55 protein-coding genes and 1 pseudogene (1 of these 56 only partly in view) are annotated in these 56,430 nt (G+C 65.6%); 23 read left to right on the top strand and 33 right to left on the bottom strand.

Annotated elements, in window-relative coordinates:
- The 4 genes from H8S47_RS09495 to cydB all read left to right on the top strand — a co-directional run.
- Positions 1 to 245 carry the 3' portion of a xanthine dehydrogenase family protein molybdopterin-binding subunit gene (locus tag H8S47_RS09495; protein WP_187503630.1) on the top strand. 2,059 nt of this gene lie to the left of the window's left edge, so the window shows 245 of its 2,304 coding nt (coding positions 2,060–2,304); the start codon falls outside the window, past its left edge; its stop codon occupies positions 243 to 245.
- Positions 242 to 1,540, top strand: a complete 1,299-nt coding sequence (locus H8S47_RS09490; protein WP_187503629.1) for a cytochrome c — start codon at positions 242 to 244, stop codon at positions 1,538 to 1,540. Before H8S47_RS09495 ends, H8S47_RS09490 begins: the two co-directional genes overlap by 4 nt.
- A 289-nt stretch (positions 1,541 to 1,829) precedes the next feature.
- The gene (locus H8S47_RS09485; RefSeq protein ID WP_187503628.1) at positions 1,830 to 3,224 is read left to right on the top strand and encodes a cytochrome ubiquinol oxidase subunit I; all 1,395 of its coding nucleotides are present in this window, start codon (positions 1,830 to 1,832) and stop codon (positions 3,222 to 3,224) included.
- Complete coding sequence (cydB, locus tag H8S47_RS09480) at positions 3,221 to 4,234, top strand: cytochrome d ubiquinol oxidase subunit II (protein WP_187503627.1); 1,014 nt, start codon at positions 3,221 to 3,223, stop codon at positions 4,232 to 4,234. The genes H8S47_RS09485 and cydB overlap by 4 nt, the downstream gene beginning before the upstream one ends.
- A gap of 59 nt (positions 4,235 to 4,293) precedes the next feature.
- On the opposite strand, the gene H8S47_RS09475 is transcribed toward cydB, so the two are convergent.
- From H8S47_RS09475 to H8S47_RS09460, 4 genes are all read right to left on the bottom strand, one after another.
- Positions 4,294 to 5,721, bottom strand: a complete 1,428-nt coding sequence (locus H8S47_RS09475; protein WP_187503626.1) for an efflux transporter outer membrane subunit — start codon at positions 5,719 to 5,721, stop codon at positions 4,294 to 4,296.
- A 1-nt stretch (position 5,722) separates the two neighbouring features.
- Positions 5,723 to 7,315, bottom strand: coding sequence for an MFS transporter (locus H8S47_RS09470; RefSeq protein ID WP_187503625.1), 1,593 nt, complete (start codon positions 7,313 to 7,315; stop codon positions 5,723 to 5,725).
- A complete protein-coding gene (locus tag H8S47_RS09465; RefSeq protein ID WP_187503624.1) occupies positions 7,315 to 8,430 on the bottom strand; it encodes an HlyD family secretion protein in 1,116 nt (371 codons plus the stop codon). The genes H8S47_RS09470 and H8S47_RS09465 overlap by 1 nt, the downstream gene beginning before the upstream one ends.
- Before the next feature lie 143 nt (positions 8,431 to 8,573).
- Positions 8,574 to 9,140: a carboxymuconolactone decarboxylase family protein gene (locus tag H8S47_RS09460; protein WP_187503623.1), complete on the bottom strand. Its 567-nt coding sequence runs from the start codon at positions 9,138 to 9,140 to the stop codon at positions 8,574 to 8,576.
- A 143-nt stretch (positions 9,141 to 9,283) separates the two neighbouring features.
- Between H8S47_RS09460 and H8S47_RS09455 the strand changes: the two genes are divergently transcribed.
- Positions 9,284 to 9,946: a sulfite oxidase-like oxidoreductase gene (locus H8S47_RS09455; protein WP_187503622.1), complete on the top strand. Its 663-nt coding sequence runs from the start codon at positions 9,284 to 9,286 to the stop codon at positions 9,944 to 9,946.
- A 93-nt stretch (positions 9,947 to 10,039) separates the two neighbouring features.
- Here H8S47_RS09455 and H8S47_RS09450 read toward each other — a convergent pair whose 3' ends face one another.
- The 6 genes from H8S47_RS09450 to H8S47_RS09425 all read right to left on the bottom strand — a co-directional run bounded on the left by H8S47_RS09450 (position 10,040) and on the right by H8S47_RS09425 (position 15,335).
- Positions 10,040 to 11,164, bottom strand: a complete 1,125-nt coding sequence (locus H8S47_RS09450) for an NADH:flavin oxidoreductase/NADH oxidase (RefSeq protein ID WP_187503621.1) — start codon at positions 11,162 to 11,164, stop codon at positions 10,040 to 10,042.
- Positions 11,165 to 11,219: 55 nt separating this feature from the next.
- A complete protein-coding gene (locus H8S47_RS09445) occupies positions 11,220 to 12,236 on the bottom strand; it encodes an LLM class flavin-dependent oxidoreductase (RefSeq protein WP_187503620.1) in 1,017 nt (338 codons plus the stop codon).
- 66 nt (positions 12,237 to 12,302) lie between these two features.
- On the bottom strand, positions 12,303 to 12,458 hold the full coding sequence (locus tag H8S47_RS09440; RefSeq protein ID WP_187503619.1) for a hypothetical protein: 156 nt from the start codon (positions 12,456 to 12,458) through the stop codon (positions 12,303 to 12,305).
- 67 nt (positions 12,459 to 12,525) lie between these two features.
- Entirely contained in the window at positions 12,526 to 13,521 is a 996-nt protein-coding gene (locus H8S47_RS09435; RefSeq protein WP_328805476.1) for an MBL fold metallo-hydrolase, read from the bottom strand.
- Complete coding sequence (locus tag H8S47_RS09430; protein WP_187503618.1) at positions 13,518 to 14,330, bottom strand: alpha/beta fold hydrolase; 813 nt, start codon at positions 14,328 to 14,330, stop codon at positions 13,518 to 13,520. The genes H8S47_RS09435 and H8S47_RS09430 overlap by 4 nt, the downstream gene beginning before the upstream one ends.
- A gap of 306 nt (positions 14,331 to 14,636) precedes the next feature.
- Positions 14,637 to 15,335, bottom strand: a complete 699-nt coding sequence (locus tag H8S47_RS09425; protein ID WP_187503617.1) for a pirin family protein — start codon at positions 15,333 to 15,335, stop codon at positions 14,637 to 14,639.
- 115 nt (positions 15,336 to 15,450) lie between these two features.
- Here H8S47_RS09425 and H8S47_RS09420 point away from each other — a divergent pair, with 115 nt between their 5' ends.
- Both H8S47_RS09420 and H8S47_RS09415 read left to right on the top strand, forming a co-directional pair.
- On the top strand, positions 15,451 to 16,380 hold the full coding sequence (locus H8S47_RS09420; protein WP_187503616.1) for a LysR family transcriptional regulator: 930 nt from the start codon (positions 15,451 to 15,453) through the stop codon (positions 16,378 to 16,380).
- Between the two features lie 406 nt (positions 16,381 to 16,786).
- Positions 16,787 to 17,779, top strand: coding sequence for an aldo/keto reductase (locus H8S47_RS09415; RefSeq protein ID WP_187503615.1), 993 nt, complete (start codon positions 16,787 to 16,789; stop codon positions 17,777 to 17,779).
- 247 nt (positions 17,780 to 18,026) lie between these two features.
- Here the strand turns inward: H8S47_RS09415 and H8S47_RS09410 are convergent, their stop codons facing one another.
- The 5 genes from H8S47_RS09410 to H8S47_RS09390 all read right to left on the bottom strand — a co-directional run bounded on the left by H8S47_RS09410 (position 18,027) and on the right by H8S47_RS09390 (position 24,630).
- A complete protein-coding gene (locus H8S47_RS09410; protein ID WP_187503614.1) occupies positions 18,027 to 18,941 on the bottom strand; it encodes a LysR family transcriptional regulator in 915 nt (304 codons plus the stop codon).
- A 189-nt stretch (positions 18,942 to 19,130) separates the two neighbouring features.
- Entirely contained in the window at positions 19,131 to 19,982 is an 852-nt protein-coding gene (locus H8S47_RS09405; protein ID WP_187503613.1) for an alpha/beta hydrolase, read from the bottom strand.
- Between the two features lie 53 nt (positions 19,983 to 20,035).
- Positions 20,036 to 20,566 carry a helix-turn-helix domain-containing protein gene (locus H8S47_RS09400; protein ID WP_187503612.1) on the bottom strand — a complete coding sequence of 177 codons (531 nt, stop codon included), beginning with the start codon at positions 20,564 to 20,566 and terminating at the stop codon, positions 20,036 to 20,038.
- Positions 20,567 to 20,664: 98 nt separating this feature from the next.
- Positions 20,665 to 23,148 carry an ATP-binding protein gene (locus H8S47_RS09395; protein ID WP_187503611.1) on the bottom strand — a complete coding sequence of 828 codons (2,484 nt, stop codon included), beginning with the start codon at positions 23,146 to 23,148 and terminating at the stop codon, positions 20,665 to 20,667.
- A gap of 285 nt (positions 23,149 to 23,433) precedes the next feature.
- Positions 23,434 to 24,630 (bottom strand): MFS transporter, encoded by a 1,197-nt coding sequence (locus tag H8S47_RS09390; protein ID WP_398456758.1) that lies wholly within the window; start codon positions 24,628 to 24,630, stop codon positions 23,434 to 23,436.
- Positions 24,631 to 25,055: 425 nt separating this feature from the next.
- Here H8S47_RS09390 and H8S47_RS09385 point away from each other — a divergent pair, with 425 nt between their 5' ends.
- The 3 genes from H8S47_RS09385 to wrbA all read left to right on the top strand — a co-directional run bounded on the left by H8S47_RS09385 (position 25,056) and on the right by wrbA (position 27,573).
- On the top strand, positions 25,056 to 25,382 hold the full coding sequence (locus H8S47_RS09385) for a cupin domain-containing protein (RefSeq protein ID WP_214655017.1): 327 nt from the start codon (positions 25,056 to 25,058) through the stop codon (positions 25,380 to 25,382).
- Positions 25,379 to 26,878, top strand: coding sequence for a malate dehydrogenase (quinone) (gene mqo / locus H8S47_RS09380; RefSeq protein ID WP_187503609.1), 1,500 nt, complete (start codon positions 25,379 to 25,381; stop codon positions 26,876 to 26,878). Before H8S47_RS09385 ends, mqo begins: the two co-directional genes overlap by 4 nt.
- Before the next feature lie 95 nt (positions 26,879 to 26,973).
- Positions 26,974 to 27,573, top strand: coding sequence for an NAD(P)H:quinone oxidoreductase (wrbA, locus tag H8S47_RS09375; RefSeq protein WP_187503608.1), 600 nt, complete (start codon positions 26,974 to 26,976; stop codon positions 27,571 to 27,573).
- A gap of 257 nt (positions 27,574 to 27,830) precedes the next feature.
- Here the strand turns inward: wrbA and H8S47_RS09370 are convergent, their stop codons facing one another.
- The 3 genes from H8S47_RS09370 to H8S47_RS18870 are packed head-to-tail and all read right to left on the bottom strand — an operon-like array spanning position 27,831 to position 29,730.
- A complete protein-coding gene (locus tag H8S47_RS09370; protein WP_187503607.1) occupies positions 27,831 to 28,751 on the bottom strand; it encodes a pirin family protein in 921 nt (306 codons plus the stop codon).
- Positions 28,752 to 28,801: 50 nt separating this feature from the next.
- Complete coding sequence (locus H8S47_RS09365) at positions 28,802 to 29,506, bottom strand: pirin family protein (protein WP_187503606.1); 705 nt, start codon at positions 29,504 to 29,506, stop codon at positions 28,802 to 28,804.
- A gap of 26 nt (positions 29,507 to 29,532) precedes the next feature.
- Positions 29,533 to 29,730 (bottom strand): hypothetical protein, encoded by a 198-nt coding sequence (locus H8S47_RS18870; protein ID WP_235982722.1) that lies wholly within the window; start codon positions 29,728 to 29,730, stop codon positions 29,533 to 29,535.
- A 282-nt stretch (positions 29,731 to 30,012) separates the two neighbouring features.
- Between H8S47_RS18870 and H8S47_RS09355 the strand changes: the two genes are divergently transcribed.
- Positions 30,013 to 31,758, top strand: a complete 1,746-nt coding sequence (locus H8S47_RS09355) for an FAD-dependent oxidoreductase (protein WP_187503604.1) — start codon at positions 30,013 to 30,015, stop codon at positions 31,756 to 31,758.
- A gap of 39 nt (positions 31,759 to 31,797) precedes the next feature.
- On the opposite strand, the gene H8S47_RS09350 is transcribed toward H8S47_RS09355, so the two are convergent.
- Positions 31,798 to 32,100 carry a UBP-type zinc finger domain-containing protein gene (locus H8S47_RS09350; RefSeq protein ID WP_187503603.1) on the bottom strand — a complete coding sequence of 101 codons (303 nt, stop codon included), beginning with the start codon at positions 32,098 to 32,100 and terminating at the stop codon, positions 31,798 to 31,800.
- Between the two features lie 14 nt (positions 32,101 to 32,114).
- On the opposite strand from H8S47_RS09350, the gene H8S47_RS09345 reads away from it, so the two are divergent.
- Positions 32,115 to 32,291 (top strand): hypothetical protein, encoded by a 177-nt coding sequence (locus tag H8S47_RS09345; RefSeq protein ID WP_187503602.1) that lies wholly within the window; start codon positions 32,115 to 32,117, stop codon positions 32,289 to 32,291.
- A 202-nt stretch (positions 32,292 to 32,493) separates the two neighbouring features.
- A complete protein-coding gene (locus H8S47_RS09340; protein ID WP_187503601.1) occupies positions 32,494 to 34,005 on the top strand; it encodes an MDR family MFS transporter in 1,512 nt (503 codons plus the stop codon).
- Between the two features lie 49 nt (positions 34,006 to 34,054).
- Here H8S47_RS09340 and H8S47_RS09335 read toward each other — a convergent pair whose 3' ends face one another.
- The 3 genes from H8S47_RS09335 to H8S47_RS09325 form a co-directional block, all read right to left on the bottom strand.
- Positions 34,055 to 34,633, bottom strand: coding sequence for a M17 family peptidase N-terminal domain-containing protein (locus H8S47_RS09335; protein ID WP_187503600.1), 579 nt, complete (start codon positions 34,631 to 34,633; stop codon positions 34,055 to 34,057).
- 43 nt (positions 34,634 to 34,676) lie between these two features.
- Entirely contained in the window at positions 34,677 to 36,092 is a 1,416-nt protein-coding gene (locus H8S47_RS09330; RefSeq protein WP_235982720.1) for an MFS transporter, read from the bottom strand.
- Between the two features lie 210 nt (positions 36,093 to 36,302).
- Entirely contained in the window at positions 36,303 to 37,334 is a 1,032-nt protein-coding gene (locus tag H8S47_RS09325; protein ID WP_187503599.1) for a cation diffusion facilitator family transporter, read from the bottom strand.
- Positions 37,335 to 37,629: 295 nt separating this feature from the next.
- Here H8S47_RS09325 and H8S47_RS09320 point away from each other — a divergent pair, with 295 nt between their 5' ends.
- On the top strand, positions 37,630 to 37,773 hold the full coding sequence (locus H8S47_RS09320; RefSeq protein ID WP_187503598.1) for a hypothetical protein: 144 nt from the start codon (positions 37,630 to 37,632) through the stop codon (positions 37,771 to 37,773).
- A 28-nt stretch (positions 37,774 to 37,801) separates the two neighbouring features.
- On the opposite strand, the gene H8S47_RS09315 is transcribed toward H8S47_RS09320, so the two are convergent.
- From H8S47_RS09315 to H8S47_RS09290, 6 genes are all read right to left on the bottom strand, one after another.
- The gene (locus tag H8S47_RS09315; RefSeq protein ID WP_187503597.1) at positions 37,802 to 38,674 is read right to left on the bottom strand and encodes a fumarylacetoacetate hydrolase family protein; all 873 of its coding nucleotides are present in this window, start codon (positions 38,672 to 38,674) and stop codon (positions 37,802 to 37,804) included.
- 37 nt (positions 38,675 to 38,711) lie between these two features.
- Positions 38,712 to 40,427, bottom strand: coding sequence for a D-lactate dehydrogenase (gene dld / locus H8S47_RS09310; RefSeq protein ID WP_187503596.1), 1,716 nt, complete (start codon positions 40,425 to 40,427; stop codon positions 38,712 to 38,714).
- Between the two features lie 129 nt (positions 40,428 to 40,556).
- Positions 40,557 to 41,420 (bottom strand): alpha/beta fold hydrolase, encoded by an 864-nt coding sequence (locus H8S47_RS09305; RefSeq protein ID WP_187503595.1) that lies wholly within the window; start codon positions 41,418 to 41,420, stop codon positions 40,557 to 40,559.
- A gap of 498 nt (positions 41,421 to 41,918) precedes the next feature.
- Positions 41,919 to 42,824 (bottom strand): helix-turn-helix domain-containing protein, encoded by a 906-nt coding sequence (locus tag H8S47_RS09300; RefSeq protein WP_187503594.1) that lies wholly within the window; start codon positions 42,822 to 42,824, stop codon positions 41,919 to 41,921.
- A 107-nt stretch (positions 42,825 to 42,931) separates the two neighbouring features.
- Positions 42,932 to 44,425, bottom strand: a complete 1,494-nt coding sequence (locus H8S47_RS09295; protein ID WP_187503593.1) for an ATP-binding protein — start codon at positions 44,423 to 44,425, stop codon at positions 42,932 to 42,934.
- 179 nt (positions 44,426 to 44,604) lie between these two features.
- A complete protein-coding gene (locus H8S47_RS09290) occupies positions 44,605 to 46,101 on the bottom strand; it encodes a mechanosensitive ion channel family protein (protein WP_187503592.1) in 1,497 nt (498 codons plus the stop codon).
- 346 nt (positions 46,102 to 46,447) lie between these two features.
- Here H8S47_RS09290 and H8S47_RS09285 point away from each other — a divergent pair, with 346 nt between their 5' ends.
- From H8S47_RS09285 to H8S47_RS09270, 4 genes are all read left to right on the top strand, one after another.
- A complete protein-coding gene (locus tag H8S47_RS09285) occupies positions 46,448 to 46,888 on the top strand; it encodes a hypothetical protein (protein WP_187503591.1) in 441 nt (146 codons plus the stop codon).
- A 345-nt stretch (positions 46,889 to 47,233) separates the two neighbouring features.
- The gene (locus H8S47_RS09280; RefSeq protein WP_187503590.1) at positions 47,234 to 48,007 is read left to right on the top strand and encodes an SDR family NAD(P)-dependent oxidoreductase; all 774 of its coding nucleotides are present in this window, start codon (positions 47,234 to 47,236) and stop codon (positions 48,005 to 48,007) included.
- Between the two features lie 106 nt (positions 48,008 to 48,113).
- Positions 48,114 to 48,335 (top strand): SOS response-associated peptidase family protein, encoded by a 222-nt coding sequence (locus H8S47_RS09275; protein ID WP_328805474.1) that lies wholly within the window; start codon positions 48,114 to 48,116, stop codon positions 48,333 to 48,335.
- Positions 48,328 to 48,522 (top strand): hypothetical protein, encoded by a 195-nt coding sequence (locus H8S47_RS09270; RefSeq protein ID WP_187503663.1) that lies wholly within the window; start codon positions 48,328 to 48,330, stop codon positions 48,520 to 48,522. Before H8S47_RS09275 ends, H8S47_RS09270 begins: the two co-directional genes overlap by 8 nt.
- Before the next feature lie 142 nt (positions 48,523 to 48,664).
- Here H8S47_RS09270 and H8S47_RS09265 read toward each other — a convergent pair.
- The 3 genes and pseudogenes from H8S47_RS09265 to H8S47_RS09255 all read right to left on the bottom strand — a co-directional run bounded on the left by H8S47_RS09265 (position 48,665) and on the right by H8S47_RS09255 (position 49,862).
- A pseudogene (locus tag H8S47_RS09265) lies at positions 48,665 to 49,389 on the bottom strand (Y-family DNA polymerase).
- Complete coding sequence (locus H8S47_RS09260) at positions 49,386 to 49,673, bottom strand: LexA family protein (protein WP_268933047.1); 288 nt, start codon at positions 49,671 to 49,673, stop codon at positions 49,386 to 49,388. Before H8S47_RS09260 ends, H8S47_RS09265 begins: the two are co-directional and overlap by 4 nt.
- The gene (locus H8S47_RS09255) at positions 49,674 to 49,862 is read right to left on the bottom strand and encodes a hypothetical protein (protein ID WP_187503588.1); all 189 of its coding nucleotides are present in this window, start codon (positions 49,860 to 49,862) and stop codon (positions 49,674 to 49,676) included.
- Positions 49,863 to 50,190: 328 nt separating this feature from the next.
- Here H8S47_RS09255 and H8S47_RS09250 point away from each other — a divergent pair, with 328 nt between their 5' ends.
- Positions 50,191 to 50,430 carry a hypothetical protein gene (locus H8S47_RS09250; protein WP_187503587.1) on the top strand — a complete coding sequence of 80 codons (240 nt, stop codon included), beginning with the start codon at positions 50,191 to 50,193 and terminating at the stop codon, positions 50,428 to 50,430.
- 246 nt (positions 50,431 to 50,676) lie between these two features.
- Here the strand turns inward: H8S47_RS09250 and H8S47_RS09245 are convergent, their stop codons facing one another.
- Positions 50,677 to 50,928 carry an ArsR/SmtB family transcription factor gene (locus H8S47_RS09245; RefSeq protein WP_235982719.1) on the bottom strand — a complete coding sequence of 84 codons (252 nt, stop codon included), beginning with the start codon at positions 50,926 to 50,928 and terminating at the stop codon, positions 50,677 to 50,679.
- A gap of 568 nt (positions 50,929 to 51,496) precedes the next feature.
- Here H8S47_RS09245 and H8S47_RS09240 point away from each other — a divergent pair.
- Entirely contained in the window at positions 51,497 to 52,723 is a 1,227-nt protein-coding gene (locus tag H8S47_RS09240) for a phosphoribosyltransferase-like protein (RefSeq protein ID WP_187503585.1), read from the top strand.
- Positions 52,724 to 52,899: 176 nt separating this feature from the next.
- On the top strand, positions 52,900 to 54,075 hold the full coding sequence (locus tag H8S47_RS09235; protein ID WP_187503584.1) for a reverse transcriptase family protein: 1,176 nt from the start codon (positions 52,900 to 52,902) through the stop codon (positions 54,073 to 54,075).
- A gap of 363 nt (positions 54,076 to 54,438) precedes the next feature.
- Here the strand turns inward: H8S47_RS09235 and H8S47_RS09230 are convergent, their stop codons facing one another.
- Entirely contained in the window at positions 54,439 to 55,035 is a 597-nt protein-coding gene (locus H8S47_RS09230; protein WP_187503583.1) for a hypothetical protein, read from the bottom strand.
- 61 nt (positions 55,036 to 55,096) lie between these two features.
- Here H8S47_RS09230 and H8S47_RS09225 point away from each other — a divergent pair, with 61 nt between their 5' ends.
- Both H8S47_RS09225 and H8S47_RS09220 read left to right on the top strand, forming a co-directional pair.
- The gene (locus H8S47_RS09225) at positions 55,097 to 55,786 is read left to right on the top strand and encodes a helix-turn-helix domain-containing protein (protein ID WP_214655016.1); all 690 of its coding nucleotides are present in this window, start codon (positions 55,097 to 55,099) and stop codon (positions 55,784 to 55,786) included.
- A gap of 233 nt (positions 55,787 to 56,019) precedes the next feature.
- Positions 56,020 to 56,409 carry a hypothetical protein gene (locus H8S47_RS09220; protein ID WP_187503582.1) on the top strand — a complete coding sequence of 130 codons (390 nt, stop codon included), beginning with the start codon at positions 56,020 to 56,022 and terminating at the stop codon, positions 56,407 to 56,409.
- Positions 56,410 to 56,430: the final 21 nt, after the last annotated feature.

Below are 56,430 nucleotides of genomic sequence, written 5' to 3'. Positions count from 1 at the left end.
TGATGGCGAGTACGGCGGATCCGGGCGGCATAGGCGAGGTCGGGACGGTTTCGGCGGCGCCTGCGCTGGCCAACGCGATCTTCGCCGCTACCGGGATCAGGCTGAGGTCGCTGCCGATCGATCGCAATCTCCTGGCGATGGAGGGCAGCGACGACGAGGTTCCTTCAGTGACCTCCGGGCTGCTCGAGGCCGCCGCTCTTGTGGGAGTGGTGGGGATGGCATCTTCGAAGGCCGACCGGTCATGAAGCGACGCACCCTCTGGCGGAGCCTTGCGTCCATCGCTCTTCTGGCGGTGGTCGCCGCAGGACTCTTCTTCTTCCTGCCCCATCCGCTGCCAGCGGTCGCCGCGAGCGGAGCCCAACCTCGAGGCGCCGCCCTTCTGGAGAGAGGCAGGTACCTCACCGTCGCTGCCGACTGCGCGGCGTGCCATACGGTAGATGGAGGAAAGCCGTTCGCCGGCGGGTTGCCCTTCAAGCTTCCGTTCGGAACGATCTACTCGCCCAACATCACGCCCGACCGCTCCAACGGCATCGGCGCCTGGAGCGACGCGGAGTTCGTACGTGCCATGCGGTCCGGTGTCGGACGACACGGAGAGGATCTCTATCCGGCGTTTCCCTACACCAGCTACGCCCTGCTCTCGACCGACGACATCCTCGCGATCCGCAAGTACATCGCGACGCTGGCGCCCGCCGATACGCCGTCGAGGATCAACGATCTGGTCTTTCCGTTCAATCAGCGACGGGTGATGCGCAGCTGGAAGCTTCTCTTTAGCACCCGCCGACCGTTCGTCGACGATGCGTCCCGAGACGCCCGCTGGAACCGTGGGGCGTACGTCGTGCAGGGCCTGGCCCACTGCGGCGAATGTCATACGCCGCGCAACCTCATGTTCGCCCGCAAGCAGGACGAAGCCCTCTCCGGCGGCGAAGTGGACGGCTGGAAGGCCTGGAACATCACACCGGACCGGGACACCGGTATCGGCGGCTGGAGTTCCGCGGACATCGCAGCCTACCTGTCATCCGGTCACGCGCCGGGACACGGATCGGCCACCGGCGCCATGCGTCAGGCGGTCGACCTCAGCCTTTCGAAGCTGTCGGTTCAGGACGTGGACGCCGTGGTGGCCTATCTCCGGACCGTTCCAGCGCGCCGGGTCGGACCGGAAGCCGCGGTGGTGGCTCCCACAGCCGCCGTGCGTGCGTCCGGGCCCTGGAATCCTGCCCAAGACGAACGGTCGCTGGGCAGCCGGATCTTCGCTGGAGCGTGTGCGAGCTGCCACGGGTGGAACGGGACCGGTCAGCAGAATTCCCGAGCGGCGCTTCTGGGTTCGCACTCGGTGAACGACCCTGCGGGCGCCAACCTCGTGCGGGGCGTGCTCGAAGGGTCCGCTGCTCCCGGGGATGTGCCTCAGACCGCGATGCCGGCGTTCGCAAAGGCCTATTCGGACGTCGAGGTCGCAGCGGTCGCCAACTACGTGATCGGTCACTTCTCCGGCAAACGGGGCACCGTCACTCCTCGGCAGGTCCGCATGGCGCGGATCGACTGAGAGTTCGGAAGGGCGGACCCCGACGGGGCGCCATGTCCGTCTGGCATGCTTCCGCGGTAGGGTGTTGCGGTCGGATACGCGCGGGAAGGTCGCCGCGCTCGCGTCTCGCCCTACATGCACGGCACGTTGCCAGCGCCGTGGATTCCGGAGGCCGCGCGAGCGGTGGTCTCCGGGCGGTTCCATGCTTCGCGCACCAGCGACGTCGTGCGATGCAGACATCGTATCCGAAGATGCTCGGTCGCGTTCGCTTTCGACAAGCGAGCGCCAAGGGCGCGGCTAGGCTGCGGGGATGACACCCCTGATACTCTCCCGGCTGCAGTTCGCCTTCACCATGGGATATCACATCCTGTGGCCGGCATTCACCATCGGGCTCGCCTGGTTCATCGTATTCCTGGGCGTCGCCTGGTTCAGGACGCGAAATCCAGTCTATCGGATGCTGCAGCGCTTCTGGATTCGGATCTTCGCCCTGGCGTTCGGCATGGGCGTCGTCACGGGCGTCGTCATCTCGTACCAACTCGGGCTGAACTGGTCGAACTACGCGAGAGCGACAGCCGACGTGATCGGACCGCTCTTCGTGCTCGAGGTGCTGACGGCCTTCTTCCTCGAAGCCGGGTTCGTCGGGATCATGCTGTTCGGGCAGGAGCGCGTGAACCAGAAGGTCCATTTCGCAGCCTGTGTGATCGTGGCGACCGGCACGGTCATGTCGGCATTCTGGATCATATCCGCGAACAGCTGGATGCAGACGCCGACCGCGTTCACGATCACGGCGGACGGTCGTTTCGTGGCGACGAGCTTCTGGGGCGTCGTCTTCAACCCTTCGATGCCCTATCGCCTCGCCCACATGCTCACCGCCAGCTTCGTCACGGGATCGTTCGTCGTGGCGGGGGTGTCCGCGTTCTGGCTGTGGCGGGGCGACGGCAGGGATCGGGCTGCGGGAACGGCCTGCTTCTCGCTGGCGCTCTGGCTCGCACTCGTCCTCGTGCCGCTGCAGATGGTGATCGGAGATCAGCACGGCCTGAACACCCGGAAATACCAACCGATGAAGCTCGCGGCCATCGAAGGAAGATGGGTCACCGCCAGGCGCGCTCCGCTCAACGTCATCGCATGGCCCGACCAGAAGGAGCAGCGCAACAGGTTCGCGCTCGAGGTGCCGCTGCTGGGCAGCATCATCCTGACCCACTCCATCGACGGAGAGATCAAGGGTCTGAAGGAGGTGCCGCCGTCCGAGCAACCGCCCGTCCTGCCCGTGTTCTTCGCATTCCGCATCATGGTCGGCTGCGGAGTCGCCATGCTGATCATCGCGATCGCAGGCGCGGTGCTCCGGATGCGCGGCCGGCTCTACGCTGCGCGCTGGTATCACCTGCTTTGCATGGCCGGCATTCCGCTCGGCTTCATCGCCACGCTCGCGGGCTGGACCATCACCGAAGTCGGTCGCCAGCCCTATGTGGTCTACGGCCTGATGAGGACCTCGCAAGCCGTCTCGCCGATTGCGGGCGGCGCGGTGGCCGGATCACTGGGCGTCGCCCTCGTGCTCTACAACATGCTGCTGCTCGGATTCTTCTGGTACGCAGGGCGAATGGTCCTGCGCGGCCCGACGGACGCGTCGCCGCCGCCACCCGTCGCCCGTCCGGTCGGCGTGGACGGACTCGCGGCGACGGTCGACGCGAAGGAGAAGCGGTCGTGACATCGCATCCCGATTTGGCGATCTTCTTCGCCTGCGCGACCGCGTTCGTCATCGCCCTGTACGTCACACTGGACGGGTTCGACCTCGGCGTCGGCATATTGTTCCCGTTCGCGCAGCGGACGGACGATCGGGACGTCATGATGAGGTCGCTCGAACCCATGTGGGACGGCAACGAGACGTGGCTCGTCCTGGGCGGCATGGTGCTCCTCGCCGGCTTCCCCGCAGCGTTCTCCATCCTGCTTCCCGCTTTCTACGTGCCTCTGGCGCTGATGCTGTTCGGGCTGGTGCTCCGCGGCATCGCCTTCGAATTCCGCTCACAGAGGGGCAGGTTCGAACTGGCCTGGTCGTTGGCGTTCTCGGGCGGCGCGGCATTGGCCGCATTCTGCCAGGGTGCAGTGCTCGGGGCCTTCATAACCGGCAGGATCTCGGTCACGGACGGCCGCTTCTCGGGCGGGACGTTCGACTGGCTGACCCCCTTCTCGGTCGCGACGGGGTTCGGCGTCGTCGCCGGCTACGCGGTCCTCGGCGCCGGCTGGCTGATCTGGCGGACCGGCGGCGAGGTCCAGGAGTTCGCGCGCCGGGCGGCTAGGCCTGCGTTGCTCGTGACTGCCGCCGCGATCGCGCTGGTCAGCGCGTGGACTCCGCTGTCGTTGCCTTCGGTCGCCGGCAAGTGGTTCAGCTGGCCGTCGATGGCGACGCTCGCACCGCTTCCCCTGATCGCCGTTGCTGCCTGGGTGACGGCGTGGCGGTCCCTTTCCGCGCAGAGGGAATGGCTGAGCTTCGCCGCGTCGATCGTACTCTTCCTAGCCTCCTTGAGCGGGATCGGCGCCAGCATCTGGCCAGCTGCCATTCCAGGGGTGATGACCATCTGGGAGGCTACGTCGTCCTATCGGACGCAGGTGATCGTGGCCACCGCGCTGATCGTCATAGTCCCGATCATCCTGGCCTACGTCGGCTACAGCTACTGGGTTTTCCGCGGCAAGGTGAACGCCGGCGCGAGCGGATACTGAAGAGCGCTCCGTCGGTACTTCATCGATGGTGGCGGAGCCCCGCAGCATTGCCGCGGGGCTCAGTCGGCAGGCTGTCGATCGGTCTGCCACCCGCCGCCAAGCGCCTTGAACACAGTGACCAGCGTGTCTCCGCGCTGCGCTTCGGCAGCGGCCAGCGACGCCTGCGCGCCCACGTGCGTCCGCTCGGCCTCGAGCATGTCCAGCCGGCTGATCGATCCTGCAGCCAGGCTCATCCGCGCCAGGTCCAGCGCGACCTCGGCGTTGGCTGCTGCGACTTCCAGATGACGCGTCCGGTCGAGGGCGGCCGAATAGCGCGCAAGCGATTGTTCGACCTCCTTCAGCGCAGTCAGCACCGCCCCGTCGAAACGAGCGATCGCGACTCGATCCGTAGCCTTCGCCGCTGCGATGCGTGCTCGGGCCGCCGCTACGTTGGGGAACGACCACGAGATCAGCGGCCCCAAGCCGAACGACGTCGACGGCCGGGTTCCGAGCCCGCCGAGGTCCGGCGCCGACGTCGACGCCGAGCCGAACAACGAGATGCTGGGATACAGATCGGCCTGCGCAACGCCGATGCGAGCGCTGGCGGCCGCGACGTTCCGCTCGGCGGCCCGTATGTCCGGCCTCCGACGGATCAGAGCCGCACCGTCGCCTACGGGGACCGGGCGGCCGATTGCCGGTTGCACGGCGCATTCCGCCGCCGCTGCCGGGACCTGGCCCGGTCCGACGCCCAGCATGGCGGCCAATGCGAACAGCGCTGCGCGGTGCTCTCCCTCGAGCCCGGGAATGTCCGCCAAGGTCTGCGCGTAGAGCGTGTCGGTGCGGGCAAGGTCGAACCGGGTGGCCCCGCCGGCCGCGAACTGCCGTCCGACGACGTCGCGCTCCTCGGCCGCGACCGAGGCGGTGCGTTTCGCGACCAGGCCCTGATGGGCGGTCGAGCAGGCCGACACGTATGCCCGGGTGGTTTCAGCGGCGACCACTACGCGGGCCGCGTCCCGCTCCGCCTCCGACACCCCCACGTCCGCGGAGGCGGCCTCGATCGACCGTCTGTTCCGGCCGAAGAGGTCCAGTTCGTAGCTGATCGATCCGCCGAAGGTGTCGATCGTTCGATCAGGCGCGGTCCGGCCTTCGGAGTCGGCTATCTGCGTCGTCGTGGACGATCGTCCGTACGTCGCGCCGCCATCCGAGAGGGTTGCGGGCAGGCGTGTGGTGCGCACGCCCCTGAGTGAAGCACGGGCGGCGTCGAGGTTCGCCTGGGCCACTCGGACATCCGCATTCGCGAGGAGCGCGCGCTCCACGAGGCCGTTCAGGACCGGATCGTCGTAGAGCCGCCACCACGACGTGGGCAGGTCGTTAGCGCCTTCTGCTGCCGGCGGTACGTAGGCGAAGGCGCCGGATGCCGTCAGCGGAGGAACCGACGGACGATAGTCCGGACCCGCGGCGCAACCGGCCATCGTCGCGACGACGACGGACCCGATGGCGACGATCACTCTACTTCCCATGAGGAACCGTCCCTGCCGGCTCGGCCGCCGAGGGGGCGGTGCCGAGCACTATCATCAGGACCAGTGCGAGGAACGCGATCAGCCCTATGACGAGAAACCCGTCTATGACCGACTGCGTGTCCGCGGCCTGCCTGACGGACCGCGCGAGAAGCGCCAGGGAACGAGCCCCCGTCGTTCCGGAAGGATCATGGCCTGCCAGCAACGAGCCGTACTCCGAAAGGCGCTGCGAGACCGCTGCATCGCCGACCGCGACATGCTGACCGATCGTGGCGGACGCATGCTGCTCGCGCTGACGGACGAACGTGACGACGAACGCGAGGCCGGCCTCGCCGCCCAGAAGCCGCGCGGTCTGCAGCATCGCGCCGAACGTCGGAGCCGCGTCCGGCTTCATGTAGTGGAGGCCCGTGTACACGATGCCGCTGAGCGCCAGGGATTGGCCAAGCGCCTGGAGCAGCTGCGTCGGCAGGAACTGCTCCGGACCCCATTGCGGGGTCATGCCGTGCGCCACGATGAAACACGCCCCGGCGATCGCAACGAGACCCGCGCATGCGATCCATCGGGATTGCAGTCGGAGGAGGAGCACGGCCACGATCGGAGCCGTGATCAGCTGCGGACCGGCAATCCAGAGAAGGGCCTGCCCGACCTCGAATGTCCGAAAGCCGCGCACCGTGACCAGGAACTGCGGGATGAGGTAAGCGGTCGAAAGGATCGTGAGCCTCAGGACGCAGATGTTGAGAAGGAGGAGCGGCATCGGCCAGCGGATGGCCGCGGCGAGGTCGAACCATGCGCTGGGGTGAAGGAGGCCGAGCAGCAGCGCTCCCGCGAGAAGGATGGCGCCTGCCAGAAGCAGCCCCGCCACTATGCCCGACCCGAACCAATCCAGCCGGTTTCCCTGATCCAGGCCGGCATACACGAGCGCCAGGCCGAGGCCGACGGTAAGGACGCCGAAGGGCTTCGGCCACGACCACCGCTTCGGCGCGACCTGCGCACCGAACCCGACGTGAAGACACGCTAGCATGGCGATGCCCAAGGGAACGTTCTGCCAGAATATGAACCGCCAGTCCCAGTTGTCGACGTACCATGCCTCCAACGATGCGGAGATGTTGAGCGAAAGCTCGAGGTTGAGGCCGTAGACGGCGATCCCGTAGGCCCACATCCGTTGCGGCAGAGAGCGCAGGACCACGCCCAGCGTCAGCGGTATGAAGGTTCCCGAGCCGATGCCCGACAGGAACTGCAGAGCCAGGAACGGCTCGATGGATGTGCAGAAGGGCAGGAGGCCGGACACGAGGGTGAACTGGACTGCACCCCATGTGAGGACCCTCTTGGCTCCGTATACGCCGCTGGCCCAGACCGCCACGGGCGTCACCAGCATCTGGCCGACGGTCTGCGCCGTCGTGATCCAAGCCCCTTCGTCGAAGCCGGCGTGGAGAGCGCCGCGGATGTCTGCGAGTCCGAAGCTCGACAGCCGCCCCGTCAACGTGGAGATGAAGGCGCCGAAGAGCACCGCGCCGACCGCGACCCACGCACGCCAGGACGGCCTCGGAGCGACGAGCTCCACGGGCGCGGGCGCCGTCGCCGCCATCAACGGATGCCCGTGTCGATGACGGCGTTCGCCGACATTCCCGGTCGCAGGCGGGCAAGCGTTCCGCTGTCGACGTCGAGGGTTATCTTCACCGCGATCCTCTGCACGATCTTCGTGAAGTTGCCGGTCGCGTTGTCGGCTGGCAGGAGCGAGAACTGTGCGCCGGATGCGGGTGCATATCCGACGACGCGGCCCGAGAAGATCCTGTCGGGAAGGGCGTCGACGGTGACCTTGGTTCGCTGCCCGACGAAGACGTGCGCCATCTGCGTCTCCTTGAAGTTGGCGATGACCCAGATGCGCGGAAGCGGCGCGAACGCGAGGACCTGCTCGCCGATCGCGAGGAACTGCCCGGGATGCACCTGCCGCTGCCCGACGACTCCGTCCCCAGGGGCAAGGATGCGCGTGTGACGCAGGCTTATGTCGGCGATCCGGGCGGCAGCCCTGGCTGCGGCGACCGAAGCCCGAGCCTGGTTCACCTGAGATGCGAGAACCTTCATCCGCTCCGTCGCCGCGCCCCGGTTCGCATGATCCCGATCGAGGTCCGCCGCAGTGACCGTCGCCTGCGCATCGGCCGCCTCGACCTGGTCCTCGGAACCCGCTCCGCCGGCTAGCAGCACATGCTGACGCGTCGCTGCGCGATCCGCGCGCCTGGACGTCGCCAGGGAGGCCGCGACGGTGGCGCCGGCGGCCACTATGTTCGCTTTCTGAAGGCCCTGCTCGGCTTTGAGGTTGGCGACAGCCGCCTCTGCGACAGCCACGTTCGCAGCCGCCTGTGCCGCGGCGGCCCTGTAGTCGTCGTCGTCGATCTGCACGAGCAACTGCCCGCGCCGCACCGTCTGGAAGTCCTGAACGGGCACGGCGCGGACGTAGCCCGATACGCGGGCGCTCAGCGGCGTGAGATCCGTAGTGAGATACGCGTCATCCGTGCTCTGGTGGCGTACCGCACCGATCCAGCGATTCCAGTTCTGGATGCACACGATGAGGACGGCGGCCGCCAGCAGGAAGACTGCTACGCCGATGACACGCTCGCTCGAGAACCATGCGAAGCGAGGACGCTCGACCGGTGCATCCGCATGCGTGATTGCCGAAGACGTGCCGGTCGAAGACGATCCCATTCAACGCACCCCACTGTCCAACGGCTTGGAGGGTACGGCGTCAGCCTACCGGAGGCTTGGATGATCCGAACCTAACCTTTGCCCGGGTCCCGAAAGCGGCATCCGATCCGTTCCACCGTGGGCATTCTCAGCTGCGGCCGGCCCTAGTCCTGCGGCACCGGGACGTCGAAGCCGTTCAAGGTCATCGATACGAAGCAGTAGTGACCGACCAGGTAGATCAACTCGTTCGTTCCGGCCTGACCGAAGCGGGCGATGGCGCGATCGTAGAGCGGAGCGGGAAGGGGGCCGCCGCGGAGCAACCCCTTCGCAACGTCATGCGCGGTCGCCTCGTCGTCGTCGAGATCGTCCGGACGTTCGCCTGCAGCAAGCGCCGCGATGCGGCGATCCGTCATCGCATGCTTGGCCCGCGCGACGGCGGAATGGGCGTAGATCTCATACGCGGCGCCGAAATGCGCGCCTGTCGCGATGATCGCCACCTGCCGCGCGGCGTCGGGAATGCGCTTCGCCTTCGTCAAGGCCTGCGTAGATCCCCAGAATGCAGCGCCGAGTTCGGGATCGTGAAGCCAAGCGTTCCATGGACCGAGCATGGCGCCGTCGTCGCGCGTCGTCGTGAAGTCCTGGAACTTCGCCGACACGCCAGCGGCCATCTGATCGAACAGGGGGCGTTGTGCATCGGTGAGATCCGACGGAGCTATTGGGGGCAGACGCATTCTAGACTCCTCATGCAGGTCGGGTCGAGACTTAGGACCCCGACCGGACACGGCAACCCGCGAGGATCGCATTGCGTCAGGTTCGAACATACGGCGTCGGTTTCGTGCAAGCGGAGGCTACTCGCCAACAGCACGGAGGTTGCATGGAAGACGAACCCGAAGCCACCCCGCCGGAAAGCGGGTTCACCCTCCGCAAGATTGATCGCGCGAAGTCGCATCCGTCCTCGAAGCCGCCGACGCCGGCGCAACGCGTCGAACGACTGCCGCCGGGGCAGCACCTGACGACGAAATGGCCCGTGCTCGATCTCGGCGTGGAACCCGCCATTCGGCATGAGGACTGGGCGCTCAGCATCGAGGGGTGCTCGCAGGGCCGGGTGAACCTTGCTTGGCACGCCTTTCTGGATCTTCCCCAAACGGACATGCGTTCGGACATCCACTGCGTCACGGCATGGTCGCGGTACGACAACGAATGGCAAGGCGTCGCGACGACCACGCTGCTCGCGGCCTTTCCGCCGCTTTCGGACCGGACCCACGTCGTGCTCGGCTCCAGCGACGGCTACACGACGAACCTCACGCTACCCGACTTCGCCCACCATCAGGCGATGCTCGCGCATTCCTGGGCCGGCGACCTGCTCACGCGTGAACATGGCGGGCCGGTTCGCGCGGTCGTTCCCCATCTCTATCTCTGGAAGAGCGCCAAATGGCTTCGTTCGATACGCTACGTGACCGAGGACGAGCCCGGGTATTGGGAGACGAGGGGCTATCACAACCGCGGCGATCCCTGGGCCGAGGAACGATACCGCTGACGAACCTGCTTACTCCCTGGCGCCTTCAGAGATCGGCGGCTCCAAAAGTGCGTACCTCAGGCGCGCAGTCGCTTCAGATGCGAGCCGCCGGCTTCAGGGTTTCGAGTCGGCCTCCTCCGCCGTCTGGAAGAGATCGCGGTATTGGCGCGGCTGGCACCGAAGATACTGATCGGGCGCCTTCACGCTCGCGCCCAGATGGGCCGCCGCGTGCCATGGCCAGCGCGGATCGTAGAGCATCGCACGCGCCAGCGCGACCATGTCCGCGTCACCGGTTCCGATGATCGCTTCCGCCTGTTCGAACTCGGTGATCAGGCCCACGGCGACCACGGGCATCGATACGACGGCCTCCTTCGCGGCTCGTGCGAACGGCACCTGGTAGTTCGGTCCGAGGGGGATCTGCTGGCGAGGATCGAGCCCGCCGCTCGATATGTGGACGGCGTCGCATCCCCGCCTCTCCAGCGCCTTGGCGAAGGCGACGGTCTGCTCGATGTCCCAACCCCCTTCGACCCAATCCGAGCCGGAGATGCGCACGGTTACCGGTCTGTCGCTCGGAAAGGCGTCCCGCACGGCGTCGAAGACGTCGAGGGGGAATTTCATCCGGTTGGCTAGGTCGCCACCGTATTCGTCGGTGCGGTGGTTGGACAGCGGAGACAGGAACTGATGCAGCAGATAGCCGTGCGCCGCATGAAGTTGAACCGCGTCGAGCCCCAGCCTCGCGGCTCGCCGTGCCGCGTCGACGAACCCGCCGAGGATTCGTCTCATGGCCCTGTGATCAAGTTCGAGCGGAGCATCCCTCCGAGCATCCAGAGGCAATGGCGACGGTGCCAGCGTCTGCCAGCCATTGATCCAGTCGGCCGGAATCTGCCCGCCGCCCTTCCAGGGCACTTCCGTCGAAGCCTTCCGTCCGGCGTGGGACAACTGGATCGAGATGGGCATGTTCGACCACTTGCGAACGCTCTCGAGCGTGCGCGCCATCGCGGCTTCGGTGGCGTCGTCCCAGAGTCCGACGTCGGCGTAGCTTATCCGCCCAGCAGGCTCGACGGCCGTGGCTTCGATCGTGAGCAGGCCTGCGCCCGAAAGGGCGAGCCCTCCAAGATGGATCGTGTGCCAATCGGTCATCCGGCCATCTACCGCCGAATACTGGCACATCGGTGCGATCACGATCCTGTTCGGCAGACGAAGTCCGCCGACGGACAGGGGTTGGAATCGCTTTGCCACGGATGATCCTAACGTCTCTATCGGGTCGAACTGGTTCGGTCGGTTCCGGCGGCGCTCAACGCCATCCGAGCGCCGGCGCGATGTCGTGCAGGACGGCCTCGATCACGTGGGCGCAGTAGTCCACGCCCAGTTGATTGGGCACGGTCAGCAAGAGCGTGTCGGCCTCGGCGATCGCCTCGTCCGCCCGCAACTCCTCGATGAGCGCCTCCGGAGCCGCGGCGTAGGAGCGCCCGAAGATGGCACGCATGTCGTCGATGACGCCTCTCTGATCGCCGGCGTCCCCCTGTCCAAAGTATGATCGGTCCCTGTCGTCCATCAGGGGGAAGATGGACCGCGATACCGAGACCCGTGGCTGCCATGCATGTCCGGCTTCGCCCCAAGCGCGTCGGTAGCGACGGATCTGATCGGCCTGCTGGACATGGAACGGCTCTCCGGTCTCGTCGGCCTTCAGCGTGGAACTCTGGAGGTTCATTCCCTGCTCCGCCGCCCAGAGCGCGGTCGCGTTCGAGGCGGAGCCCCACCAGATGCGCCTGCGCAGACCGTCGGCATGCGGCTCAAGACGAAGCAGACCCGGCGGATTGGGAAACATCGGACGAGGGCTCGGCCGTGCGAAGCCCTCGCCCTTCAGGAGGTCGAGGAAGACCTCCGCATGAGCACGGCCCATGTCCGCATCGGTCTGCCCTTCCGTGGGAGCATAGCCGAAGTGGCGCCAGCCCTCGACGACCTGCTCCGGCGATCCCCGGCTGATGCCGAGCTGCAGCCGGCCGCCGCTGATCAGATCGGCCGCGCCGGCATCCTCGACCATGTAGAAGGGGTTCTCGTACCGCATGTCGATCACGCCGGTGCCGATCTCGATGCTCTTCGTCCTCGCACCCACCGCCGCCAGCAGGGGGAAGGGTGAAGCAAGCTGCCGGGTGAAATGATGGACCCTGAAGTAGGCGCCGTCGGCGCCCAGATCCTCGGCGGCCACCGCCAGATCGATGGAATGGAGAAGCGTGTCGCCCGCCGATCTCGTCGCGGACTGCGGCGAAGGGGACCAATGGCCGAACGAGAGGAATCCGATCTTCTTCATGTCACGTCCTGTCTTTTCCGTTCGAACCACCCGATGCACAGTACGGAGCGGATGCCCACGTCCGCGTCAGATGGACTTGTCGCTAAGACGAGCCGTCGTCAGTTCGAGGGCCATCGAGACGTTGGCCGCGATGACGTGCTCGCCGATCGAGTCCGCCTGGCTCAGCGTGTCCGCCAACAACCGGCGCATCGTTTCGAGCAGTCTGATGGTTTCCGTATTCATCGGGTCTCTCCCTCGGCTGGCAGCCGACTTTCGGTCCTGCATCGGACACGGAAGCCGGCAACGCTCCTCAGCGGTTCAAGGTGTAGTTGGCCGGTATCCACCGGTATTCGCCCGCGCCTCCGCCCGCGGTCCGGACATGACCGATGCCGGGGAAGGATATGTGCGCGCCGGCCACCCACCAGCCCTTGCTGGACGCCAATGCGAGCGCCGTCTCGCGAGCCTTGATCGCGAGCGGGACGTTCCAGTCGTACTCGATCGCGATCTTCGGATCGGGAACCTGGACCGGCAGCATGTGGACGGTGTCGCCCCAGAACAGCATCGCCTGACCGCCGTCCTCGAGAAGGTAGTAGTGGTGCCCCGGAGTATGCCCCGGCGCAGCGATGGCCGTGAGGCCGGGAAGCAGCGGCGTGTCGTCCGCGTATGGCTTGAAGCGGCCGGCGACGACGTATGGCGCGACGACCTTCTGGATGGCCGGGAAGAACGGTTTGAGGAGGGCGCCGACCTTCGCCTGGTTGGCGTTGTCGAGCCAGAAGTCGGAATCCAGCTTCGAAACGTGGACGACCGCGTTGGCGAATACCGGTTTGCCGTCGATCATGAGGCCCCCTGCGTGGTCCTCGTGCAGATGGGTGATGAAGATGTCGTCGACCTCATCTGGTGTGTAACCGGCCGCCTTGATGGCAGCAACGAGGCCGCCGCCGTCCTTGCCGTAGAGGTTGCCGGCGCCCGTATCGATCAGGACGAGCTTGTCGCCCATGTTGACCAGGAACGCGTTGATCATCCCTTCGAACGGTGAACTGAGGTCCTGTCGGCCGAGCAGCTCGTTGACCTGCCCGGGCTTCGCACCGACCGCCAGCTTCTCGGCCGGGAACGGATGCGTCCCGTCGAGCAGGGCGGTCACTTCGAAGCGGCCGATGTGCATCCTGTAGTAGCCGGGTGCCTGTCCGCCCACGGCCGCGGCGGACGCGAAGGCGGGGGTGACCGGCGTGGCCACCATCGCCGGCGTTAGGAGCGCCGCGAGGATCGGCAGGATCCCGATCGTGCGGACAGACACCCGGGCGATCACTTCGCTGCGCCCTTCGTCACGAATGCGACCGCGTCCTCGATGACGGCGGCGACTTCCTTCGGATGCGAAAGAAGCGAGACGTGGCTCGACTGAAGCACGGTCGTCTTGGCCTTCATCTCCGCGCCGAGATCACGCTCCATCTGAGGCGCGATGACCCGGTCGTTCGCCGAGACGACGTACCACGACGGGACCGTGCGCCACGCGGGAACGGTGACCTTGTCGCCGAAGGTGCTGGCGGCGAGCGCACCCTGTGTGACGAACAGCGTCCGCGCTTCGGCCCGAGGCAGATCGGCGGCGAAGTTGTCGAGCATGCCCTGCTCGGTCTGCCGCAGGAAGCCGTGACCGTCGTCCCAGACGGTACCGAGGGCAGGCGTCTTCGGATAGGCGGCCACGAGATCGCCGCCGGACTGGCCTTCCTTGTTGGCGAAGGCCGCCACGTAGACCAGAGCCTTGACCTTGGGGTCGGTGCCCGCCTCGGTGATGACCGTGCCGGCCCAGCTGTGTCCGACGAGCACGACGGGCCCCGTCGCGTCTGCGAGGACGCGCTTCGTGGCGACGACGTCGTCGGCGAGCGACGTCAGCGGGTTCTGAACGCCGAGCACCTTGATGCCCTTGGCCTGCAGAAGGGGGATGACCTTCGACCAGCTCGATCCATCAGCCCATGCGCCGTGCACGAGTACCACGGTCACCTGCGATGCGGCGGGCGTGGCTTCTGCAGATGCGGCCGGGCGGGCCGGCTCGGCTACCGCCGCCGACAACGGCAGCAGGGTACCGATGAGCATCGTCGATGCGGCTAGTAGGGACTTCATCTCGTTTTCCTTCAGGCTTGTATGACCTCGGGGGAAATGGACCGGACCGTCGCGCCGTGATTGTCGAATCGACGGACGAGTTGGACGAAGCGCACGTTGCCCGCCCCAGTCGAAGCCATTTCGCCGGCTTACCATTCAGAGGGACCGCAGCGGCATGATACGCACGCCGGATCCAGACCGCGTCGATCGCGGTTACGCCAAGCGACTGAGCCGGTCGATGCCAGTAGCGGCACCCCCGACCTGAAGCCGGCGTCGGCCTGATTACGCAACGGGCGCCGCCGATCGTTTCCGACCGGCGGCGATGGTTCACGCCGCGTCGACCAGGACCAACTCACTGTCCACGATCGCCATGACGCGAAGCGTCTCCTCGTCCTTGATCGCAGCGCCGTCGCGTTCGTTCACCCTCTGGCCGTTCACCTCGACCGCACCGGATGCGGGAACGAGGTAGCCGCGGCGGTTCGCACCGAGCGCGTATTCGGCCGTCTCGCCGGCCTTCAGCGTAGCGCCCACGACCCTGGCGTCGGTACGGATGGGCAGTACGTCCGCGTCGTCGTCGAAGCCACTGGCAAGGACGACGAACTGACCCGAGCGGGCGCCCTTCGGAAAGGGCCTGGCGCCCCAGGCGGGCTTCTCGCCTCTACGGCTGGGTTCGATCCAGATCTGGAAGATCTTCGTCGTCACGTCCTCGTCGTTGTATTCGGAATGGGCGATGCCCGTCCCTGCGGACATGACCTGGACGTCGCCCGCTTCGGTCCTTCCCTTGTTTCCGAGGTTGTCCTCGTGCGTGATGGCGCCTTCGCGGACGTAGGTGATGATCTCCATGTCGCGGTGCGGATGAGCCGGAAACCCGGCCTTCGGCGCGATCGCGTCGTCGTTCCAGACGCGCAGCGAACCCCAGTCCATGCGGTCCGGATCGTAATAGCTCGCGAAGCTGAAGTGATGCTTGGCGTCCAGCCAGCCGTGGTTGGCGCCGCCGAGTTTCGCAAATGGTCGAACGTCGATCATCGAATGTCTCCTTATGTAGCGAGGACGATCGATCCGCGCTGAGAACCGGAGATAGGGAGCATCGACTTTTCTGATCAGGGCGATAATGTCGCACGGATCATACAGGAAAGTTGACATGTCGAACCCTGGCAATCCCACCTACGAGCAGCTTCGCACGTTTCTGGCGGTCGTCGATCAGGGTAGCTTCGCGGGCGCTGCGCGGCATCTGAACCGGGCCGTCTCGGTGGTCAGCTACGGCATAGCGAACCTGGAGGCGCAACTGGGCGTGCTGCTCTTCGATCGCGAAGGAACACGCAAGCCGACGCTGACGGACGCGGGGCGTGCCGTCCTGGCGGAGGCTCGAACGATCGGTCAGGGCTTCGACGGGCTCCGGGCGAAGGTCAAGGGACTGCTCGACGGACTCGAAGCCGAGGTGAACCTCGCCGTCGACGTGATGCTGCCGGCGTCGCGGCTTGGTTCGGTGCTCCGAGCATTCAACGTGCAGTTCCCGACCGTCAGCCTGCGCCTTCACGTCGAAGCACTGGGCGCCGTGGCTTCCCTGGTCCTGGATCGCAGCGCGGTCCTCGGCATCTCCGGACCGCTGGCAGCTGGGGTGGACGAACTGGACCGGCTTCCAGCCGGTTCCGTCACCATGGTACCGGTGGCTGCTCCCGACCATCCGCTTGCCCGAATGGCGACTCCTCAATTGGGCAGCGGCCGCGGTCACATCCAGCTGGTACTGACGGACCGGTCTCCCCTTACCCAGGGGAGGGACTTCTCGGTACTGAGCGCACGGACCTGGCGGCTCGCGGATCTCGGGGCGAAGCACTCTCTGCTGCGCGAAGGGATCGGTTGGGGCAACATGCCGCTCGACATGGTCGAAGCCGACCTGATGGCGGGAACCCTGGTCCGGCTGCGCATGCCGGATCATCTCGGCGGGACCTACCGTTTCGCCGGGGTGTGGCGGCGCGACGCTCCCCCGGGACCCGCCGCATCCTGGCTGCTTGACCAGTTCGTCGAACTCGGCCGCTCGGATGTCGAACTGCCCGGACTGGGCGACATCTGACCGCGGCTCAGCCGAGACCCAGACGTCTCTTTGATCGCCGCAACGCCCGGCGAACGAGGCCATGGGTCGAACGCGGGGCTGCGTCTTTCAAGATCGGCCGAAACACGGGTCCTTGCCCTGGGCGGCCGCTCTACCCTTGCTCATCCGCACGAACCGATGGCGATCGAGCCTCCGCGACATCTCTTCCTTCGCAGGAGGTCAGGGCCGTTTTCGCGGATTTGCAGCGGGATCGTACAAAACCGCTGCAGCGAACGCCGCTAGACGATCTGTGAACCGGCGTCGCAGGTGATGGGAGTGCGCCAGCCCTAATCACCACGCCTGGGGCGATGCATATGACTACCGAGCCGGCGAATTTGCCGCGACGAGGTCTTCCTGCCTCGTCCCCCATCAACGAAAGGTATGCCCGATGACGATCTCCATCCCGCTGCGACAAGGCTTCGGCGGCGCACCGCTCGGCAACATGTTCCGTGCCATCCCCGAGGAGGAGGCGATCGCGACCGTCGCCGACGCCTGGGACGCAGGCATCCGTTATTTCGATACCGCTCCGATGTACGGCGCAGGGCTTTCCGAGATCCGGACCGGGATCGCTCTCGAGGGGCGTCCCCGCGACGAGTATCTCCTGAGCACCAAGGTCGGACGGCGCATCCTGGACGAAATGGAGGTCGGCAAGGCGGATCTCGGCGAGAAGGGTGGCCTGTTCGAGTTCGGACGGAAGAACAAGGTGGTGTACGACTATTCGTACGACGGCGCTCTTCGCGGGATCGAAGAAAGCCTCGAACGTCTCCGGACCGATCGCATCGACTACGTCTGGATCCACGACGCAGCCAAGGACTTCCACGGTGATCGGTGGGTCGAGGTTCTGGACGGTGCACTCGAAGGTGCGGGCGCTGCGTTGACCCGACTGCGGGACGAAGGGGTGATCGGAGGCTGGGGCCTCGGAGTGAACCGCGTCGAGCCGTGCGTGATCGCACTCGAACGGGCGGATCCGGACGGCTTCCTCCTGGCTGGACGATACACTCTTCTCGATCACGCTGACGCGCTCGCCAAGCTCATGCCCGAGGCCGAACGCCGCGGGGCGGGGATCGTGGTCGGGGGACCGTACAACTCCGGTATCCTGGCGGGCGGAGAGCACTACGAGTACCAGAAGGCCACTCCGGAGATGCAGGAGCGCGTCGACGGCCTCAAGGCGATGGCCGAACGGCATGGAGTGGATCTGCGTGCTGCGGCTCTGCAGTTCTGTCTGGCCCACCCGGCGGTCGCGGCGATCATTCCGGGCGCCAGCCGCCCAGGCCGAAGCGCCCAGAACCTCGCCTTGGCCGAAGCGCCGATCCCTTCCGCATTCTGGAACGAACTGCGGTCGGCCGGGCTGGTCTCGCCCGAGGCTCCTCTACCCGCATGATACGATGGCGACGGTTCCGCACCCACGCCAAGTAGGGGCGGGGCCGTCACATCCGCGATGTCCGCCGTATAGAATGACCGGGGTGAACGCGTCCGGCTTTTCGGTGCCTGTCGCGCAGCCTGCCACGCTCGGAATCGAGAGTACGCGAGCACCGGCTGACCGGTGTCGCTAGCCGCATCCTGCGTGCGGCGCCCAGGTATTGTTCGACCGCGTGGACATCGGCAGGTCCCTTGCCGGCGGACGGGGATCAGCGGCGGAGGTCGCCGGCGATGAACTGCTGAAGCCGGGGCACGAAGAAGTCGAGGAACAGACGGACACGTTGAGGCATCAGCGGGCCGCCGATGTAGAGCGCATTTACATCTTCCTCGTCGCCACATCCGGCTTCCGCAAGGACCTCCACCAGACGGCCGTCCGCAATGTCGTCACGGACGTGATACTCGCCCAGGCGTGCCAGGCCGGCGCCGGCGATCGCGAGATGCCGCACAGTGCCGCCGTTGTTGGTCAGGAAGTTCCCGCGCACCGTGCGGTTCACGACGGCGCCCGCTTCCCTCAGCGGCCAGACGGGCGCCGCGCGGCGGAAGTTGAATCCCAGGCAGTTGTGCCGGTCGAGATCCTCGACCGCACGTGGCGTGCCGTGACGCTCGAGGTAGGCGGGAGAGGCCACGATCTTCCTCTGCGCCGCACCGATCCGGCGCGAGATCAGGTTCGAGTCCACGAGAGTGCCGATCCGGAACGCGATGTCCGTCCTGTCGAGATACAGGTCGACCAGTTCGTCGGATACGGAGAGGTCGACGACGATGTTGGGGTGGGCATACCAGAACTCCGGAAGCAACGGTACCAGTCCCATCGTGCCGAAACCGATAGACGCGTTCACCCTGACGGTCCCGCGTGCCTGACTGGCGCCCTTGGCGATGTCGAGTTCGAGTTCCTCGAAGTTCGCGACTAGGGCTTTGCCGCGTTCGTAGACCGACTTGCCTTCGTCGGTCAGAGAAAGCTTGCGCGTCGAACGCTCCATCAGCCGAACACCGAGCCTCGCCTCCATCCGCGCGATCAGCTTGCTCACGGTGGAGGGGGTCGTCAACAACGCTCGGCCCGCCTCGGAGAAGCTCCCGGTCTCGACTACCCGAAGGAAGACCTGAAGCTCGCCGATTCTGTTGTCCATCTTTGCCCGTCCTATCGCACTACGTCGTCTCGATCCGACCATGCACCTCGATCGGAGCGGCGTCAGTCCAGCATTTCGAACTGCTGCCGTAAGGTTGATGCGATGCCTCGAACGGGTGGCCAACGACATTCGAACACTCGATACGTGTCGGAACAGGTAGCAGCAGTCCGACGACACGGTCGGAAGGCGTCAGCACGTGTGGGCGTCCGAGTTGGTCGCGAAGCAGAATGCCTCGCCGACCGCGCTGGCCATGAGGCGCTGAGCGTCGAGGGCGCCGCGGGCGTGCACAAGCGGTGGAAGCCACGAGAAGTCGTGAATCATGCCCAGGCTCCGGTGTGCGGAAATCTCGTGCTCCGTCGCCATCATCCTGCGCGCAAAGTCTTCCGCTCCGTCGCGGAACGGGTCGATCTCTGCCGTAAGCAGCAGGATCGGAGGCAGTCGCCTAAGCCAGTCGCGGGACCGGTCGGCTGGCCAACCGACAGGACCAGTCAGGGTAATCCCGCTCCGTGTGCACGCATCGGCAGCCGCTTCATTCATCCGGTGCGTGCTGAACCCGCTTGCGGGAGGTCCGAACACCGGGGTGACTAGCACGAGCAGCGACGGCCGAACGCCGGCGCCGGGCGGGCCGCCCGCACACGCGAGAGCGGACAGCGCGCCCAGACCATCACCCGCGAAGGTTAGCCGGGACGGGTCAATCAGGCATGGGGTCGCAGAGGCGAGCGACGCCAACCGGTCGTTCACCCGCCGTTCGGAGGCGGCGGGACCCGCATTCGGTTCGATCGCGACCGGCAGCACTGCGGCGCCGGAGCGATCGGCGAGACCCTGAAGCGCCTCGGCCCGATCTTTCGACGATCCCGCATGGATGTAGACGATGACCGGAACGGTTCGTGCTCCGTCGCCCTGGGGTCGAAACACGTCGTAGTCGGTGTGGCGATCATCATTGAGAGGACCGTCGACGGCTTGGCCTTCGCCGCAGCGATCGAGAAAGGTCTGAACGACCGGATCGAGCGTGGGGTGATGATGCGATGCCGCTACCAGCACGTCTCGATCGATCCGAGTGTGGGTCGAAGTCATGACCGCTCTCCTGTCCGGGATCAGGCGGCAAGGGCGAGTGGGCGGGCCGCATACTGACGACGCCACGTAGCAGGCGAGTCGCCCTTCATGCGGCGGAAGAGGCGGCTGAGATGCGCCTGGTCGGTGAAGCCGCAGGCCGCCGCGATGATGGCAAGCGGTTCGCTGCTGCGCATCATCATCGTCGACGCGTTGTCCACCCGCCGCTGCATGACGAAGGCGTGTGGGGTCGTACCGAAGGTCTGGCGGAACGCGCGGCAGAAATGGCCGGTGCTCAGACGTGCGACGGCGGCCAGGTCGTCATTGGAGATCGTCACGTCCAGATGGGCGTCGACGTAGGCGGCGACCTGACGCGCCTGCCAGGGCGCGAGGCCACCCGATTCCGGCTGAGGCACCGCCTTCGACTGACGGCCGAGCAGCATGTCGCGGACGGCCACGATGCGATCGAGCGCGAAACCGATGTCGCGGTCGATCGAATTGGCTGCGTCCTCCAGCATAGCGGCAAGGATGGCGAACGGCGTGCTGTCGGCTTCCTGGATGGCGTGTGCGGTCATGATCTCTATCCTCCAAGCGCCGATCCGTCGGACCGGCTTGATGGAGGCATGATGCCGCGCCCCGGACGGGGGCGTGAGTTAAGCGTTGGGAAGAGGTGTTAAGCCGACGCCTTCACGGCGCGGTTCCAGGCGACTTCGGCGAATCCGTCGGCAGCGACTTCGAACATCTCCCGCTGCATCCTGGTACCTTCGGCCAGGACTTCGCCATCATCCAGCGCGTGTCGATAACCTGCGACGAACGTCGCCCAGTGATCTAGCCCATGTCGCCCGGTATGGTCCGCCAAGACCGCGATCCATTCGCGCGCGAGTGCCGTGTTCCCTGCGGCGATCGCTACGGGAATGCACCCGATGGCCAGGCCGTAGCAGGACGACAGGGCATGATCGATCTGCACCGCATCGTCCGCGCAGGCGCAGGCCAGTTCCAACGCTCCGGCGATATCGCCGTCGCGCAGCCAACGCAGGCGCATCATGAGGCTCATCGCCGCGATCTTGCCGTCTACCTGAGCATGGTTCGCGTGATTGGCCCGTTCGGGAACGTCGTCGCCGGCCAATACGTCGTCGAGGTGAGAGGCCGCCGCGTCGTGGTCGCCGGCGAAATGGTACGACAGGGCGAGCATGTGGGCGCCCGTCTGGCGGCCCGCGAGATCACCTTCGGGACCGACGGCATCGGCGAAGCGCCGGGCGAGCGGCAGGCTGTCAGGATAGTCGCCGGCGAGTATGTGGTAAGCCCAGACGCCCCACAGCGCACGCAAGGCCAATGCATCCGATCCAGTCGCTTCCGCCAAGGCCATCGCGCGGACGAAGGCGTCCCGCATTTCGGCAACGGGGCCCCGCGTATGCCACAAGGCATGGCCGTAGGCGGAGAGCAGCTCGATCTGCAGTCCGCCATCCACGGCGCCGCCGCCCATCGCGGCGATGGCGGTCTCCGCATGCACCAGGAACTCACGGGGCAGCGAGAGGTGGAACCATAGGGCGGCACTCGCGATCAGGAGTTCGACGGCCAGCGCAGGCGCGCGCCCTTCACCGTTCGCCCAGAGCAGCGAACCACGGACGTCCTCGATATGCCCGATGTACGCCGTCAGCCACTCCCTCGGGGCCTTGCCCTCCCAGGCGGCCGCGCTGTTCTCGAAGACGCTCAGCAGATGGTCGGCGTGCACGCGTCTGGCTTCTGCGCCCTCTCCGCGTTCATCCAGCCGCTCCAGTCCGTAGTGCCGTGTGGTGTCCAGCAGTCGGAACCGCACGCCCCGTGAACTCGTCACGCCGCCGACGAGCGACTTGGCCACGAGATCCGCGAGCGCGTCGCGGGCGGCCGACGGTGACAGGCCGGCGCCGACCGCCGTCGCCATCGCCGCGTCCGCGTCGAAGCCCGACCGGAACAGCGAAAGCCGATCGAGCAGTCGCTGCGCGGTCGGTTCAAGGAGCATGTAGCTCCAGTCCAGGACCGCCCGCAGCGTCTTGTGGCGGGGGAGGGCGGTCCGTCTCCCCCGGGTCAGGAGCCCGAACCGGTCGTCCAAACCGGCCGCTATCAGCCTGGGATCCATGAGATCGCAGCGTGCCGCGGCGAATTCGATCGCAAGAGGCATGCCGTCGAGCTTCCGGCAGATCTCGATCACGGCCGGCATGGTATCGGGACCCAACCGGAAGGCGCCGTTGACCGCGCTTGCCCGCTCGCCGAACAGGGCGACCGCAGGATAGGTCCGCTCCGCGTCCAGATCGAGTTCGTCCTCCACCGCCGGAAAATCCAGGGCCGCCAGACGGTGCACCCATTCACCTTCGGCGCGCAGCGGTTCCCGGCTCGTCGCAAGCACGGACAGCGACGGAATGGTGCGAAGAAGGTCCTCGACGACGCCAGCCGCCGCGTCGACGACCTGTTCGCAGTTGTCGAAGAGAAGGAGCGTCGGCATCGCCGAACCCGAGGCCGAGATGCGATCCAGAAGATCCCCGCCGGAGGGCGGCAGGCCCAGCGCCGAAGCTACGACCGCCTCCACGTTCGCGGAATCGTCAACGGGCGCCAGGTCCACGAAGCAAGCCGTTGATCCGGCATCCCGGCTGACCAGTGCTGCGATCTGCAGAGCGGCGGTCGTCTTGCCGATTCCACCCGGGCCGGCGATCGTGATGAACCTCCGCCGGCCGAGTTCATCCGCCAGCGCCGCAACGATCGCGTCGCGACCCCAGACCGATCCGAGGCGGACAGGCAGCGGCGTTGCGACGGTTGCGCCTGTCGACACGATCGGCGCTTCGTCAACGCGACCGTGCGCCTCTCGAACCACCGGGAGCGCCAGCCGGTATCCGCGTCCCGCTTCGTTCACGATCGCGCTTTCGCCGGCGCCGCCCTCCGCGAGCGCCTTGCGAACCGCGGACAGGTGGACCCGGATCGCGCTTTCGTCGATCGCCTGACCAGGCCAGACGCTCTCGAGCAGCGAGAGTCGCGTCACCAGCGAACCATTCGCCTCGGCCAGCACGGCGAGCAGGTTGAGGGCGCGCCCCCCGAGCTTCACCGACTCTCCATCGCGGGTGAGCGTCAACTGCGGAAGGATGAGCTGAAAACGTCCGAAGCGGTAATGGACCGCACTATCGTTCACGTGCCGATCTCCACTGCCGCCAGATGCCTGGGCACCACACGGGATACGTCCGGGCCCGGTTGCCCGCCGTCTTCCGGTCCGTCGTGACTAGAGCCTTGTGCGCAACCAGCGCGACTATACGATGGTATAGGTCTCGAAGTGTCCCTCGACATGGAAGAGTCTGGCACGCGAGGCATCGCGCCTTTCGACACGCTTCGCCGGCCTCAGGCGCTGGCCGGACGCTCGACGACCTTCACGAGGCAGCGGTCGCGTTCTCGGGTACGGCCGACTTGGTCGCCGCACTCGTCAGCGTCTGCGGAGCAGGCTCACGCACTGGATCACGGTGGCGCAGAGCGCCAGTACGGCCCCGAGAACGGAGACCCCGAACCAACCGGCCGCGGTCCAGGCCTGGGTGGCGGCAGCGGATCCGGCTGCCCCTCCGACGAACATCCCGCCCATGAAGATCGTGTTCAGTCGTGCACGTGCTTCGGGTCTCAGCGCGTAGACGACGTGTTGGTTGGAAACGAGCGCGCTCTGCACCGCGAAGTCGAGTACGATCACGCCGACGATCATCCCGGCGATCGACGTCCATAGGCCGAACAGTATCCAGGAGACGAGGGTGAGGGCGGCCCCGAGCGCTATGACCGGGCGGGGCCCCTTCCTGTCCGCATAGCGTCCGGCGAGGGGAGCCGCGAGAATGCCCACCGCACCCACGATGCCGAAGAGCCCCGCCACGTCCGCGCCTAGACCGAAGCTCGGTTCCTGAAGGCGGAACGCCAGTATCGTCCAGAACGCCGTGAATGCCGCGAAGACGAGCGACTGCGTGATGGCCGCCAGACGCAGTTCACCGAACTCGCACCACAGCCCGACCAGCGATCGCAACAGTTGGCCGTAGGAGAGATCCGTCGTCGGTCGACTGCGCGGCAGCGTCCAAGCCATCCAGGCGCCAGCCGCCAGAGCCATCGGTACGCCGAGCCAGAACATCTCCCGCCAGCCGGCATGCGTCGCGACGAACCCGGCAAGAGTCCGGCTCAGCAGAATGCCGCAGAGGACTCCCGACATCACGGTCCCGACGGTCGCCCCGCGACGATCGGGTGCGGAGAGGTGAGCGGCCAGTGGGACGATCTGCTGTGCGACAGTCGAGGCCACGCCCAGCAGAAGCGACGCGAGGATCACCAGGCCCGCGGTGGGAGCAAGCGCCGCAGCGACCAGGGCGGCAGCCAGCACACCGAACTGGATGACGATCAGACGCTTGCGTTCGACCAGGTCGCCGAGCGGCACGAGCAGGAAGAGTCCGGCGGCGTACCCGAGCTGTGTCGCTGTCGGCACGAACCCCGTCATTCGGCCGGGGAGCTCCCTCTCCATGACCCCGAGCATCGGCTGATTGTAGTAGATGTTCGCGACGGCGACGCCGGCGGCAACCGCCATCGCGAACGTCATGCTCGTCGAAAGGGACCCTCCGGTCCCGGCGGCTCCGGATGTCATCTGCGCTTCGGTCGTCATCACAAACTCCGGAATGAAACTGCTCTGCCGCCATGCCGCTCCTCGAGGAGGCCACGGACGCACAGCATCGGTTGACCTGCACTAGGACAACGGCCGCCGGAAACCTTGTCGCATCCTCCGCCGAACGATCAAAAAACGATGTAGTCGAGTCCGGGCCGGATCGGGGCATCAGCCCGTCAGAAATCGACCCCCCGATAGAAGCGCCGATCGGCCCGTTGAAACGTCGCCTATGTCCGAACGCGCCGAATCGCGTTCGATTTCGACAATCGCGAAGGTCCCACGGTCGCGCAGAAGCATCTCACGAGGCGCCGAGCGCACTCACCCAGATTTCGCCGCAGCCTGCCTGGAGATATTCGATGATCCGATGCGTCCGCATGTGGACCGGTTCCGATGGTGACTCCCTCTTCGAAGAGGGAAGCATCCAGATGACCGAAGGCGCCCGTGGCGACTTCGTCGGCTCGCCGGTCGAAGCCGTCGCAGTCTCGTTCCAGGAGACGCGGTCCGGAGGATCGTTCGAATGGCATCAGGACCCGGTCCCACGGTTCGTCATCACGCTTTCCGGTACGCTCGAATTCGAAACGAAGTCCGGAGCGACGTTCACCATCCGCCCGGGTGACGTTCTTCTGGCGCAGGACAACAGCGGAAGCGGTCACAAGTGGCGGCTGATCGGCGAAGAACCGTGGTGCAGAGCCTACGTCGTCTATCGCGAGGGCGCCGAACTGAACTTCAAGCCGAAGGGAGACGCGGCATGATCACTCCGACATCCTCGAAGCCCGACGTCGTCCTGATCGGCGCCGGCATCATGAGCGCGACTCTCGGCACCGTGCTCAAGGAACTCGATCCGTCGCTGCGGATCGCCATGTTCGAGACGCTCGACGACTGCGGGCAGGAGAGTTCGGAGGCGTGGAACAACGCCGGGACCGGACACGCGGCAAACTGCGAACTCAACTACACGCCTCAGCGTGCCGACGGCAGCATCGACATCTCCGAGGCGCTCAAGGTCAACACCGAGTTCGACATATCGCGTCAGCTATGGTCCTTCCTCATCACCAAGGGAGCGATCCCGGATCCTCGCGCCTTCATCCACCCGTGCCCGCACATGAGCTTCGTCTGGGGTGTGGAGAACGTCGCGTTCCTGAAGGCCCGGTACGAGGCGATGTCGGCGCATCACTGCTACCACGGCATGGAGTACAGCGAGGACCGGGCGACGATCGCTGGATGGGCGCCGCTGATCATCGAGGGCCGAGCCGAGGACCAGCCGATCGCGGCGACACGGATGATCACCGGGTCAGACGTGGACTACGGATCGCTTACCCATTTGCTCGTCAAGCACCTGACGGCTCAATCCGACTTCGATCTGCGCTACAACCGCAAGGTCGTCGATCTGACGCAGACGGACGACGGACGGTGGAACGTCGAGATCGAGGACGTCTACGACGGAACGCGGCAGACCGTATCGGCGGGCTTCGTGTTCATCGGGGCAGGCGGCGCCTCGATCGAACTCCTCCAGAAGTCCGGCATACCTGAAGGGGACGGCTATGGCGGGTTTCCGGTCAGCGGCATCTGGCTGCGCTGCGAGATCGACGCGGTGACCTCGCGCCATCACGCCAAGGTCTACGGCAAGGCGGCGAGCGGTTCGCCTCCCATGTCGGTCCCGCACCTCGATACGCGCGTGGTCGCTGGAAAGACGTCGCTGCTCTTCGGGCCGTATGCCGGCTTCTCGAGCAAGTTCCTCAAGCACGGTTCCCTGACCGACCTGTTCCACTCGATCACGCCCGACAACGTGATGCCGCTCCTCAACGTCGCGAAGGACAATTTGAAGCTCACGGAGTACCTCGTCGGCCAGGTCATGCAGACGGGGGCGCATCAGTTCGAGACGCTCAAGCAGTTCTTCCCGAACGCCAAGCGCGTCGAGTGGAAGGAGGCGGTCGCGGGCCAGCGCGTCCAGGTCATCAAGCCGGACAAGACCGACCGGGGCGGCCGCCTGGAGTTCGGGACCGAACTGATCTCCGCCGCCGACAAGTCGATCGTCGCGCTGCTCGGCGCTTCCCCGGGCGCCTCGACGGCGGCCTTCATCGCGATGGAGGTCCTGGAGAGGTGCTTCCCGGACAAGCTCGCCGACGACGCGTGGTTGCCCGGCTTGAAGAGGATCATCCCGACCTACGGCGTCGATCTGACGCAGGACGCCGACGCCTGCCGCGCTACGCGCGCGGCTACGGCGCCGGTCCTGAGGATCGAGAACGTCTGACTACGAGATAAAAGTTTCACGGTTCGCGGCCCGAGCCTCCCTCCCTCCGTGGGTTCGGGTCGCGATCCATCCGAACGGAAAAGAAGAATATTCCGATGACCAAGGTTCTGGTGCTCTACTACTCATCCTACGGCCATATCGAGCAGATGGCGGACGCTGTCGCAGAGGGCGCACGATCCGCCGGCGCCGACGTGGATGTGCGGCGGGTGGCCGAGACCGTTCCGCAGGCGGTCGTCGAAGCGGCGCACTTCAAGACCGAGAGCGCGCACGCCCTGATCGAAGGCCCCGATGCGCTCGCCGACTACGACGCCATCATCGTCGGCTCCCCGACGCGCTTCGGACGCATGCCGAGCCAGATGGCCAGCTTCTGGGACGCAACGGGCGGCCTGTGGTTCACGGGCAAGCTCATAGGCAAGGTGGGCGGCGCGTTCACGTCGACCGCGAGCCAGCACGGCGGGCAGGAGACGACGCTGTTCTCCATCATCACCAACCTCATGCACCACGGCATGACGATCGTCGGCCTGGATTACGGGTTCCAGGCGCAGGTCGGCGTCGACAAGGTGCGGGGCGGTTCGCCTTACGGGGCGACGACGATCGCGGACGGCGATGGAAGCCGCCAGCCCGGGCCGGACGAACTCGACGGCGCGCGCTACCAGGGGCGGCGGATCGCCGAAACCGCAGCCAAGCTGAAGTGAGAGTGCGTTAGGGCCCGGTACGACGATCTGCCGGGCGCTCCCGTCAGATCGTCCGCGGTGGTGGTCAGCGCCTTCGATCACCTGAAGCCGGCTGGGGTGAGAAACAGAGTGGTGAAGCGCCCTGTCTTACGATGACGCCATCTGGAGCCCACGCCGTCAGACCGCATAACGGCCTCTGCATCGCGGCGTAGCCCTCCTTGGATGCCGATCGCACCCCGCAGATCCCGGGAGATCGCCATGCCGCTCGGCGTCGAACGTCAGGGATATCGTACCGGCTCGGGCTCGGCCGGAAGAGGGATGAATTCGTGCTCTTCCGGAACATGGGCAAAGCGATCAGCCTTCCAATCGGACTTCGCCTGTTCGATCCTCTCCTCGCGCGAGGACACGAAGTTCCAGAAGATGTGGCGTCGTTCGGGAAACGGTTCGCCGCCGATCAGCATCAGCCGTGCGCCATGTGATGCCCGGACGATGATTTCCGCATCGGGCTTGAACACGACGAGTTCGCCCGAGGCGAAGCCACCGGTCTGTCCGACGACTTCGATCGCTCCCCCAACGACGTAGATCGCCCGTTCGACGTGCTCGGCCTTGAGCTGGTACCGGGCGCCCGGCTGGAGATGGATGTCGGCATAGACGAGATCGGAGAACGTCTTCACCGGTGACACCAGCCCGTCAGACTTGCCGGCGACGAGCGTCAGCCGCGTACCGTCGGCTTCAACGACCGGGATCTCGCCTGCCTTGTAGTGCGCGAAGTCAGGAGCGATCTCCTCCATCCCCGCAGGCAGCGCCAGCCAGGTCTGCAGCCCGAACAGGGATGCACCACTGGCCCTGGTCTCAGCACCGGTACGCTCGGAGTGCACGATGCCCGAGCCCGCCGTCATCCAGTTGACCTCGCCCGGACGGATGGCCTGCACCGAACCGACGCTGTCGCGGTGGAGGATCTCCCCCTCCAGCAGGTAGGTGACCGTCGCCAGACCGATGTGAGGATGGGGGCGCACGTCGAGACCTTCACCCCCACGGAACGCGGCAGGACCCATCTGATCGAAGAAGATGAAGGGACCGACCATCCGTCTGTGAGCGGAGGGCAGCGCGCGGCGGACGGTGAAGCCGTCGCCAAGGTCGCGGACGGGTGGCAGGATGACCTGCTCGACACCTTCGATGTCGCTGGAACGGATGGACATGGGCTAGCTCCGTAACGAGGTCGCCGGGCCGAAGCCCGGCGTTGATTAGGTCAGGCGGCGTCGACCAGGATGATCTCACTGTCCTCGACGGCCGTGATCGTAAGCGTCTCGACATCACTGATCGCAACGCCGTCGCGTGCGTTGGCGCGAGTGCCGTCGATTTCGATCGAGCCGGTCGCAGGCACCAGATAGGCGCGCCGGTCCTTCCCGAGCGGGTAGGACGCGGTCTCGCCCGCCTTCAGCGTCGCAGCGACGATGCGTGCGTCGGTGCGTATCGGCAATGCGTCGTCATCGTTGGCGAACCCCGACGCCAGAGTCACGAAGCGTCCCGAACGCTCGCCCTTGGGGAAGGGACGTGCACCCCAGCTCGGCTTCTCGCCCGAGCGGGTCGGCTGGATCCAGATCTGAAAGATCTTCGTCGTGACGTCCTCCTTGTTGTACTCAGCATGGGCGATGCCCGTACCAGCCGACATCACCTGCACGTCGCCGGCTTCGGTGCGACCGACATTGCCCAGGTTGTCCTGATGCGTAATCGCTCCCTCGCGGACGTAGGTGATGATCTCCATGTCACGGTGGGGGTGGGGGTGGGGTGGAAATCCGGATTGGGGTGCGATGGTGTCGTCGTTCCAGACCCGGAGATTCCCCCAGCTCTCGCGCTTGGGATCGTAGTAGTTCGCAAATGAGAAATGGTGTTTGGCGTCGAGCCAGCCATGATTGGCGCCGCCGAGCGATGCGAAGGGACGAAGTTCGATCATGTCGTATCTCCTTTGGGGTAGGATGGTCAGGCGGACAGAAGCGCGAGCGCGTCGACCTGACGATCGTTGAAGCCGAAAGCACGGAGAGCCGGGACGTAGTCGCTGGCTATCCGCCGATGGCGATTAGTCTCGCAGACGAAGTCGCGAACGGCCTCGAGCTTGGGGTCCGCGAGCGGCCGAGGCCCCTTGTTGCCGGTCAGAGCGCGAAAGATGCGACCTGCCACGCCAGCTTTCCCCGTGGCACCGCATCCACACTTGGAAGCGTCGCTCAGGGCTACCGACACCGCTTGCCATTCCAGCGAGCTGAGGGTCGGTTCTGTCGTTGCCACGTTGCCCATTTCGTCCTCCGTCGTTCCGTTGCCATGGAGATAGGCGGTGCCGACATGATCGATCAGTCAGATAAAGTACGTCAGAACATTCGATGAAACTGAAAAGGCGGGCTCAGGGCGCGGGTGGCGTTCAGGCAGTATCGATCATCGAACGCGCAGAGCCGTCCAACTAGGGTCATGCACGACCAAGCCGGATCACCGGCTTTCCGGCATATCCGCTCGAGATGCTCGCGCCATCCCGGCGCGACCGAGGAACAGCCCGTGCAGCAGCTTCCCGTCGATCTCGATGATCCCTATGCGCGAACCGGTCAGGTTTATCCGGTATTCTCCGACGAGATGACGGACAGGATCCGCCCTTACGGCGTCGAGGAGGCGCTACCCCCTGGCGCCCCGCTCTTCGCTCGCGGCGACCGGCACGCCGACTTCTTCGTCGTGCTCGGCGGCGAGATCGGTATCTTCGCCGCGGATCAGGACGGCGAGGGGTCGGAGCGGCTCCTGACGGTCCACCGCCGCGGCCAGTTCACCGGCGAACTCGATCACTTCAGCGCTCGCGCTCTGCTGGTCAGCGCGCGCGCGATAACCGCGGTACGCGTGCTGCGCATCGCCGAGTCCGGGTTCAAGCGGCTGATGACGGCCGAGTCCGACATTGCCGAGACGGTGATGCGTGCGTTCATCCTGCGGCGGATGGGCTTCGTCCATCACGGGGAAGCTGGCATCACGCTGCTGGGACCCGCATCATCCTACGACACCCTCCGCCTGGAGCGCTTCGCCATCAGGAACGGCTACCCGATCCGGCTGGTGGACACGGCGAGCGACCCTCGAGGCGTCGACCTGATGGTGGAGCTGGGGTTGGAGCCGGGCGATCTTCCTGCGGTCGTCACTCCGGACCGGACCGTGATGCGGAACCCGCCGACGCCCGAGTTCGCGGACAAGCTGGGACTGACCGAGAAATTCGCCGCCGACGAGATCTGGGACGTCGCCGTGGTCGGAGCCGGACCTGCGGGGCTTGCGTCCGCGACCTACGGCGCCTCCGAAGGCCTGAAGACCGTGGTGATCGAAGGCCTCGCCCCGGGCGGACAGGCAGGTACCAGTTCGAGGATCGAGAACTATCTGGGCTTTCCGACCGGCATTTCGGGACAGGCCCTGGCCGGGCGTGCCCAGGTCCAGGCGCAGAAGTTCGGCGCGCGGATCGCCGTCTCCCGGATGGCGATCCGACTGGACTGCTCGGCGAGCCCCTTCCGCATCGAACTCGAAGACGGTCAGGTCGTACTCGCATCAGCCGTCGTGGTGGCGTCGGGCGCGCGGTACCGACGGCTGTCCGTCCCCCAGTACGAACGGTACGAGGGAGCCGGCATCCAGTATGCGGCGACGGCGATGGAGGCCAGCCTTTGCAAGAACCAGAACGTCGTGGTTGTCGGCGGGGGCAACTCGGCCGGGCAGGCCGCGGTCTTCCTCTCACGACACGCCGGCCACGTTCACATCCTGGTCCGGAAGTCGGGCCTGGCGGAGACAATGTCCGACTATCTGGTCGAGCGCATCGCGATGTCGCCGCGGATCACGCTGCACCCCTTCAGCGAGGTCACGGGCGTATTCGGCGAAACGAACCTGCAGGAGGTGGAGTGGATCGACGACCGCACCAGGGAGACCACGAGGATCGCGTGCGGAAGCCTCTTCGTCATGATCGGCGCCGAGCCGAACACCGAATGGCTCAGGACGTGTCTTCCGCTGGACGAGAAGGGCTTCGTACTCACCGGCCATGACGCCGAAGGCAAGGCCTTGGAATCCCCTTACGCAACCAGCCGGGACGGGATCTACGCCGTCGGAGACGTGCGTGCGGGATCGGTCAAACGAGTCGCGGCAGGCGTGGGGGAAGGGTCGATCGTCATCCAGGCGGTGCACCGATACCTCGACCGTAATGCCTGACCCGTCAGCCGCTTCCTTCGGAGAGGCTATCGCATCCCGCTAGACGAAACGGGGGATGGGGCCGGGTTGAGCGGTCTGATCCGGCAGCGGCACCTCGATTCCGTCGACGTAGCACCAGCCCCAGCCCTCGGGCGGGTCGTATCCCTCGATGATCGGATGGCCAGTGGCATGGAAATGCTTTGTGGCGTGCCGGTTCGGCGACTCGTCGCAGCAGCCGACATGGCCGCATTCGCGACAGAGACGGAGATGCACCCACCAGGATCCGGTCTCGAGGCATTCCTGGCATCCGGCCGCGCTGGGGGTGACGTCTTCGATGGTATGGAGATGGGTGCAGCCGGTCATTGAATGGATCCTTAATGGCGATTGCTGAGCAGAGATCGCTTGGGATTGCGCGCATCGAGGCATCGAGCATTGCAGAAATCCGTCATTGCTTGGTTGAACCAATCAAAACCGCGCTGCTCATCCTCTTCGGCGCGTCGTCGAGGCTCGTCCCGCCGCCCGGGAAGGTCGATCAGCAGCGGATCGGTCCGTAACGCGCTGCTTTTCGACAAGAGCGCAATCAATTCGCCGCATAGCTTTCGCTGCACCAAGCCTTGTCGCGAGTAGACGTTAAATGACCTCCGACCCAACGAACCCCGCCATTGAGGCGACCGGAGTCCGAAGGAACCCAGTTCCCGATCAAGTCGGCCGTCGGGGCGCTCTGAAGCGAGCACGTTCCTGTCCGGGCACGGCGAAGTGACCGGAACCAAGCCTGTCGAGGCGTCGCCGGTCGCTGCAACCGACACGCCGGCCGCACCGTCCTCCGAGACGCTGCGGTTCATGGGCATATTCCTGGCCGTCGCTCCGGCGATGTTCATCGGATCCCTGGATCAGACGATCGTCGCGACGGCGCTCCCGGTGATCGCCGCTCAGCTCGGCAGTCTCGCCGACATAACCTGGATCGTCACCGCGTATCTGCTGGCTGCGACCGTGGCAGCGCCGATCTACGGCCGACTGGGCGATGCCGTCGGACGCAAGACGGTGCTTCTCGGTGCGCTGGCGTTGTTCATCGCCGGGTCGGTGGCCTGCGCGCTGTCCCCCAACCTAACGGTCCTGGTCATCGGACGGGCTCTTCAGGGTCTCGGCGGCGGGGGGCTGATGACGCTGTCCCAGGCGCTGATCGGCGAAGCCGTCAGCCCCAAGGAACGAGGACGGTTCCAGGGTTGGTTCGGAGCCGTCTTCGCGACCGCCAGCACGCTGGGTCCCGTCCTCGGCGGCCTCCTCTCCGAGCACGTCGGCTGGCGCTGGATCTTCTGGGTAAACGTACCGCTCGGATTGGCGGCGGCCGTCGCGGCGATGAGGGTCGAAGCCGAAGAGGGACAGGGCGGCTTCTCGCTCGACGTCCAAGGCACCGCGATGTTCGTCGCCGCGACCCTCGCCCTTCTGGTCGCCCTCAGTCTGGGCTCCTCGCTCGGATGGACATCGGCGCCGGTCCTCATCCTGCTCGGCATCGGTCTGCTCGGTCTGGCTCTGCTTCTGCCCGTGGAAAGGCGGGTGACGGCTCCGCTGCTCTCACCGGGCCTGCTCACGCAGCCCGTGGTCTGGAAGTCCGCGCTCTGCGTACTCCTCTTCGCCGCAGCGCTCTTCGGGGCGTTGGTCCAGCTGCCGTTGATGCTCGAGTTGGTCTTCGATGTGAGCCCGACATTTGCGGGACTCCTGCTCATTCCGCTGACGCTCGCCCAGGTATGCGTATCGACATGGGCCGGCATGCGGATGTCCACCACGGGGCTGCCCCGGGGGCCGCTGGTCTGGGGCCTGGGAATGGCGACGCTCGGCTTCGTGGCGCTGGCTGCCACGTTGACCCTAGGCCCGATCGCCGTCGCCGCATCCTCCGTGCTGTTCGGATTGGGACTCGGGACGACCATGCCCGCCGCGCAGACAATGGCGCAGTGGGCTGGAGGAAAGGCGAGATTGGGCGCGTCGACGGCGACCTTGTCCTTCTCCCGGTCCGTAGGCGGCGTATCGGGTACGGCGGTCACCGCCGCGATACTCCTGGCCGCGATCGAACACTACGCCCCGGGATCGGCCGGAAAGGTGCAAGCGCTGGTCGGAGGCGGAGGCGTCGAAAGGGCGGGCCTTCCCCACGAAGCCATCACCTCGGCATTCCGCCTGGTATTCGCGTCCCTGGCGGCGATGACCGCAGCGGCGACGCTTCTGGCCGCGACCATCCCGGCCGTCGATCTCGCGGCCCCCGAACCCACGGCATGAAACGCCGGGGAGCGTCGGGCGCGAAGTTCAGCGGCCGACGCCCGGAGGCTCAGGAAGTGGGTAGTTCGATCGACTGCAACGCTGCGCGGAACCGGGACGTGGCATCGTCGAGGTGAGCGGCACCCGTTCCGAAGGTCCAGGACTTCATCGACGGCTGCAGCGCCAAGCCCAGTTCCGCGAGACGCATCTCGGCATCGATGGCACCTACCACGCCGCGCAGCATTGCGGAGCCCGCCGAACCCGTCCGGTCGGGTGTCAGCCCCGAGTCCAGCATGCCGGGCGCGATGCCTGCGCTCTCGGCGCCCACGCGGTTGGCTTCACGCACGGCCACCCTCGTCGCCTGCTCCATGACGTCCGGGGTCCAGTCATCGGGCGAGCCGAGCCCGATCATCAGGACTGCCTCCGCCCTGATCACCGTGGGCAGCGTCCGGAGCATCACCGTCTCCATCCGTTCGGCGCGGAAGGACCGCTCCGCGCGCAGGGTCCGCAGACGTCCATCCAATGCCGTATCGAGATCCAGAAGACCTCCGACGAGGGGGGCGTCGCCCACTTCGTGCGTGAACATGCCGGCGCAGGAGAGCTCGACCATCGCGCCGACCGCGTCCCAGGCTGCGACGTCGATCACCACGCCGCGGTACGTTCCTACGATTCTGTGTTCGGGCATGGCTTGCTCAATTCTCTGGCTGGAAAGGTGAAAGGAAGAGGTAGGCGATCAGTGCGGCGCCTCCTGCCATGACGGCGCCTATGACGGCCGCGACGTGAAACGCTTCGATCATCGCGGGACCATGCCGCGCGATCACGGTGCCCGTCAGCGCGGTAACGATCAGACCGCCGGTGCGGGACGTGGCGCTGTTGAGCCCGGATGCCGTTCCCGTGCGAGCGGCATCCACCGCGCCGAGGATGGCCGTCGTGAGCGGTGCCGCCGTACCCGCCATGCCGATGGCGATCACCGCGATCGCAGGGAGAACGTCGAACAGGTACGTGGCGTCCGCATCGACCCGCAGCAGAAGAAGCATGCCGGCTCCGACGATCAGCGGCGATATCGACAACGGGAGACGAGACCCGACCGCCACGGCCGCTCGGCCGGCGAAAGGCGATCCCAACCCGATGATCAGGGGGAAGGGTACGAGAGCGAGACCCATCTGCAGCGCGGTGTAGCCGGCGGTCGTGATGAGGACGTAGGGCAGAAGAACGAGGAACCCGGAAAGCGAACCGTAGACCAGGAACGTCAGCAGCGTGATGCCGACCAGCGGCTTCGACGCGAACATGCTGAGCGGGATCATGGCGTCCGGACCCTGCCGATCCTCCACGAGAACGAAGACGACGAACGCAAGGAGACCTGCAGCCATCGCGGCCGCTGGCACGATCCCGCCATGCCCCCCGGTCCAGTCGGTCAGAGCCCAGGCGACGAGCCCGAGCGCGAAGGTGACGATGACCGCGCCCAGCCAGTCCAGGCGCTGACCGCCGGTCCGGCTTTCGCCGACGTAGTGGAGGGCGCCGACGATGGCGCCTGCCGCAACGGGAATGTTGATGAGGAAGATCGTCCGCCAGCCGACGTTCTCGATGAGGGCGCCTGCCAGCAGGGGGCCGAGCGTGGTGCCGATCGATCCGGCTGCGGCCCACAGGCCGATCGCCTTCCCCCGCGCCTTTCCCGTGAAGGCCGAGCCGAGAATGGCGAGGCTGTTGGGTATGAGCATCGCCGCGCCGACGCCCTGGATGGCTCGCGCGATCAGCAGTGCGGGCAGGTCCGGCGCGAAGGCGCACCCGACGGAGGCGATCAGGAACAGAAGTATGCCCGCTATCAGTATCCGTCGACGTCCGAAGTGATCGCCGGCGGCACCTCCGAACAGCAGCAGGGCGGAAAGCGGAAGCCAGTAGGCGTTGATCGTCCACTGCAGACCGGCAGGATCGGCATGGAGATCGCTGCCGATCGCGGGCAGGGCCACGTTCAAGGCGGACGCGTCGATGAAGCCCAAGGTCGAAGCCAGCACCGTCACGACCAGCGTGGCTCGAGGGTGGCTCGTCGGCGTCGGCATCATGGCCTTGGTCACCGCGTGGTCGCCGGCGTTCGCTGAAACCGATGTCATGTCGTGCGCCTCACGTGGTCACGGCGATCTTGCTCGTCCCGTCGTTGCTAACCGGCGCAGCGTTGTTGGCTTGGCGTAAATACGCGCGGCTTGTCCGATCCGGACGATTTGAGACCGGCCGGCGAAGTGCTGGAGCAGTCTTACGCAGATGCGAGCCGCGATCATGCGATCGTCCGTCCCGGACCACACCCCGTGATCGATCTGCGGCCTTCACCAACCTCGCGCCGCCTGGACCTTCGCGAACCGCTCCGGACTCTGCGGTTTCATGAACACCGTGACGACGTCCGGATGAGCGGCCTTCAACCGCTGCTCCATGCTGTTCGCCACGTCCTCGATCTCGACGGCCTTGAGGCCCGGAGCGAATTCGACGCTGAGCGCCAGGATCAGTTGATCCACGCCGATGTGGACGGTGATCGCGCCGTTGACGGCCTCGATGCCCGGCTCCTCGCGGGCCGTGGCCAGGATCGTCCTGACCTTCGCCGGGGACGCAGACAGGCCGATGAGCAGCGCCTTGGCCTGACCGGCCAGCACCAGCGCCGATACGGCGAGGATCGCACCGATGCCGATGGACGCCAGGCCATCGAGCCATGGTCGGTCGAGGACCTCGCCGGAGGCGATCCCCGCGGCGGCCAGGAGCAGACCGAGTACGCCGGTCAGGCTCCCGAACAGAACCGTCAGCGATGCCGTGTCGCGCGACGTACGGGCGAAGGCGATCAGGCCGCGCCAGCCCTTGCTGTCGCTGATCTTGCGGAGGGTGAACGCCGACGAGACGATCTCCACGCACAGCGAGGCGAGGAGGATGGCGTAGTTCAGCCGCACGTCCTTGAGCGGCGAGGGGGCCGCGATCTGCAGCAGTCCATCGTGGATGGTCGTCCCCGCGCCCGCGGCCAGAATGAGCAGCGCCGCGACGAAGCTCCAGAAGAAGGCTTCGCGTCCGTAGCCCAGTTGATGAAGGGCATTGGACGGACGTCGGGCCGCGAAGACGCTGTAGAGGAGGATGACCTCGGTGCCGGCGTCTATCAGGGAGTGGATCCCTTCGGCGTACATGGCGGAACTGACGGTTGAGGCTGCCGCGTAGAATTTGAGGACGGCGATCGCCAGGTCGCCGGCCAGAGCGGCGATGACCGTGACGGATCGCGCGTCCGCGCCTCCGGCGCTCAGCAGCGCGGGCAGACCGGCCCACCCCTTCCCGGAAAGTCTGAAGGCCTGTCTCATGACCAAATGTGTCAGTCCGATCGGCACGGCGGTTCGGCTTCCATTCCAATTCTCGGGGGCGGATCCGCCCACTGGCGCCGTTGTCGGGCAATTCGCATCGCGGCGTAACTATACGAGGGTCTGGGTAGTCGTCCTTAGACGACTACCGGAAGACCGTGAGGCGATGCGATCACCGCTGCCAGCGTGCGGGCGATTCGGCGCCGGTCCCGATCAGACGTCCCGCTTGAAGACCAGGGGCATGATCAGCACGGCTACCAGGAGCACCAGCATCAGCGCGACTATCGGATCGCCGAGAAGGAGTTGCATCTCCTCCCATGCGCCTATGCCGATGCCTGCGGCCAGCACCGTCGTAACCGCTCCGAAGGCGATGGAAGCGCGCGTGATCGCGCTAGCCGGGGACGATGGGCGAGAGACCGGCGCGGCGTCCATGGCCGGCTTCGCCCCCGTCGACGACGAAGGTCTCTGACCGTGCGGTTCGATGTTCGATAGGGGCGTCATCTCGCGGTTCTCGCAACTTCCTGCTGCACCGGATTCGAGAGGATGCCGATCCCTTCGAGTTCGACTTCGCAGACGTCGCCGGGCTTCATCCAGAGCGGTGGTGTGCGTGCGAACCCGACCCCGGCGGGCGTTCCGGTCACAATGACGTCCCCAGGCGCGAGCGTCATGGCTTCGCTGAGCAGCGAGATCTGACGGGCGACGTCGAAGATCATGTCGTCGGTCGAGATGTCCTGCACAACCGCGCCGTTGAGACGCGTCTGGAGACGCAGCCCCTTCGCGCCGGGGGGAAGGGCCGCGGCAGGCACGAACCAGGGACCGAAGGCACCGGTGCCGTCGAAGTTCTTGCCGACCGTCCACTGCGGCGTGCGGAACTGGTAGTCGCGGATCGAGGCGTCGTTGAAGATCGAATATCCCGCGACGTGAAGCAGAGCCTCCTCCTCCGGGATGTGACGACCGCCGAGGCCGATGACCGCTACCAGTTCACCTTCGAAGTCGAGATGGTCAGAAACGGCGGGGCGGATGATGGGCGCTCCGTCACCGATCAGACTCGAGGCGAACCGCCCGAAGATCGTCGGATAGCTCGGAACCTCGAAATGTCCTTCCGCGGCATGGTCGAGATAGTTCAGGCCGACGCAGAGGATCTTGCCGGGATCGGGCAGCGGCGGAAGCCGTTCGACCAGGTCCAGATCGATCGGCTGCGCGGAGCGGAACTGCTGGATCACGTCCATCAGGTCGATGCCTGCGGCGATCAGTTCCGGCAGATCGCCCGGATAGGCGGCGTCGTTCCACCAGACGGCCCGGAAGCCGTCTCCGGCATCCGCCGCGAGGCCGAGACCGTCCTCATTCCGGAAGCGAGCGAGCTTCGACATAGCATTCTCCATGATGTTTCGGTCCGGATCCGGACGTTCAGTTCCAGTCGGCGTTCTTCGAAGTCCGCCCGATGCCCGGGTTCAGGCTGTTGGTCGGATCGAGTTCCCGGTAGTGACGCACGAGCGCGGGCTTCGCCTGGTAGAGATGGCCGACGTTGTGTTCGGCCGGGTACTCGGCTCGGCGCTCGTCCAGGAGCGCCCACATCGCGTTCTCGAAGGCGACGGGGTCGCAACCCGGCTTCAACAGATAGTCCCGGTGGAACACGTGGCAGAAGAAGTGGGCGCAGTAGCTGACCCCGACGACCTTCGCTACGAGTTCCGGCGGAAGCTTCTCGGCCCAGTCCTCGTCGTTCCTGCGCAGCGCCACGTCTAGGGCCACGATGTCGGAGATCTGGTCGCGGTGAAGCGCGCGGAACCGGATCGAGGCGCCGGCGACGGCGAACCTGTGCAGGAACGCCTTCGCCCCCTCGTCCGGGGTGCATTCGAAGTAGTCGCCGTTCGACGTCGGGAACGACCGGCCGAGGAGCTCCCGCGCTTCGGCGATGCCTTCGCCCGACATCCGAAGGATGAGATGGTGCTCGAACCGTTCGTGATACTCGTAGAGCCGGCGGGGAAGGTGCGGGGGAAAGAGATCCGCGACCCCCTGCATGATCCGGTCGGACAGATTGTCCGGAAGGAACGGTACGCAAGCGACGAGGGCGTCGAACCTGCCCTTCAGGGCGAACAGGCCCGGGAGGCGCTTCGCGCCCAGATGCCGGATCGCGAGGAAGGTGTCCTTTCCGTATCTTTCGGTCAGCGCGAACGCGGAACTATGGATGTACTCCCCTTCGACGGGCAGCGATCGGAAGTGCTGCAGGACCTGCCGTCTGAACGCTGACAGCTCCGCCGGGTCGTTCGTCCCCAAGTAGAATTCCGCGATCTCTTCGTCGTGCGGGAAGGTGTCGAGACGCACCGCGAAGACGACGACGTGTCCGCCCGACCCCGCTGCCTCGAACAGCCGGCGAGGATCGTTGTTGAACCGGGCCGGCGTCTCCGCGTCGACGTCGCGGACGTGGTTCTGGTAGTCATGGTCGGAGCAGGTCCGCTCCTCGTCGTCGACAATGTCGGCTTCGTCGTACGCACCGGTTTCGATCGTCTTCAGGATCATTTCGGGATCATCGCCGAGGTCGATACCGAGATGGTTGACCAGGTCCACGACGCCGTCGTCGCCGATTCTGGCGAACAGCGTCATCTGCGTGAAGGCGGGACCGCGCTGGATGAGCGCGCCGCCGGAGTTGTTGCAGACGCCACCCAGCACGGACGCCCCGATGCAGGACGAGCCGATGCGCGAATGGGGCTCGCGCCCCATGGGCGCGAGCATGTCCTCCAACTGGAAGAGCGTGGAGCCCGGCAGACACACCACCTGACGCCCGTCCCGGATCGGACGAATGCCTCCCATGCGGACCGTGCTGACGATGACCACATCGCGGTCGTAGTCGTCGCCGTCGGGCGTCGACCCGCCCGTGAGGCCGGTGTTGGCCGCCTGCATTATGACGATCGCCCTGGCGCGTGCGCAGGCGTTCACCACGTGCCACAGTTCGCGCAGCGAGGAGGGCTTGGCGACCGCGAGCGCGTCACCGGACCCGAAGCGGAATCCGGTGCGATAGCGCTTGGTCTGGCGGCTCCCGGTCAGGACGTTCCCTGCGCCGAGGATCTCCTGCAGGTTCCGTACGAGGCGCAGGCCGGCGGCGGTGGGATCGGACGAAGGCGTCATCTGAATGCTCCGGTGCCGTGCGTGGCGGCTGAGCGGGTTCGCGCCCGCGGGCTGTGGTCGGACCGAAGCCCAGGTCGAGCGGGCACGGCCTCTCGACCAGTCGCGGCGCCTAGAGGACTGGACACGGCCTCAGCCGTTCCACGTCTCGAGGAACTCGAGAAGCAGAGCGTTGACGGCTTCCGGCCGTTCCTCGTGCGGGAGATGGCCGCAACGCTCGATGGGAACCGCCCGCAGGTCGTCGGCCATCTCGCCCCATACCTTCGGCATGTCGAACATCTTGCCGACCGCACCGAAGTCCGCGCCCCAGAGCGCGAGCGTCGGGCAGGCGATCTTGACGTCGGCGTCTACGAGGTCCTGCGCGACGTCCTCGGCGTTGGCCCGGTAGTCGGCCATCGCTCCGCGGACGGCCCCGGGTGCCCTGAAGGCGCGGACGTAGGTGTCGAACGCCTCGCCCGAGATCGCTGCCGGATCGTATGCCCAATCGGAGAAGAACCAACGAAGCCAGGGCTCCTCCTTGCCTGAGATCAGGGTCTCGGGAAGGTCGGGAACGAGATGGAAGAGGAAGAACCAGTACGCCTTGGCGATCTCCGCATTGATCTCGCGTGCGACGACCCGGGTGGGCACGTTGTCCATCACCACCAGCCGTTCGACACGGTCCGGGAAGTCCTTAGCGAAGCGGGTCGCGACGCGGGCACCGCGATCGTGTCCGACGAGTGCGACCTTCTGGATCCCGAGAGTGTCGAGCAGCGCTGCGAGATCATTGGCCATCGTGCGCTTGTCGTAGCCGCTGGCGGGTTTGTCGGTCTCGCCGTAGCCGCGCAGATCAGGTGCGATGATGCGGTACAGTTCACCTAGCACCGGTATCTGGTGCCGCCAGGCGAAGTTCGTCTCGGGGAATCCGTGAAGCAGTACGACCGGAGCGCCGGCACCGGCGTCGATGTAGTTCTGGCGAATGCCGTTTGCTTGGACGGTATGGTTGGCTTGGGCGATCATGGGTTACCTCGACGGCTCGGCGTTGGTCTGGCGGGTGACGTCCACCGGGGGGCTTAGGACCCTCGGTACGATGCCCGTCTGATACGACCGGCCGATCCACACCGGCTTGGCGAGAGACGGCATGGCTTGGACGTGGTGCGCATGAACGATGATGTGGACAGGCGCGGCGCGTGCCCACCCCGGCATTCCTGCACGGAACTCCGAGCTACCAATGTTATTTTGGGCACTGCGCTTCGATGGCAGGTCACGAACGCGGGGCTGCGCATGAATGTCGAGATGCGGGATGTTGGAAAATAGCCCCCTGAAAGGACATCCTGGAGAATTGCCAGCCGAACGACGCACGTATTCGACCAAGAGGGCGCTCCCGATGCGGCGGGAATTCAGGGCGGGTCGGTGACGGCCCAGATCGTCCACGTGGGTTCCATCGCAACGCGACACCATCATGTCGTAGTGGACGGGCCATCCGGTGACCCGCTGACCTTCGTAAATCAGTCCTGCTCAGGCGCCCTGCCGTCGCCTCCAGGCTGCCGGCGGCTCGCCTGTGGCACGCGTGAAGACGCGCGTGAGGTGGCTCTGATCGGAGAAGCCGCAGAGATCCGCGATCTGTGCGATCGACAGGTCCTCGTCGCGCAGGAAGGTCTGTGCCTGCTCGAGGCGACGGCCCAGGAGCCACTGATACGGGGGGACGCCGGTCGTCAGACGAAAGGCGCGAGCGAAGTGGCTGGTCGAGAGCCCGCACTCCGCCGCGAGCGTCCCAAGCGATATCTCGTTGGCCAGATTGGCGTCGATCAGTTCCTTGGCGCGTCGCTCCTGCCAGCGTGCGAGATGGCCCCGGCCCGCCGGTTTCACGTGCACGACTTCGGCGTAGGAATTGACGACATGAGCGCCCAGCGACCAGCCCATGTGATCGAGGAACAGCTGATTGGGTTCGTTCGGTGCATTGAGGGCCGGGATCAGCGCCTGCACGACGCCGAGGATCGTCTGATCCGGCTCCGGCTCGCCCGGTTCGAACCGCAGGCTTTCCACCGTGCCGGAATGCCGGTCGTTCACCACCGCGTCGAGCGCCGAGCGCGGAACATGGATGTTGACGCAGTCGAATGCCGAGCGGAGGTGTGCGCTCCATTCCCGCTGGTAGTCGTACATCAGCACCATGCCCGCGGCCTGGCGGTTGAAGGCGAGTTTGCGCCCGCGCAGGAAGATGTCGCCGCGATAGTCACGCAGCTGGATCGAGATCATGAACGCGTCCTCGACCAGATGCGGGGTGGTCATTCCCGAATCTTCGAGATCGGACCGCAGCCGCGTCACCGTGATGGGGTGTTCGCCGGGACCGTTGAGACTGATCGACTGCACGCGGGGCGCGGGGACGTAGAGGTGGACCCGGTTCGTTTCGGGGTTCTGTCGCATCAGCAGGATCCTACGGCAATGAACCGCTGCGTCCCGTCGGTTCCGCAGATCGGTGCGACATCGCACCGTGTTCGTCGTGGTAGAATAGGCATGGCGTCGCTCGGCTTCTAATATCTCTTGGTATGGGGTGCGGAGCGCAGCGGAGACAGTTCCTCCTGGAGAGTGACGTATTCCTCGATGCTGGGAGGGACCTCCCCATCGGCTTCACCGACGCCGATCCCGTTTGCGGGAAACGTGAAGGAGATCACGGAGCCGAGGCCGGGCCTTCTCAGGATCCGGAGCTTGCCTCCATGGGCGACCACGGTCTCCCGGCAAGCCGCCAGTCGTCGTCTTTCTACTGAGACGATGCCGGCAGACGGTATTGCGGCAGGATCCAGTCGTTCAGGCCCGATGCTTCCGGCGTTGTCCTCGATGGCGACGATCACCTCGTCGTCGTGATGGCGGTTCGCCAGAATGGTGAGCCGCCGTTCAAGCGTCTCCTCGACCTTCAGCGCCTCGATCGCGACGGCCAGCAGCTGCATGAGGAGCTGCTGCATCGCGGCCCGGTCCGCCGTGATCTCGGGAAGATCGTCAGCGATGAGCAGCTCGTGGTCGATTCCCGCCGCGGAAAGTTCGTTCGCCATGAGCAGCGCCGTCTCGTCGATGAGATCGGCGAGCGAGAGGGATTCGAGGGACGTTCCGGACTTCCGGAGGAAGTCCCTGGCCAAGCGGATGATGATCGCCGACCGATCGTTGGCGAGGAGGACGTTTCGTATCGACTTGCGGACTTCCATCAGATCGGGATCGGCTCGCCCGAGCCAACGCACCGTGGACTCCGCGCTGATCTGGACCGTGCTCAGGTGCTCGCACAGTTCGTCGACGATGGCCGTCGTGAGTATGCCCATGGCGTCTGCGTCGATCGAAGTCCTTGCGAGCGCTCCTTCGTCGGATCGTTCGGGAACCGAGGACTTGTAGGGCGAGATGTCGACCGCGCTCATCAACACTCCGACGTCTCCGGTCGGATCGTCCGGAAAGTCGAAGGAGACGACGACGCAGATCGCTTCGCCGTCGGCCGTCTCGAGTTCCGTCTCGGTCTCGAAGCCGACGTCCCCGTGCAGATAGGCGCGAACCGCCGCCAGGGCGACGGCATCGTCGAACGGAGGAAGGTACCGGGACGCAGCCTCGTCCGGCGTTACGCGTTCGGTGAAGACGATCGCAGCGCCGTTGGCGGCGATCGTCCTGATCGTCGATGCGAACTCGCCGATCTCGGCGTCGCCGGACGTGGCGAAGTCGCTGCGTGGCGCCATCCCGGCGAGGCGTCGTCGGATCGGGGACCAGTCCTGTTCCCAGAAGGGAATGCGGCTGAAGCGGAATCGGTTGCCGCCTTGCGCGTCGGCGGGACCGATGCCGGGGCCTGCGGAGATCCGTCGATGGCCGAACGCGATCAATCCCGTGGAAAGTACGAGGAGAGACGCAAGCGCCGCTTCGTGAAGTGAACCGAAGAGGCTGTGGGGCCAGAGCGACATGGCGAGGGCGGCGACCAGCGACACGAGCCCAGCACCGATCCATGCCCGGCCAGCGACGAGCGTCGCCCGGACCGCATGGTCGTCCTCGATCTTCATCACGCTGCTCCACCGCAGCGGATGGTTCGCCCGTTGCGTACGCAGGCCATCGGCCTTCGCTTCGGGCGCGTCTCAAACGATCCTGCGCTTTTATTACGAAGCCGTCGCAATAGTGGTCGGTGCAACCATCGGCGAGGACGTTCGGGGAACGAATAAGCCGCTTTCTGTCGCCGGCGCTCTCACTCGCGCCGCGCCCCCGCTGGGGTCGCGCCGTGACCGAAGAGCCGGCGGATGCCGGCGAGTATGGCGCCGGGCCCGGCCGAGGGTGCCCCCGCCTGCGTGGCGACGGCTCGTTCAGCGAGGCACAGTCCGCGCTGGACGGACTGCTCGAACGCCTGGGTCAGTTCGGCGTTGTCTCGAAGCAGAGGCGACAGGACGTCGCGCGACAACTCGTAGACGACGGTTCGGGTGCAGGCTGCCGCATCGGCGGTGTGGGGGGCGCCGGTGAGCATGCTGATCTCGCCGATGTATTCGGCGGCGCCGATGCGGCCGATCAGCAGTTGCGCACCGTTGCCGGCAGCGCGCTTTATCTCGAGCACGCCGGAAGCCACCACGTACAACCTATCGTCTTCGGCGCCTTCCCGGAAAAGCAGATCACCTTCCTCCAGCGTACGTCTCTTCATCTGCCTCGCGACGTCCCCGCGCTGCGCTTCGGTGAGGGGATCGAAGAGCGTGATCTGGCTCACCAGCGCCGTCGCGGTTCCTGCCCGGGGATCCACCTCCTCGCCGACGCCCGCTTCGTCCTCCGCCAGCAGCGCCGCGTATCGCAACTGCCTGTGCACATGCAGAAGCAGAAGGCTCTTCGTGCGTCCGATCATCGAAGACCCGGCGACGAAGAAGTCGACGGCGTAGGTCGTGCTGCGCATGCCGAGGCTGGAGATCGTGACCGAAGGGGCAGGCGTCTCGAGCGCATCCGGACACAGCAGGACGGCCTGCCGCAGAACATGCATCATCCACTCGGGGGACTCCGCTGCAGGGCGGACGAGTTGCAGTCTGGTCGCACGGCGCTCCGTCGGGAAGCTCCGGTTCACGATCTGCGCCTTCGCCACGACGCTGTTCGGTATCGTGGCCACGTCCTCGCCGTCGGTCAGTATCCGGATCGACCGCCAGTTCACCTGGACGACGACGCCCTCGACGCCTTCCCCGAGCGAGATCCGGTGGCCGACGGCGAACGGATGCTCGATGCCGACGGCGACGCCCGAAAAGACGTCCGACAAGGTGTTCTGCAAGGCCAGACCGATGACGACCGCCATGATGCCCGACGTGGCGACGAGACCGTTGACCGGCAGGAGCAGGACGAAGTTCAGCACCACTAGGAAGGCCGCGATGTAGATCGCCGCGCAGAGCAGGTCCGAAGTGATGCGGGCCTCTCGCGAAGCCTCGTCGTGACCGAGGATGCGATCGACGATCAGGGCCAGCAGACGCGCCGCCGCGAACCACCAGACGATCCCGAGGGCTCGCAGCCAGTGCCCCTCCGGTCCCATGGGGACCGTATCACCCGTGAGAAGAGGCGAGGTGCCGGACCAGTACAGCAGCGAGGCCGGAACCGTCACCAGCAGGGCCAGGAAGCCCGCTCGCACGCCCAGCGGTCTCGAACGTACGGCGAGGGCCCCCGCGGCAGTCGTGATGAGAAGAACGATCGGGAGGAGGAAGGAATACATGTTCGTTTCTCGCATTGTCCGGACCGCTCGACCAGCGGATCGAAGACCGATCGACGGATCGGCCTCGGCCGAACTGCATCGATGTCATCCGGCGGCAGCCCGTTCAAGCTGATCGAAAGCATGGGGTCGGCGGTGAGCAGCCTGACGGTTCCGCCAGACCGACGGACGTCCGACGACCACTGCGACGATGACGCCGCCGCCGCCGCTACGATCCATGTCGGACGAGCAGGCGTCGATCCGACTCGTCCTGACCGTTCAGCCGTCCGGTCCTTTCGTGTTCGTATGATCCAAGACCGAGCGCGGGCCGTCGGTCAGTCAGTTCGACTTCCACCACGCCCAAAACCACCTCGAGGAACAGCGCATGAAGATCAGAACGACCTTGCACGCGGCGGGAGCCGTCGCCGCCGCCTGCATGATCGTCGCCGTCGCGACGGCCAGCGTGGATACGTCGCGAAAGCCGGGAGGCGTCTATCTCCTGAAGCCGGGCATCTTCGTAGCGAAGGGCTCTTCCTGCCGTGAGCCGGCGAACGCCGCGATCCGGCAGTATGACGGTAGAGGGATCAGCACCGCACACACCAGGTCCTGCGTGGCTCGGATACTGTCGCGCAGGGGAAGCACGTTCGACGTCAGCCAGTCCTGCATCGATGCAGGCGCGGGCCGTGCGCCAAGAGTGGTCGAGCGGCAGACCGTATCCGTCCAGGACGCACTCACGTTCTCGACAGGTCGAGCACGCGGAGCGACGACCTACCGGTATTGTCCGATCGACCAACTGCCGGTCGAGTTGAGGAAGCAGGCTCGGTGACGGAGGCGGACGGACGCTCGGGGCCTTCATCCTCTGGACAGGCATCGAGCGTCGGCTCCCTCGGCGCACCCCACAGGATCCGACGTCCGACCGGATCGTCCTCGTCTGTGAAGTCGATTCCAAGCTCATGTGGAACGCAGCCTGGTTATCAACCCACTGCTCAACCGTCATATCGTCTGCAAGGGCAGGCAGGATGTCGATGGTCGATGCAGACGGCGTTCGGATCTTCGACTTCGTCCTGACGGGTGACGATCCGAGGACGACCACGGGGCTCGGTCCTCAGACGGTCCTCTCGTCAGCCCTCAGGGCCTCGCACCCGACTGGAACTCTTGAAAGGAATCGAACATGGATCTGCAACTCGAAGGCAAGACCGCTCTCGTCACCGGATCAACCGCCGGCATCGGCCTGGAAATCGCCCGACGCCTCAAGGACGAAGGTGCGGATGTGATAGTCTGCGGCCGCAATCAGGCGAAGCTCGATGCCGCCGTGGCGGAAACCGGTGCGAGGGGCGTGCTGGCGGATCCGGCGACGGCCGATGGCGCTGAGCGCCTGGTCGCCGCGGTTCCCGAAGTCGACATACTCGTGAACAATCTCGGCATCTACGAGGCCAAGCTGTTCGGTGAGATCACGGACGACGACTGGCGACGGTTCTTCGAAGTCAACGTGCTCTCCGGCGTGCGGCTGTCACGAGCCTACTTTCCCGGCATGATCCGTCGCGACTGGGGACGCGTGATCTTCATCGCCAGCGAGTCCGGCGTGATGGTGCCGCCGGATATGATCCACTACGGCATGACGAAGACAGCGCAGCTCTCGATATCGAGGGGACTCGCTGGACTGACGAAGGGTACGCGGGTGACCGTGAACACGGTGATGCCCGGTACAACGCGTTCGGAGGGTATCGTCGACTTCCTGAGGAGCGTCGCCGAGGATCCGGATGCTCCGACGGAAGAGATCGAGCGTGCCTTCTTCGCCAAGGACCGTGCGACGTCGCTAATTCAGCGGATGATCGAGCCACAGGAGATCGCGACACTAGTGGCATATGTCGCAAGTCCGCTTTCCTCAGCTACGAATGGCGCAGCGCTGCGGGTCGACGGCGGCATCACGCCAACCATCTTCTAGGGGCAAAACTGCAGCGCGTACGTCTGTTACGCTTTCACCAAGTCAGGCCTTAATATGGTCTTTCGGCATGGCGAGGACGTGTCCACCGCGCCTAGGCTCACGACTCGTGAATCATAGCCAGAAGATGACGGTGACGTGCGACCCGAACGAGCTTGTCGCGCCGATCCATCCGACGGCGACGATCACGTTTCTTCGCCCTCAAGACCACGAACGTTGGTTGTCTGGCAGCTACGACGACGTGATCGCGTTGCAGAAGCCCTACCCGGCGAACGCGATGACCGTCCGCCGGCCGGTGTTCCCGTCCCGAAAGGGTGCGAAAATTGGCTGAGGGCAGGGCAGTGTCGGACCGCGACGTCTGGGAGAAGGCCTTAGCGATCGTTTCCCAGTTCGGGGACGACGATGGCGACCAGTTCGCGACGCGGCTATTCGGCATGCTCGAGGACGTCGAAGCGCTTAAAGATTGGCGGAGGATCGCCGCTGCGGTCGACGTGATCGCCGGGGCGTCGAAGCAGTAGCGAGACGTTCGCGAGGCTCGCTCCCGGGCGTGACCTACGCATTCGGCTGGCACGGAGCGAGGGGATAGCACGGCGGCGGTTGAACGAACTGGCCAAAGGTGGCGCCGTCGGGACGCCGACGGCCATGCCCTTGCGCCGGGGCTCAACCGCCTCGACCGCGTTCGACGGTACGCTTTCGAAGTTCGGCGACCAGCCGCTCGAGCACCACGGTGCCCACTGCGCGCGCCTGCTTCATCGGCATGTCCCGTAGCGCTCCGGCAGTATGGACGCCGAGATCCGCGAGCTTGCGCGCCGTCGCTCCGCCGACCCCCCAGACGTCGCCCACCGCGAAGCGCTGCATCACGTCGCGGCGCGTCTCCTCGTCTCGCAGATCGGCGACGCCTTCGAACCGCGGATCCTTATTGGCGGTCGCGTTGGCGAGTTTGGCCAGCGTCTTGGTGTCGGCGATGCCGACGCAAGTCGGAATGGTCGTCCATTGCTGGACCTGCGCCCGCATCGCTTGGGCGTGCGCGACGAGATCGCGCTGTTCGAAGCCGGCGAGATCGAGGAACGTCTCGTCGATCGAATATATCTCGAAGTCGCGGGCGAACGGCTCGCAGGCGGCGATCACGCGGCGCTGCATGTCGCCGTAGAGCGGTAGTTCGACGAACGGACCTTGATGCCGTGTTCTCGTACCTTGTCGCGCAAGTGGTGGATGGGATCGCCCATCTTGATGCCCAGTGCCTTGGCCTCCGCCGAGCAGGCGATGGCGCAGCCGTCGTTGTTGGAAAGGACGATCACGGGCACGCCGATCAGGCTCGCGTCGAACGCGCGTTCGCACGAGACGTAGTAGTTTTTGCAGTCGATCAGCGCGATCGGCGGGCTCATGCCATCCTGCGCGCGACGCCGACGACGGTGCCCCAGATCTCGACGTGCTCGTCAACGAGTATCTCGGCGTAACCCTCGGCTTCGGGCACGAGCCAGTGGCGTCCGTTGACAAGGTGCGGGCGTTTCAGCGTCCGCTCCCCGTGGACGGGGGCGACGACGATCGCGCCCGGGCGCGGTGCCTTGGCCCGGTTCACGATGAGGAGATCGCCGTCGTTGATGCCGGCACCCGCCATCGATCGGCCCTCGACGCGCATGACATAGCTGGCGGCCGGATGCTGGACCAGCTACGCGCCGAGGTCGATCGGGTCCTGCATGTCGTCCTGGGCCGGCGAGGGGAAACCGGCCGGGATGTCGGACAGAAAGAACGGCACCTCGCTGCTCGCGAGTTCGAACGGGACGTCGTGGAGACGTAGCGACGTCTCATCCCGGTTCGTGGGTACTACGACCGCACGCGATTGAGTGTTCCGCACCATGCTACCGGACCGACGTGGGGACGGATCGAGTGTTCCGAGCCGCCAGGAGGTCGGAGACTTCCTGTGCCGTCATCAGACACCCGACCGGGTTGGGGCGCTCGGCCCCGCCAGAACCACATGCCACTGTCGAAGCCGGCAGCTCGCGTTCGTCGTGAATGGCGCGCGCCCTCGCGCGCGGCCCTTGGTCGTACCGCATCTCATCGCTCCAGCCGTGTCGAACCGCGGTGAAGCGGCCGTCCCTTAGCTAGGCGCTCTTCGTGTCGATCTCAAGAACATTGCAAGAACATCCGGCGGGTGCGATGAGTGTGGCATTGACCTGAAAAATGCGATGATGATCAATTACGACGACAGCGAGCCGGGGCCAAAGCCGGCGTTTGGAAAATGGCTATTGGGCCAGCGCGATCGGGGGGATTGGGTCGACGGCATCGCCGAGGCGGCCCGGGCGGATCGGACGTTTCCAAAGGGGGGAGATCCCGAAGCCGTACGGGCCCACCTTCGCAAGCAGCAGGCGGATGGCGACGCGTTCGCGGCCATCGACGATGCCGAAAGCGACTGGATGGCCGACTAGAGATCGGCCGACGCGGTCAGGACGGCTCGTCGCCATGCGCTTGACAACCGCCGCGCACCGTGCATCGAGACCGATGGCGCTCGATGGCGCTCGATGGCGCTCGATGGCGCTCGATGGCGCTCGATGGCGCTCGATGGCGCTCGATGGCGTCTCTGGCAGCGTAGTCGTCGCCCGTGCCGCTCTCGGTTACGAAAGGTAGCGGAGACTTCGGCGATCGCGATGCGGCGACGGCCGGAAGCCCCGGCCTCAGCCGCAATTTTCGGTGAGGTACGCCGTCAGATCGCGAACGGTTTCCGGGAGCGCCCGGTAGATGATGTTGCGTCCGGCACGACGCGACGCGGTCAGTCCTGCATGCGACAGGATCGTCAGGTGGGCGGACATCGTGTTCGCCGGAGTGCCGGTGCGCTCCGCCAGCTCGCCGGCGGTCAGGCCGTCGGGCCCCGCCGCTGTCAGGATCGTGAGAACAGCCAGCCGGGTCGGCTGTGCGAGGGCGCTCATGACGGTGATCGCATTAGTTACTTCCATGTGTCTAGAATAGCCGAACAAATTGTTAACGCAAGACGGCGGAAGGCGTATTTTCAATATCTTCCGCTCTCTGTCTCCTCGCTCACGGTGCTCCCACGTTTTCCGAGGTGATTGATCCGATCCAAAAGGACGTGGAGGATGACCTAAAGGACGATGGCGGGCCTCGGACGTCTCACCAGCGAGCTGGTTGTTGCGATGTCCGGTGCCTTAAGTCGGTCATGCTTCGAGGTTCGATGGCCGGTTGCGGGAACATCCTGGCGACGGTCGTGCGACGGCGAGTGACTCGTACCTAAGCCGCTGGCCGGATCACGCGGGCGGGGTGAATGACGTCCAGGCGTACGCTTTCGCACCAGACGACATGATGCTGGCTCGCACGTTCGAGGGTTGTCTTCGGTCAAACTGATCTTATTGGCCGGATAGAGAGCAGGCAGTCCGATCGGATCACGCGCGAATACGTGGCGAGTCGGCGAACTGAACCATTTGCCCATGCCGGGAATGGCCGCCATTAGGAACTGAGCGGTGCGCAAAGGGGGGGACGAGATTGCCGAAGCTGTCCGGGTCCGCCTTCGCGTCCGCTTGGCTCGATAAGTTTGACGAGGTCGAGCGCGTCACTGCGACCCTTCTGATTGACGAAATAATGCTGGTGCGGCGCGACGAGCTGCATCGCGGACTCGTGGGTTTGTTGGATACGGTTGCGGCGGGTCGATCCGACCATGCCAGACCACTGGCGCTGTTTGCCGAGCGGGCGGTGGTGAAGACGGGCGAGGAGATCGATCCGTTCTTTCCCGGCGGCGACAGGGGGCGGGCGACCGGGGCGGGCGTGCCGGCCATCGCGCCCGACGACCCGCAAGTGGGCAGCGAGGGCACGGTCGCGAACCTGATCACGAGCTATTCCCGTCTTCATGGCGGCTCGGTCCTGTCGCATCCAGGACCCGACGCCATGCGCAAGGAGAAGGTGGGGCCGATCGTCATCGTGACGGACTTCATCGGGTCCGGAAAGCGTGTGACCGAGATGCTGGAGGCGTTCGCCCGCGTGGCGACGCTGCAGAGCTGGCGATCCTACGATTACGTTAGCTTTCACGTCGTCGCGTATTCCGGAACGATCGAGGGGATCGCCACTGTGCGGGCAAGCCGATTGCGACCCCGGGTACATGTTGTGACCGGTTGCCCCACGATCCACGATGTCTTCGACGGGGCAGAGCTCGTGCAAGTCTCCGATCTCTGCCGCCGCTACCCTGGACGTCAGCGTTATCCCCTCGGATTCAACAATGGCGGAGCGCTGATTGCCTTCGCGCACGGCGTGCCCAACAACGCTCCGTACATCCTGCATTCGACGAAGGGAGGCTGGCAGCCGCTGTTTCGGGAGCGCAGCACCTTGGGCGCCGATTATGACTTCCCCGTCGACGCCGCCGAACAGTTGATGGAGCGGGCCGCCGCCCTGCTTCGAATCAAGGCGGCACGCGATCGGCTGGATCGCCCCGTCGGCGAGCGCTGGATCAGGACGATGCTGGTGCTGGCCGCCATCGAGAAGGGCCCGTCGTCGGCACAGGCCATCTCGGCTCTCTCGCGCGTGTCGCTGAAGCGCGTCGACGAGATCACCGGCTATCTGGTCATTGCCCGCTGGGCATCGCAACGGGGTCGGCGCTTCTCGCTGACTGATCTCGGACGGCGCGAGCTCCTTCGCCTACGCAGGCGGCGCAGTCGCGAACCGGTGCTTCCCACGAACAGCAAGCCGTTCTACTATCCAACGCAGCTGAGGAGTCGGTGAGGCCGGCTAGGAATGCGCCGCGCGAGCGGCGACTGGTCCTCTTGGGATCTGGAGCGTCGGATTTCCGGCGTTCGAAAAGTGGAGCTGGGCCTTCGCGCTGCGCGAGACTGCACGTCACGCCGGTCGGGGCCTTGGTTGCGACGCGCAGTCCCACCCCCCGGGGTGGGTCGAAGTAGATGCCCGCGCCGGCTCCTCAGCGCTACCGATCGGAAGGCAGGCGTAAGGGTGTTCCGCCGGACGTGCTGGCCAACGCGCTCGCGTCGATCAGCCGGATACGCGACACCGACCCACGTATCGAGCCGGTCCTCACGTTGCGCCATCTGGCGTTTCTGACCGACGTGCCATACCGCTATCTTCGGCAGGTGGTGGCCCGGAGTGCAGCCACTGGCTACCGCACATTCCGTCTGAAGAAGCGCGTGCCGGGTCGCAGTCGCATGCGCACGATCAGCGTTCCGCCCCCGTCGCTGAAGGAGGTTCAGCGCTGGATCGTCGAGAACGTGATCCAGCACGTGGCGCCGCACGAGGCGAGCTACGCCTTCCATCCCGGATCAAGTCCCTATCTCGCTGCGGAAGAGCACTGCGAGTGCTCGTTCCTGCTCAAGGTCGACGTACAGGATTTCTTCCACAGCATCGGCGAAGGCAGTGTCGCCGCAGTCTTCGAGGCGATCGGGTTTCAGAAGCTGATCTCGTTCGAAATGGCGCGACTGGTGACGAGGCCGATCCCATCGTCCAAGCCAGCTCCCGATCCTGCTGCAAGATGGGTGGCGATCCCATATTACAACTATCCTCACGAAGGCGTGCTGCCACAGGGCGCTCCGACAAGTCCCATGCTGGCGAACCTCGTCATGCGTCACGCCGACCAGCGACTCGCCAACCTAGCAACGAGGATGGGCATGCGCTACACGCGATACGCCGACGATCTGGCGTTTTCCGCCCCACATGGCTCGGCGATCGCGCTTGCCGATATGCGCCGGTGCCGGACGCAGGTGTTACGCATCCTCAACGAGTACGGTTTCAGCCCGAACCTCCGCAAGACGGTTATCCGCGGCCCGGGTTCTCGGCGGATCGTTCTCGGCATGCTTGTCGACGGCGACCGGCCGCGCCTCGCTCGTGAGTTCAAGGACAACCTTCGGCTACATCTCCACTATCTCACCGCACCATCGCATGGGCCGGCGGCGCATGCGATGGCGAGGAAGACCGGAGTGTCGAGCATGTATCACCATGTCCGCGGTCTGATATCCTGGGCGCAGTGCGTCGACCCTGAGTATGCGGCGGATGCACTGGCCCTCTTCCGCACTGCCAACTGGCCGCTGGTCCAGCCTCGCTGGTCCGGAGCGTCGGACGACGACTGAAACCTTCCACGGAAGGAGTTCGACGCGAGATCTTCGAGGCTCGCGCGGGCCGCACAGCCGCCGATGGCCTTTCGGAGGTGCACTCGACTGAGCCCCTACTCGGATACCTCGTATCCTGAAGTCGCTCAGCGCAAACGGATCGCGACCGGATGCAAGCGATGGTTTGGGCGCTAGGCTCCCGCGAGTGGTCGAAACGCGGCTGTCCGATCGGCGGCGGCCAGCAGAGGTATGGCCAAGAAGATTCCGTCGTCTGATGCCTGAGAAAGACGGGTGACGGGATCGTAGACGTGCGGGTGCCTACGGCAAACCTGAGCAATTCTCGACTTAATTAGCCAGACCTTGTTGGATCGGGCGTGAGACGGCCTAGAGTTTAGCTAGGGCGGCAGCAGTGCCTGCGGCGATCGGCCCGGATACATGCGCAAGGGCTCTTTGCATCACCGGACCGGGAGCGATGTCGTAGGCGAAGCCTCGCTGGCCGAGCGCGAGCGAGACGGCATGCTTGCCGAATGTCGCAGCGACTGCGGTCCGGAAACCTAGCGTCTGGCCGGCCAACGAGTCGAAGATGGCCGTCTCAGCAGACGGGTGCGCAAAGCCGTAGCGAGCCAGTGCCTGCCGGGCCGTAGCGTCGTCGACGAGCGCGCCATAGTAGACGGTGCCGTCAAGCGTACAGGCGAATATCTCGTCCATGGGCTGATCGGGGTCGAGCAAGCAGTTCCAGTCGGGATGGGAGAGGCTCTCCCCGCTCGGATGATTGTGGTGGATGACCAAGTGGCCGCCGCCTGCCCAATGGGTTTTCATCGCAGTGTCCGAGTTGGTGCCGTCCGTGCGCTCGTCGGTTCGGAAGGCGACCTGAGCCTGCGTGCCGGCATCGAGAGCCGCCATCCATTCCCACCCCGTCGCCAAGCCCATCATCGTCAGCCCGTCGATGACCGCGACCTCGCTAGAAGTAAGCCTCCTCACTTTCCGAACTCCCGCGTTGCAACCAGGACCAGCTACCTGGTCCGATACGGCAGGCCAAGCCATGAGTCGGGTTCATGGCGCCATCGGTTTCGGCGCAAGCGGGCGCACGGTCCGCATTCGGATCTGGCGGTTAACCCAAAACCTTTATGGACTTCCCATTGAGAAGCTCTATGTTCCTGCCAGGAATATAAAGGTGAGTATGGTGCTGTTTGGAAATACCGGCCAGATAACGGCTTGGACCAGTTTCTGTGCAATTCTGCTTCGCGAGGCGCGCGCGGAACGTGGCTTGCATCAGGCTCAGGTTGCTGACGCTTTGGGTCAGACCGCCAGCGCGTGGACCAAGGTGGAAGCTGGTAAAAGCCCTCTTCAATTTGAGACGCTTTTCCGGGTCTGCTCCTATCTCGGTACGCAGCCATCGACTGTCATGGGCGTCGCCGAGCGTTACGGGATGATATTTCAGCAGAACGGTTGGGCTGTCTTATTCAATCAATCCAACTCGTTGGAACAGGATCATCTCTTCACCTTGGCTCAGGCATATTGGGCATCCCCAGGTGGCAAAACTTCAGCACCGAGTGTTTTCAATTTCACATCTATTTTGAGCGGGCCAACGTATAACCCGAATGGCACTGTCAATATCGCTCCAGTTTTTCAATACGCGTTGGATCTTAACTTCCGAGAGTGGCAAGATAACTACGAGCCGCTCGCGCTGAACATCGGCGGGAATGTAAATCTAACTGATCGTCGTAATTGAATGTAGGCTGTTTCTGGGAAGCGGAAGAGCAATCATGAACGTAGACCCAGATCTGGCGCGACACCGCGTGGAGCGTGATGTCGGTCAAGCGGAGAACGAGCCGGCGGGCAGCGAGCCACCATTGGTCGTCGCCATGATGTGGGCCGGAATGGTCATTTCCACACCCTACGTCGCGGAACGTGAGCATTCGCATCATATCGGCACGTCCCGAAGCCGAATAGAAGGAACGTGAGATGTCGAAGCCGCAGCCAGTCGCCGATCTTGCGGCCCGTCTGATCGCCGCCAGGAGTCAGGCCGCGATGGTCGCACTGTTGCGCGCCGAGGCACGTCCCCCCGCGTCGAAGGCGCTCGCGTCGGAGGTCAAGGCGCACGTCAATGTGCTGGAGCGCCATCTGGACGGTGACCGGCCACGCGAGGCTATCGCGACCGCGCTCTCCATGGTGTTCCTGGACGCGGATCACGCGATCGCCTGCATGCGGCGCGATGGGGTCCTGCGGGCGTCTCGTTACGGTTTTCGAGGTTCGCTGATCGGAAGGGTCGCCAAGGCCGCGCTCGAAGTCCGCAACCTGCTGGCCGCGTCGCCAGACCGGATCGCATATCTCGAATCGGTCGAGGGGCGTTAGCGCCGCGCCGGGCACCGCCGC

It is taken from the genome of Sphingomonas albertensis, assembly GCF_014358075.1.
Taxonomy (GTDB): Bacteria; Pseudomonadota; Alphaproteobacteria; order Sphingomonadales; family Sphingomonadaceae; genus Sphingomonas; species Sphingomonas albertensis.
Note: the sequence above shows the minus strand (reverse complement) of the source record. Positions and strands in the feature narration are given on the sequence as shown.

Coding starts and splice junctions, on each gene's coding strand:
- H8S47_RS09290 (WP_187503592.1), bottom strand. CDS start 46,101: ATGCGAGAAACGAACATGTATTCCTTCCTCCTCCCGATCGTTCTTCTC.
- H8S47_RS09390 (WP_398456758.1), bottom strand. CDS start 24,630: ATGACGACCGAAGCGCAGATGACATCCGGAGCCGCCGGGACCGGAGGG.
- H8S47_RS09385 (WP_214655017.1), top strand. CDS start 25,056: ATGACCGAAGGCGCCCGTGGCGACTTCGTCGGCTCGCCGGTCGAAGCC.
- H8S47_RS09285 (WP_187503591.1), top strand. CDS start 46,448: ATGAAGATCAGAACGACCTTGCACGCGGCGGGAGCCGTCGCCGCCGCC.
- H8S47_RS09345 (WP_187503602.1), top strand. CDS start 32,115: ATGGCGATTGCTGAGCAGAGATCGCTTGGGATTGCGCGCATCGAGGCA.
- H8S47_RS09255 (WP_187503588.1), bottom strand. CDS start 49,862: ATGGTGCGGAACACTCAATCGCGTGCGGTCGTAGTACCCACGAACCGG.
- H8S47_RS09355 (WP_187503604.1), top strand. CDS start 30,013: ATGCACGACCAAGCCGGATCACCGGCTTTCCGGCATATCCGCTCGAGA.
- wrbA (WP_187503608.1), top strand. CDS start 26,974: ATGACCAAGGTTCTGGTGCTCTACTACTCATCCTACGGCCATATCGAG.
- H8S47_RS09365 (WP_187503606.1), bottom strand. CDS start 29,506: ATGATCGAACTTCGTCCCTTCGCATCGCTCGGCGGCGCCAATCATGGC.
- H8S47_RS09485 (WP_187503628.1), top strand. CDS start 1,830: ATGACACCCCTGATACTCTCCCGGCTGCAGTTCGCCTTCACCATGGGA.
- H8S47_RS09400 (WP_187503612.1), bottom strand. CDS start 20,566: ATGACCGCACACGCCATCCAGGAAGCCGACAGCACGCCGTTCGCCATC.
- H8S47_RS09445 (WP_187503620.1), bottom strand. CDS start 12,236: ATGAAGAAGATCGGATTCCTCTCGTTCGGCCATTGGTCCCCTTCGCCG.
- H8S47_RS09235 (WP_187503584.1), top strand. CDS start 52,900: ATGCCCGCGCCGGCTCCTCAGCGCTACCGATCGGAAGGCAGGCGTAAG.
- H8S47_RS09280 (WP_187503590.1), top strand. CDS start 47,234: ATGGATCTGCAACTCGAAGGCAAGACCGCTCTCGTCACCGGATCAACC.
- H8S47_RS09470 (WP_187503625.1), bottom strand. CDS start 7,315: ATGGCGGCGACGGCGCCCGCGCCCGTGGAGCTCGTCGCTCCGAGGCCG.
- H8S47_RS09425 (WP_187503617.1), bottom strand. CDS start 15,335: ATGATCGACGTTCGACCATTTGCGAAACTCGGCGGCGCCAACCACGGC.
- H8S47_RS09460 (WP_187503623.1), bottom strand. CDS start 9,140: ATGCGTCTGCCCCCAATAGCTCCGTCGGATCTCACCGATGCACAACGC.
- H8S47_RS09245 (WP_235982719.1), bottom strand. CDS start 50,928: ATGAGCGCCCTCGCACAGCCGACCCGGCTGGCTGTTCTCACGATCCTG.
- H8S47_RS09305 (WP_187503595.1), bottom strand. CDS start 41,420: ATGATCGCCCAAGCCAACCATACCGTCCAAGCAAACGGCATTCGCCAG.
- H8S47_RS09370 (WP_187503607.1), bottom strand. CDS start 28,751: ATGTCCATCCGTTCCAGCGACATCGAAGGTGTCGAGCAGGTCATCCTG.
- mqo (WP_187503609.1), top strand. CDS start 25,379: ATGATCACTCCGACATCCTCGAAGCCCGACGTCGTCCTGATCGGCGCC.
- H8S47_RS09250 (WP_187503587.1), top strand. CDS start 50,191: ATGATGATCAATTACGACGACAGCGAGCCGGGGCCAAAGCCGGCGTTT.
- H8S47_RS09415 (WP_187503615.1), top strand. CDS start 16,787: ATGACGATCTCCATCCCGCTGCGACAAGGCTTCGGCGGCGCACCGCTC.
- H8S47_RS09440 (WP_187503619.1), bottom strand. CDS start 12,458: ATGAATACGGAAACCATCAGACTGCTCGAAACGATGCGCCGGTTGTTG.
- H8S47_RS09410 (WP_187503614.1), bottom strand. CDS start 18,941: ATGGACAACAGAATCGGCGAGCTTCAGGTCTTCCTTCGGGTAGTCGAG.
- H8S47_RS09430 (WP_187503618.1), bottom strand. CDS start 14,330: ATGAAGTCCCTACTAGCCGCATCGACGATGCTCATCGGTACCCTGCTG.
- H8S47_RS09295 (WP_187503593.1), bottom strand. CDS start 44,425: ATGAAGATCGAGGACGACCATGCGGTCCGGGCGACGCTCGTCGCTGGC.
- H8S47_RS09220 (WP_187503582.1), top strand. CDS start 56,020: ATGTCGAAGCCGCAGCCAGTCGCCGATCTTGCGGCCCGTCTGATCGCC.
- H8S47_RS09315 (WP_187503597.1), bottom strand. CDS start 38,674: ATGTCGAAGCTCGCTCGCTTCCGGAATGAGGACGGTCTCGGCCTCGCG.
- H8S47_RS09320 (WP_187503598.1), top strand. CDS start 37,630: ATGCCGATGCCTGCGGCCAGCACCGTCGTAACCGCTCCGAAGGCGATG.
- H8S47_RS09225 (WP_214655016.1), top strand. CDS start 55,097: ATGAGTCGGGTTCATGGCGCCATCGGTTTCGGCGCAAGCGGGCGCACG.
- H8S47_RS09420 (WP_187503616.1), top strand. CDS start 15,451: ATGTCGAACCCTGGCAATCCCACCTACGAGCAGCTTCGCACGTTTCTG.
- H8S47_RS09300 (WP_187503594.1), bottom strand. CDS start 42,824: ATGCGACAGAACCCCGAAACGAACCGGGTCCACCTCTACGTCCCCGCG.
- H8S47_RS09330 (WP_235982720.1), bottom strand. CDS start 36,092: ATGACATCGGTTTCAGCGAACGCCGGCGACCACGCGGTGACCAAGGCC.
- H8S47_RS09350 (WP_187503603.1), bottom strand. CDS start 32,100: ATGACCGGCTGCACCCATCTCCATACCATCGAAGACGTCACCCCCAGC.
- H8S47_RS09465 (WP_187503624.1), bottom strand. CDS start 8,430: ATGGGATCGTCTTCGACCGGCACGTCTTCGGCAATCACGCATGCGGAT.
- H8S47_RS09490 (WP_187503629.1), top strand. CDS start 242: ATGAAGCGACGCACCCTCTGGCGGAGCCTTGCGTCCATCGCTCTTCTG.
- dld (WP_187503596.1), bottom strand. CDS start 40,427: ATGACGCCTTCGTCCGATCCCACCGCCGCCGGCCTGCGCCTCGTACGG.
- H8S47_RS09455 (WP_187503622.1), top strand. CDS start 9,284: ATGGAAGACGAACCCGAAGCCACCCCGCCGGAAAGCGGGTTCACCCTC.